The following is a 57,502-nucleotide window of genomic DNA, read 5'->3' on the forward strand; positions in this document are numbered from 1 at the left end:
AGAGCTTTACCGATTTCGAGAGGAGATTTAAAGCCGTAGACATTCCAACACAAGAAGAAGTTATGGATATTTTATCGGATTTAAAAAAACTCTTTTAGAAAAGGAGGTCGAGCGTAATGGCCAGTATATTTCAGATATTTGGTGAAATTTTCGTAGATAATGATAAGGCGAATAAAGCTTTAGAATCTACAACGGAAATTGCTGGGAAAGTTGCAAAGGGGTTTAATGCGCTAGGGACAGCGGCAATGGCAGTTGGTGGAGCGATTGTAGCTGGAGTTGGAGCAGGGGTTGTAAAGGGTGTTTCTGCTGCAGATGAGCTAAGTGGAGCCATGACAAAGCTGCAAAATCAAACAGGTGCTACCAATGAAGAGATGGAGGGCTTTTCTTCATCAATAAAAAATATTTATAATGCTAACTTGGGTGAAAGTTTCGAAGAGATCGCTACTGTTATGGGGACTGTTGAATCTCAAACGGGGCTAAGTGGCATTGCTTTAGAAGATGCCACTAAAAGTGCGATGAAGTTATCTGAAGTTTTTGAGATGGATGTAAATGCGTCAGTTAATGCAGTAGATATTATGATGAAAAAGTTCGGAGTTACATCTGATGAGGCTTTTGAATTGTTAGCTCAAGGAGCACAAAATGGTCTTGATAAGAATCAAAATCTTGCAGATTCTATGAATGAGTATTCAGAGTTCTTCTCTCAATTAGGATATACTGCAGAAGATTCATTTAACATGATGTCTAATGCGGCAAAAGTTGGTGTATATGATATTGACAAAATGGGCGATTCTATCAAAGAAATGTCTCTTAGATTATTAACTGAAATGAGTGATGAGCATGTTTTAGCTTTTTTGGGAAATACTCAGGAAGCTGGTGTGGCTCTCCAGCAGGAGCTTATGAAGGGTGGAGATGCTGCTGCAATAGCCATGGATACTATTGTTGCGCAATTAATGGCTATTGAAGATCCGTTAGCGCAAAATCAAATAGGTGTTCAGCTTATGGGTACGATGTTTGAGGATATGGGGCGTGATGCTGCATTGGCGCTTTTAAATACTGAAGGAGGTATCAGTAAGACTGGTACTGCAATGGAGGATATGACTCAAAAGTATGATTCTATTGGGTCTGCTTTTTCGGGTCTTCAACGTATTATTGAGACTTCAGTATTAATTCCTATTGGAGAATTATTATTGCCTGTGTTAGAGAAAATGGTAAATTATCTTCATGAGAAAGCTCCTGAGATTGAAAAATTTGTTGAAGGAGTTTTTAACAAAGCAGAGTCAGCTATAGTTGGTTTTATAGAGCTGTTAGGTCCAATTAAGCAAGTAGCATCTGATGTTTTTGGAAGCGTGTCATCTTTTGTCTTAGGTATTATTGATGTTGTAAAAAGTCTTGGAGAAAAATTTGAAGATACTTTTAATGGTATTACTCCGGTAGTTATGGATTTTATGGAAGGTACTAGAAATATTATTAATAGTTTTATTGAGAACTTTACGCTTGTGATTTCACAGTTGAAGGAAAAATTCTCTGCAGCTTTTTCTGAGGCTTGGGAAAATATTAAAGCGTTTTTTGATGCGATTATGCCAATTGTTAATACGCTAGTAAGTAATATTATGCCTGTTGTAAGCGATTTGGTTCAAGATATTATTGCAGGATTTTTAAAGGTTCAAAATTTTCTGTTTGAAGTGTTTGGAGAGATATTGCTTAAAGTTATTGAAGTTTTTAATGCAATTATGCCTGTGATCATCGATTTTATAACACAAGCAGCTCCTATTATTGAGGCTTTTATAGATAATTTTATTGAAGGTTTTAATAAAGTCAAAGAGTTTGTTATTAGCGTTTTTACAGCTGTATGGGAGAGTGCTAAGTCAATATTCGAGTTCATTGAATCTACTGCAGATGTTTGTATAAATGCTGTTATAGCAGGTTTTGCTTTGTTTTTAGAAAATGCAATAAGTACTTTTACAGCTGTATGGGAGAGTGCTAAATCAATATTTGAGTTTATTCAATCTATTGCAGATGTTTGTATAAATGCTGTTATAGCAGGTTTTGCTTCGTTTTTAGAAAATGCAATAAGTACTTTTACAGCTGTATGGGAGAGTGCTAAATCAATATTTGAGTTTATTCAATCTATTGCAGATGTTTGTATAGATGCCATCATAGCAGGTTTTGCTTCGTTTTTAGAAAATGCAATAAGTACTTTTACAGCTGTATGGGAGAGTGCCAAGTCAATATTTGAGTTCATTCAATCTATTGCAAATATCTGTATAGATGCGATGGTGGCATTGTTTGATTTCTTCAGAGAACATGCTGATGCAATATTTTCGAAACTACGAGAAATAGCAGAGTCATTCTTCGAACGGGTGGAAGCTATTGCAACTGTTTGTATAGATGCGATGGTGGCATTGTTTGATTTCTTCAGAGAACATGCTGATGCAATATTTTCGAAACTACGAGAAATAGCCGAGTCATTCTTCGAACGAGTAGAAGCTATTGCAAATATCTGTATAGATGCGATGGTGGCATTGTTTGATTTCTTCAGAGAACATGCTGATGCAATATTTTCGAAGCTACGAGAAATAGCAGAGTCATTCTTCGAACGAGTAGAAGCTATTGCAAATATCTGTATAGATGCGATGGTGGCATTGTTTGATTTCTTTAGAGAACATGCTGATGCAATATTTTCGAAACTACGAGAAATAGCAGAGTCATTCTTCGAACGGGTGGAAGCTATTGCAAATATCTGTATAGATGCGATGGTGGCATTGTTTGATTTCTTTAGAGAACATGCTGATGCAATATTTTCGAAACTACGAGAAATAGCAGAGTCATTCTTCGAACGGGTGGAAGCTATTGCAAATATCTGTATAGATGCGATGGTGGCATTGTTTGATTTCTTCAGAGAACATGCTGATGCAATATTTTCGAAGCTACGAGAAATAGCAGAGTCATTCTTCGAACGGGTGGAAGCTATTGCAAATATCTGTATAGATGCGATGGTGGCATTGTTTGATTTCTTCAGAGAACATGCTGATGCAATATTTTCGAAACTACGAGAAATAGCAGAGTCATTCTTCGAACGGGTGGAAGCTATTGCAAATATCTGTATAGATGCGATGGTGGCATTGTTTGATTTCTTCGGAGAACATGCTGATGCAATATTTTCGAAACTACGAGAAATAGCAGAGTCATTCTTCGAACGGGTGGAAGCTATTGCAACTGCTTGTATAGATGCGATGGTGGCATTGTTTGATTTCTTCAGAGAACATGCTGATGCAATATTTTCGAAGCTACGAGAAATAGCAGAGTCATTCTTCGAACGAGTAGAAGCTATTGCAAATATCTGTATAGATGCGATGGTGGCATTGTTTGATTTCTTCGGAGAACATGCTGATGCAATATTTTCTAAGCTACGAGAAATTGCAGAGTCATTCTTTGAACGATTGGAAGCTATTGCAAACATTTGTATAGATGCCATTGCAGCTTTATTGGGATTTTTAGGTGAAACTGGCGATAAAATCTTTGCAGGATTGTGGGAAGCTGGTAAAGAATTATTTGAACTTCTTGAACCTTTTGCTACAGCCTGTGTCAATGCTATTGTAGCCGTCTTTGATTTTTTAGGAGGGCATGGCGATAAGATCTTTTCGGGGTTATGGGAATCCGGCAAAGAATTATTTGAACTTCTTAAGTCTTTTGCATCTGGTTGCGTTGATTCTATTGCATCTTTATTTGATTTTTTAGGCGAAATTGGAGCTAACATGTTCTCTGAATTATGGGAAGCTGGTAAAGGATTGTTTGAATTTTTGGAACCTCTTGTATCCAATTTTGTAAATCTGGTATCAAGCTTTTTTGATGTTTTAGCCAAAGATGGTAAAGAGATTAGTGCACTTTTATGGAAAGAATTAGGAAATTTATTTAAAAGTCTAACCTCAGGCATTCAGAATGTATGTGACAAAGTTGGATATATGTATGATAGTTTTAGAAAAGTGGTTTCATGGGTCAGTGACAAAACAGATTGGTTATTAGATAAGCTTCGTTTTTGGGAAAAGAGTGAAAAAAAGATGAAAACCAATGGCTCTCATAAAAGTGGTTTGTCTTATGTACCTTTTGATGGATATATTGCAGAGCTGCATGAAGGAGAGAGAGTTTTGACTAAAGAGGAAGCTAATTCTTATAATAAAGCTTCCGTAAATAATACGGTTAATCAAAATAATAATATGATTGTCGACAATTCGAGAATTGAGGAGCTTTTATCTCAGTTAATTCAGCGAGTTGATGCATTGCCAAATGGCTTAAAAACAGCAGCAAGGAGAGGATAGAATGTCAACAAAAGAAGTCAATGTGATCCAAAATATACCAATGATAACTAGTTTTTCTTTGTCTTCGACGAATAAAGATGAGTCTATTGAAATGCAATGGGAGTCAGCTAATGCGAATATGTATCGATTATACATCAATAATATGACTTATCCAATTGCAGAAACTTCAAATACTGTGTATACCCCTAAGCCAAAATTCTTAAAATTAGGTCTAAATACTTTTAAAATTATACCCTTTATGATGAATACAGAGCCTGCAGAAGAAAATGCATATATAGAAAAAATTAATTTATCTGTTGCTAATATGCCTGTTATTACTTCTTTAGAGCCATCCAATATTAATCAAAATATTGAACAACCTATTTTAATTACTTTTGCAACGAATGAGTTTGTAACTGAATGGGAGTTGAAGATAGGAAAGAAGATTTATAGTGGTACAATTGATAGAAGTTTGACTCTTCCTCCGAATACTTGTATTGCAGGTATAAATACGATTACCTTAACTGTATGGAATAATCCTAGTGGTCAAGATAAAACCGTATTTGTATCTAAATCAGTTACCTTTGAAGGGTTTGGAGCCCCTTTAGCACCTACTTTACTGGAAGTTGAAGATGTCTATGCCACCTCAAAAATTAGCTTAAAGTGGGATACTCAAGAAGATCAAAAAGCTTTTAAAGTTAGGGTATCAAGTAATGGGGAAATATTTGAAGATGTTACGCGTCCATCTGAAGAGATGACATATAATATAGATTATATTTTTATTAATAATCGTAGTTATACGATTGAGCTTGCTATTCAAAATAAGTATAGTATTTGGTCTAATTATGCATCACATTCTTTTGAAGTTATATTTCCTTTGATGCCAGCTCCGGCATTAAGACTTGCTTCTTCGGGGATGGGTGAACAAGTTCAAGTGTTAATTTCTTGGATTAAGGCTGGAGAAGATTTAGAGGATGCAGATGGAGTTTTTTCGCGTATGCAACTTTTTAGAAAAGAGGAAAGTAAATGGATACAAATTTCAGATGGATTGCCAGAAGAGGGAGAATTTACTGATAATACTCCGATGAATGGCTATTCTACTTACAAAGGACGGTATGTTTATTCTGATAATTCTTATGCGGAGTCAATGCCGGTATCTATTATGATCAAGTTACCTCTTTTGACTTTGACTGATGTTGAGAGTGACACTAGTATTCCTTTGAATCATTCGAGTGTGGATACAAATAAGATAACAACTCAGGTAATAAAGAAATTTGCAGGTTCTAAGTTGCCAGTAGTTTATACTAATGGATTAATGTATGAGACGGGTGTTATTACTGCACATCTTGTGGACAAAGACGCGGAAAATTTAATTAAGATTATTGATGCTGGTAAGCTTTGTTGGATTCGTGATAACAGAGGAAAGAAGTTGTCAGCGTATGTAACTTTAATTTCTGATAATTATGCAAATCCTTGGTGGCATACGGTTAAGTTATCTTATGTTGAAACAGAGGTGAAAGAGGAATCTCATGAATAAAGTAGAATATTTTAAATATCATCTTCTAGATAAAAAAAGGCAGGTTATTAAAGAATTGAAAAACGTTGAAAGTGCAAGTATTACTCATGATGCACTTTCAACGCTTAAATCGAGTTTCGATATTAGGTTCTCAGATCTTGGTTTAATAGACGAACAAATTAATATCAATAATTTAATTAGAATTACTCATGTATTAGATAATGAGGAAAGTATTTTAGGGAGCTACTTAATAGCAACTCCAAAACACATTATAAGTCCTCATTTATTTGAAACAACAATTACTTGTTATAGCACACTTTGGTATTTGCAGGCATATAAGACAACAAAACGTTATGTGCTAGAAAAGGGTACAAATGTTATAAGTCAAGTAACAAGAATGGTTCAAGAGGTCATCTCAAATGTAAAATTTACCGCCAAAAACAAAAATAAAAATACTTCGGTACAAAGAGAATGGGAAATTGGAACCAGCTATATTACTATCATTAATGATTTATTAGCTTCTATAAATTATCGCTCTATTTGCATGGACGTAATGGGCGATTACTATGCAGAGCCCTTTATCCTGCCACAAGACAAACCAGTGGAAATCATATATGATGAATCGGATGAAAATTCAATAATATACGAAGATGTAATAAGTGATTTAGACATGTTTGATTTGCCAAATGTATTCATCAAATACGTTAATAATCCAGAGAGTTCTGAATTAATAGGTAGATGGGAGAATGCAAATCCTCAATCACCTATTTCGACATTTAATCGACCAATAAATGTTCATGTAGAAGCAGTAACAGATGCACCGGATGTTTCAACATTGGTTGATTTATGCAAAAAACAAGCTAGTGAGATTTCGAATGCATATCACATAGTAAATATTAAAACCGCGATAAATCCATGTCATACAGACTATAATATAGTTTATTTGAATTTAAATGGCATTCAAGGTAACTTTATAGAAACTGAATATAGTATAGAATGTTCAACAGGTGGAGTGATGTCACATACATTACAGCAAGTTATTGATTTAAATTAACCAATGTTTTCTTACCTAAAAAGATTGTTGCGCATGAATTATTATGACCAACTTTTGCATTTTTATACCAAAAAGGAGGAAAAAATTTGAAAATTAAATATGCTACTGTAGTGGAAGTCGGTAAAAAGATTAAGGTAAAGTTTCATGGTGAAAGTGAACCCAGTGAAGCTGAATATACAAAGTTAAAAAATGCTATTGAATTAGAATTAGAAGTGGGTGACGTTGTTGCTTTTTTAGTAGATAATAATCAATATTTATGTATTGGGGCTATTTAAGATAAGAAGGGGGATTTATTTATGTTTCATGAAAAAGTTATAGAACTTCAAGCAGGAGATAAGCATTATGCTGAATCATTTAATCAAGTTTATGGGCAGTTATTAGAAAATGACTTGCATTTAAAAAAGCAGATCAGTGAGAATGCTGAAATACCAGGTCCTAAAGGAGATAAAGGTGACCAAGGTATAAAAGGTGATCAAGGAGATAAAGGTGATCAAGGGGACAAAGGAGATAAAGGTGACCAAGGTATAAAAGGTGATCAAGGAGATAAAGGTGATCAGGGGGACAAAGGAGATAAAGGTGACCAAGGTACAAAAGGTGACCAAGGACCACAAGGTGAAGTGGGTCCTAAAGGAGATAAAGGTGACCAAGGTATAAAAGGTGACCAAGGACCACAAGGTGAAACGGGTCCTAAAGGAGATAAAGGTGATGCGGGGAAGCCGTTTAAAATTAAAAAAATTTATGAATCTGTGAAGCAAATGAATGCAGATTATGTTAATAACACAATTGAAATAGGTTCATTTGTTATCATAAACACTCTGGATATAAATGATGCAGATAATTCAAAATTGTTTATAAAAGGCAATACTAATTTTATGTTTATTACTGATTTATCTGGTGGAACTGGTATTCAAGGACCACAAGGTTTGAAAGGTGAAGATGGAGCAGTTGGTCCAAAAGGTGACCCTGGACTACAAGGTGAGATAGGTTCAGCAGGTCCAAAAGGTGATAAAGGCGATAAAGGYGATGCTGGGGCAGTTGGTTCGAAGGGTGATCAGGGCCCACAAGGTCCACAAGGTCCACAAGGTATAGCGGGTCCACAGGGTAAAAAAGGCGATCAAGGTATTCAAGGAGAAAAAGGTGATGCCGGAGAACCATTTAAGATTAAAAAGATTTATGAATCCGTGAAACAAATGAATGAAGACTATGATAGTGAAAATGTTAAACTAGGTGAATTTGTTATTATAAATACAGTTAACTCTAATGATGTTGATGATGCGAAGTTGTTTGTTAAAGGTAGCACTAGCTTTATGTTTATCACTGATTTATCTGGTGGAACTGGTATTCAAGGTCCAAAAGGAGAAGTAGGACCAGCAGGCCCAGCAGGACCACAGGGAGAAATAGGACAAGCAGGCCCACAGGGAGAAGTAGGACCAGCAGGACCACAGGGAGAAGTAGGATCAGTAGGACCACAGGGAGAAGTAGGACCAGTAGGCCCACAGGGAGAAGTAGGACCAGCAGGACCACAGGGAGAAGTAGGACCAGCAGGACCACAGGGAGAAGTAGGACCAGCAGGACCACAGGGAGAAGTAGGACCAGTAGGCCCACAGGGAGAAATAGGCCCAGTAGGACCACAGGGAGAAGTAGGACCAGCAGGACCACAGGGAGAAGTAGGACCAGTAGGCCCACAGGGAGAAATAGGCCCAGTAGGACCACAGGGAGAAGTAGGATCAGTAGGACCACAGGGAGAAGTAGGATCAGTAGGACCACAGGGAGAAGTAGGACCAGCAGGACCACAGGGAGAAGTAGGACCAGTAGGCCCACAGGGAGAAGTAGGACCAGCAGGACCACAGGGAGAAGTAGGGACACAAGGTCCAAAAGGTGAATCCGGAGCTAAGGGAGATCAAGGTGTAAAAGGTGATCAGGGTAATAAAGGTGATCAAGGAGATAAAGGCGATCCTGGTGAAAAGGGTGACCAAGGTATAAAAGGTGATCAGGGTGATAAAGGAGACAAAGGTGATCCTGGCGAAAAGGGTGACCAAGGTATAAAAGGTGATCAGGGTAATAAAGGTGATCAAGGAGATAAAGGCGATCCCGGCGAAAAGGGTGACCAAGGTATAAAAGGTGATCAGGGTAATAAAGGTGATAAAGGAGATAAAGGTGATCCTGGCGAAAAGGGTGACCAAGGTATAAAAGGTGATCAGGGTAATAAAGGTGATAAAGGAGACAAAGGTGATCCTGGCGAAAAGGGTGACCAAGGTATAAAAGGTGACCAGGGTAATAAAGGAGATAAAGGCGATAAAGGAGATAGTGGATTAATCGGACCACAAGGTATACAAGGTGAAATCGGACCAAAGGGTGAAAAAGGTGAGGTTGGGCCACAAGGTATACAAGGACCGCAAGGAGAAATGGGTCCTAAAGGTGATATTGGAGAAACAGGACCACAGGGTGAGAAAGGTGAGGTTGGCCTACAAGGTTTACAAGGTCCACAAGGAGAAACGGGTCCTAAGGGTGATACTGGAGAAACAGGGCCACAAGGTATACAAGGACCGCAAGGAGAAATGGGTCCTAAAGGTGATATTGGAGAAATAGGACCACAGGGTGAAAAAGGTGAGGTTGGTCTACAAGGTTTACAAGGTCCACAAGGAGAAACGGGTCCTAAGGGTGATACTGGAGAAACAGGGCCACAAGGTATACAAGGTGAAATCGGACCACAGGGGATTGCTGGAGAGTCATTTAAAATTAAGAAAATGTACAAAACTATAGAACAAATGAATGCTGATTATGTTAATAAAGATGTTGAAATAGGAGAATTTGTTGTTATAGATTGCGTGGATCAGTTGAATCCAGACCATTCAAAGCTATTTATAAAAAGTACTAGTGATTTTAGTTTTATTGTTAAATTATCAGAAACAGTAGGGAAAGAAGGACCACAAGGCGAAGTCGGACCACAAGGTGAACAAGGTTTACGCGGAGATCAGGGAGAGCCGTTTAAAATTAAAGCAATTTATCTAACTGCTGAGCAAATGAATGCTGATTTTTCAAATAATAATGTTGCACTTGGAGAATTAGTTATGATAAATACTGTGGATCCAACTGATGCAGATAATGCAAAATTATTTATTAAAAGTATTAACGGATTTAGTTTTGTGACGAATTTGTCAAGAGTAGCTGGAATTCAAGGTCCTAAAGGTGATCCTGGTAAAGGAGTTGGTGAAATTGATTTTGGAGGCGGAAATAATAAAGGTGAGATTTTTAACTCTTATGAAGGGATTTTAAGAAACAAAGCAACAGGTAATTGTGCTTTCGCAACAGGTATGAGTACAATTGCAAGTGCAGAGGCTAGTAGTAGTCACGGTTATAATACTGAAGCGAGTGGAAAGTATAGTTTTAGTTCTGGTCAAAATTGTTTATCAAGTGGTGAATCAAGTTTCAGTCAAGGGCGAGATACTACAGCTACTTCAGATTATTCTAGTGCATTTGGTAAAAGCACTACTGCAAGTAATCAATATGCTTTTGCAACAGGTTTTGACACGACTGCACTCGGCTTAGCTAGTAGCAGTTTTGGTTATAATACAGTTAGTATGGGATCTTATAGTGCTAGTTTTGGTTGTGAGACTATTGCAGAGGGCGAAAATTCTTTTAGTCAAGGTTTTAATACATTGGCTAAGGCTAACTATTCTAATAGTTTTGGTTATAAYACAAAGGCTTTAGCGATGTATTCTTATAGCCAAGGTAAAAATACAACAGCTTCAGGCGTTGCAAGTCATAGTCAAAATTTAGGTACAGTTGCCCATAATTTTGCTAGTACTGCTATAGGAATGTACAATATAGAATCTACTAAATCGGCTGAGGAATATGCATTGAATGGAGAAGCTTTTGTTATTGGTAACGGAACAGAACAAGCAAGAAGTAATGCATTCAAAGTTTTGTTTAATGGAGATACTTTTGCTGGTGGGTATAATTCAAAATATTCTGCTATCGCTAATTATTTTGAGTGGGCYGATGGTAATCCAAATAATGAAAATAGATTAGGGTTAATAGTCTCATTGCAAAATAATAAGTTAGTAAAATCGACTTCTTCAACTGATATTTTTGGAGTTGTGGTTGATACTGCAATGATAACAGGAAATGCACTTGATAATGTGGGACAAAAATGTGCCAAAATTGCAATGTTGGGTATTGCAACAGTGAAACAAAATGGAACTTGTGTTGCGGGTAAGTATTGTTTAAGTAATAACGATGGACTTGCTGTAAATTCTGCTGAGAGAAGTAGTATGTACATAATGGAGGTATTAAGTAATACCGAAGTTAAAGTATGTTTGTCTCCTAGCTCTGGAAATAATGGAGATCAAGGCATTCAGGGGCCACAAGGAGAAATGGGTCCTAAGGGTGATGCTGGAGAAACAGGACCACAAGGTTTRCAAGGGCCRCAAGGAGAAATGGGTCCTAAGGGTGATGCTGGAGAAACAGGACCACAAGGTTTGCAAGGGCCRCAAGGAGAAATRGGTCCTAAGGGTGATGCTGGAGAAACAGGACYACAAGGTTTRCAAGGGCCGCAAGGAGAAATGGGTCCTAAGGGTGATGCTGGAGAAACAGGACCACAAGGTTTACAAGGGCCRCAAGGAGAAATGGGTCCTAAGGGTGATGCTGGAGAAACAGGACCACAAGGTTTACAAGGRCCRCAAGGAGAAATGGGTCCTAAGGGTGATACTGGAGAAACAGGACCACGAGGTTTACAAGGTAATAAAGGTGATCTTGGTGAACCGTTTAAGATTAAGAAAATTTATCAGTCTATTGAGCAAATGAATGGAGATTATGTAAATAGATCGGTAAATATGGGTGAATTTGCTATTATACTAACCTCAGATCCCAGTCATGAAGATAATGCAAAATTATTTATTAAAGGAAATATTGGATTTACATTTGTTACTATTTTATCTGATACAACAGGAATCCAAGGTCCAAAAGGGGATACAGGAGAAATGGGTCCAAAAGGTCCAAAAGGAGACACAGGTAACCCGTTTAAGATTAAGAAAATTTATCTGTCAGTTGAGCAAATGAATGCAGATTATGTTAATGTAGAAGTTAGTATAGGTGAGTTTGTCCTAATTAATACTATTGATCCTAATGATGCCAATAATGCAAATTTGTTTGTAAAAGGGAATACTGCCTTTGTATTTATTACTAATTTTTCTAAAGCTATTGGAACGCAAGGTCCAGTGGGACCAAAAGGGGATACAGGTGAACAAGGACTAAAAGGAGATATAGGTCCACAAGGTTTGCAAGGTAATAGAGGTTTGCTAGGCCCAGCAGGTCCGAAAGGTGATAAGGGACCAAAAGGAGACATAGGAGATACAGGTGCACAGGGACCAAAAGGWGATATAGGAGATACAGGTGCACAGGGACCAAAAGGAGACATAGGAGATACAGGTGCACAGGGACCAAAAGGTGATATAGGAGATACAGGTGCACAGGGACCAAAAGGAGACATAGGAGATACAGGTGCACAGGGACCAAAAGGTGATACAGGAGAACAAGGTTTACARGGACCAAAAGGWGATATAGGAGAACAAGGTTTACAAGGACCAAAAGGAGATACAGGAGAACAAGGTTTACAAGGACCAAAAGGAGATACAGGAGAACAAGGTTTACAAGGACCAAAAGGTGATACAGGAGATACAGGTGCACAGGGACCAAAAGGTGATACAGGAGAACAAGGTTTACAAGGACCAAAAGGTGATATAGGTCCAGCAGGTCCAGGTGGTTCAGGAGTTGGAAAAGAAGGAACTGGTGATTTGTCTACAATATTTAATTCTACCACTAATGAAGCTTCGGGTAATTATAGTCATGCAGAAGGACGGAACACAACCGCTTCGAATTCGTGTAGTCATGCAGAAGGATATAACACAACCGCTTCGAGTTCGTGTAGTCATGCAGAAGGATATAACACAACCGCTTCGGGTTCTCATAGTCATTCAGAAGGATCTGGCACAACCGCTTCGGGTACTGGTAGTCATGCAGAAGGATATAACACAACCGCTTCGGGTTCGTGTAGTCATGCAGAAGGATCTGGCACAACCGCTTCGGGTAATTATAGTCATGTAGCAGGATATAGCACAACTGCGTCAAATTATTGTGGACATGTTATAGGTAGAGCTAATATAGCTTCTACACAATCGTTGTCAGATTATAATGCAGATGGTGAAGCTCTAATAATCGGTAATGGGGTAGATGAGAATTCCCCCGGAAATGCTTTTAAAGTTCTATTTAACGGGAAAACTTATGCAGATGGATCATATTCCTCATCTGGAGCAGACTATGCAGAATATTTTGAATGGGCTGATGAAAATCCAAATAACGAAGACAGAGTAGGATTGTTTGTAACTTTATCAAAAGGAAAAATACGTATAGCAACTGAAACAGATGATTATATATTGGGAATTATTTCTTCGACTGCTTCTGTTATTGGTGATGATTATGCGGATAGATGGAAAGGTAAATATGTTACTGATGATTTTGGTCGTATCAAATATGCTAATCAAACAATGACTGAATTGAAAGTCATATTTAATCCACAGACAAATGAGAAAGAAGAAAAAGAAGTGGAAACAAGTTATTATGGTCCGATAATTAATGAAAATTGGGATAACTCGATGGATTATGTTTCAAGAGAGGATCGTAAAGAATTTGATCCAGTAGGAATGGTAGGTAAATTGTATGTTAAGAGTGATGGTAGTTGCGAACTAGATGATTATTGTTTCCCAAATAATCAAGGATTTGCAACGAAGTCTGAAACAAAAACTAAGTTTAAAGTTATAGAGATAGGCAAAAACAATGTAATTAAAGTAGTTATAGTTTAATGGTCTTTTGTATTAAAGGAGGGGTAAGAGTGGACAAACAAGACAATATGCTTATAGAATTATACGGAGTGGAAAAGGCTACAGCCGCACGAGTAGAAATCATCGAGAAAGTCCAAGAAAATATGGGACAAAAGATTGATGATATTCACGAGACTATAGTAATTCTAGGAGAAAGTTTTACACATATTGTAAAAGATGTTGGAAACTTTAAAGAACGATTTTCGCAAATAGATAATAGACCCCAAGAGATGCTTGAAAACGTGAAGGAACACGCAGTTAAATATATTGTTGCCGGATTATTAGGCGGCATAACAATTCTTATTAGTTCGATGATTACTCTTTATTTCGGGACGGTTTAAAATATGGCAGATGACAAGGTTTATCAAATTTATCAATATGTAATTTTATTATCAATTATTGGTCTTGCCTATTATTTTGCGGTGACTGCCAATGATTTAAAGCAAGAACTAATTACAGCAATTATTGCTGCTATGCAAGGAACCAAAATTGCGACGAGTAAAAAGGAGATTAAATAATGAAAATTTTTTTAGATGCAGGTCATGGTGGTAGGGATCCTGGCGCCATTGGTTGTGGTTATCACGAAGCAGTACTTGTAACAGAACTTGCTAATTTACTAAAAAATGAGCTAGAGCAAAGAGGTATTCAAATTTATTTAAGTCGATCTACTAATCAAGTAACATTAGCTTTGGGAGATCGTTGTAGGAAAGCGAATGCTACCGATGCTGATTTATTTATAAGTCTGCATATTAATAGTGCAAAAAATGTAGCAACCGGGGTTGAAGTGCTTTATTATGATAATGTCACCCTAGCTGCAAAATTAAGCACGATTATTGCTGATGTGCTAAAATTGAGAAATAGAGGAGCGAAACAAAGAAAAGATTTATATGTGCTAAATAGTACTCGAATGTCAGCGATATTGATTGAATATTGTTTTATTAATAATTTGGCTGATATACAAAGTTTATTAACTAATAAAATAAATGTTACAAAAGCTATTGCTGATACAATAATTAATCATTACGAATTATTACCTGTTGTAGATGAATTTTAAATTGCCTCTACTCCTACTGTTTCGATAGAAAAAATGAAAGATTGGGCTATTAAAAAAAAGCAACTAAAACTTTTATAGCGCATGCATCGGTTTGTTTTTATATTTGTTCAGCTATTGGAATTAATTCGATAGTTGCTTATGCTCAAGTAACTCATAATAAAGGGGTATTTGGTACAGCAAAAATTATTGAAGCCTTGACGCGAACATGATCTATAAGTGATAATTATGGAGCAGCTATAATGAATTTTGCTATTGCTAAGTTATACTTATTTCGTCGTACATATTTGCTGTGGATGACACAATGGGGGAGTGAGAAACTGGGTAGAGACGGGTTAAGTGCAGAAGAAATTCTCAGATACTTTTATAAAAATATTGAGTTCAAAGAGGCAAAAGCAGTCTATGGAAATCCGGAGTCTTTCCCAGGATATAGCATCAAAATAGGCAACGAGGGCGCAGCAGTAAGAACAATTCAAGAGCAGCTAAATCGTATTTCACAAAGTTATCCGCTAATACCAAAAGTACCGTCTAATGGTGTATTTGGTGAAAAAACAGAAGAAGCGATAAAAGTATTCCAAAAAGTTTTTTACCTAGCGCCAGATGGTGTTGTAGGCAAAGCAACATGGTATAAACTATCAGAGATATATGTGGCAGTTACTCAAATAGCATCATTGATGTAAGTTGCCACATTATTTGTTTTATTCTGTTTTATATTTTTGACCACATTTTCTAATAACTTTGCCGAGGTTTAAATATTGTTGATTTGGCATCTCAAATAGAATTGGTCGAACTTTTTCGTAATCAATTTTGCCATCTATAGTAAGGCAATCTGTRTGRACATATGTGTTAACAGGACGTACGATAAAGTTGTCGTGATGTTCAGTAGCATAAGTGTCAATTAGCTCGCATTCCATGGCAATAGGAGACTTTGTGATTAAAGGTGCATGCTTGAGTTCTCCATCATAATATTCAAAAACTGTGGATTTATCTGTTTTGGCTCCAGAATACATGCCGACGTAATCGGCCCATATGAGTATTTCTTCAGAGACCATATTTATAGAAAGAGTTTCATTAATGATGATGCCATGATTTGAATAATGAGATTGATTAATACTAAGAAGTATGCAGTCATGGCCGACGATGCCTATATGAGCAATATTGATCCAGTTGACCTTGCCCTCGATAACAGTACCCACGATAGTAACAGGGGTGGGGTATAGACCGACAACAGCACCAATATTTTTGTGCGGATATGCTGGTTGGTTTTCATTTGAAGCATCTTCTTGTAAAGTTTTCCAAATACTATGTGCATTGCCAATAAAAGAGCCTTGCGCATGATATTCATTTGCACCGGGTGAATATGAGAACGGTTGGATTTGGCTGAGGTCTGGTGTATTGGCATTGGTCAAAGCCGATTCATCTATTTTTACATCTATAACCTCACCAATAAACATTGTATGCAATCCGAGTTCTTGGCTGTTAAATAATTTGCATTCTAAAATTACGGGAAACTCATCGCAATAAGGAGCATCAACAACATTACTGCGTTTTGCGGTATAGTGAATAGAATCAATTTTGTCTTCATCTCTACCGGATTTGACTCCCAAATAGTCAACTTCTACAACTTGGCTGCTCTTTGGAATAGCAACGGTAAATGCTTTTTTTTGTAAAATTGAATTATAGGTATATGTGGCTTTGCGTAGTGAGACCGAAATCATAGGAGGCTTAGAGTTGACAATTCCAGCCCAGGCAGCGGTCATCATGTTTGGTTGATCATTTTCATCGTATGTCCCAACTACAACAGTTGGCGTGTTGAATAAAAAAGTATTTGGTCCTACAGATTTTTTCATATATATCACATCTCCTTTAATAAAATTATTAGCATAAGAATAAAAAATATTCATTTATTTATTTGATACAGATTGACAATATAAATTTAATATGATATACTGTGCAAGTAATTTAATTTCATATAATTTTATTATGAATGAAACATTTAGATTTTGATCTGCAGATGAAAGTGTTAAATACTAATGATGAAGAATTTTTTAATACTACGTCTAAATGATTATATTCTAACGCTAAATTTTACATTTTTTATGAGCCATGGACACGGATTGTCTGTGGTATTTTTTATGCGCAAAAAACGGCTATTGTTAAGATAATAATTGGAGGGGATGTTGTGGTAGAGAATAATTTATTGTTGAAAGAARGGATTGGCAAGTTATTCATAAAATTTACAATTCCAGCATTGTTAGCGATGATAATTACTGGAGCCCAGTCTATAATAGACGGATTATTTGTTGGAAATTTTATTGGGGCAACGGCAATGGCGAGYATTAATATAGCAAGCCCCTTTGTACAACTAATTTTGGGAATAGGAATAGTCTGTGCYATAGGTGCGCAAAGCCATATAGGCATCAACTTGGGAATGGGCGAAACAGAAGAAGCAAAGAATACCTTTCAGACGTTTTTTAGAATTATTATTGTACTTTCGATAGTAATGACAGCAGGAGGTTTTTTGTTTGCAGAAAAAATAGCGATAGCATTGGGCGCAGATGTAGTTTTGCTGGCAGACTCGGTGACATATATTAGAATATATTCGTTATTCGCATTGCCTATTTGCCTGATGGTCTATTGGGGTTTTTTGGATCGAATAGTGGGTAGACCAGAGTTATATTTTGGAGGCTGTATATTAAGCTTATTAACAAATTTAACATTAAATTATATCTTAGTTGTGCGCTTAGGGGTTGGCATTGCAGGGGCTGCGATTGCAACAGGAGCTGCATTTGTCTCGGCAATGCTGGTTGTAATGCCACCAATGCTAAATAAAAAGAATTCTATCAATATAATAGAAGGAAAATTTTCTACAAAGTGTATTTTTCCGGTAATATGTAACGGGGCATCAGAAGGGGTAAATACGATTTCAGGATCTGTATGTGTATTGTTATTTAATGTGGCGCTGATGGAAATAGCAGGTGCTGATGGCGTAGTTGCTTTTACAGTTATCAACTATGTAGCYTTGTTTGCAACTTTGATGCTCTTTGGAATATCAGATGGAATTGGGCCGATTGTTAGCTATAATTATGGAAGTGGAAATATGAAAAGAGTCAGAGCAATTATGAAAACGGCATATATAATAAATTTTGTTGTTGGTATGATTATTTGTGTGGTGTTATTTTTCTTTGGAGAGGATGTGGCACAACTATTTATCAAAGATGATCCAGAACTAGTTGCAATGGCATCGAATGGGGGAAGATTATATGGGTTTGCATTTTTATTGGCGGGATTCAATATTTTGAGTTCTGGATATTTTACGTTTATAGGAAAAGGAGCACAGTCCGTCATCGTCGCATCAAGCAGGGGAATTATTTTCATAGTTATTGGAATTTCAACATTGCCCGCATTGTTAGGTGTGGATGGAATCTGGTTGAGTGTATTTTTTGCAGAAGTGTGTGCAATTATACTTGCGATTATCTTGTTGAAAAAGTCCTCTAAAGTTGTGGTGGTTACAAAAAAGATATAAATATGTATTAACAAATTAGGAAAATGATGGTATAATACAAGTATACTATCTTAAATATAGAAAGGATTTTTTATGAACAAGTATAATTTTATTATTATTTTAGCAGAAGACATTTGTCCTAACTTAGGTTGTTATGGTGATCCTAATGCAAAGACACCAAACCTAGATAAATTTGCAAAAGAAAATATTAARTTTAATTATTGCTACTCTGCAGCTCCAGTTTGTTCTGCAGCTAGAACGTCGCTAAATTTAGGTATGTATGCAACCACGGCGGGAGTGGGTAATCATAGAAGTTTTTATGATCTGCCGCCACAGGTTAAAAATTTTGGTAAGTACATGCAACAAGCAGGATTTTATACAGTAATCGGAAAAACTGATTTTAACTTTAATTTTGAAGAAGGTGCCGAAGGTGGATATGATGCTAAGATGACCTTTGGATCTAAGGACACTCCAACTTTTGCAACAGATATAATAGAGAAAATTAATCAAGCAGAAGGCAAGCCAGTATTTATGCTTCAAACCAATGCTAGTACGCATCAATCTCAATATGGATACACCGACAATACTGCGGAACACAGATCTAGTATGCCTCGTTTGAAAGAAGAAGAGCATCAGGTTCGTGAAACGATGGAGATTCCGGGATATCATTTTAAAACTGCAGAAGCAGATGAAATATGGGCACAGTATCATGAAAAAATGACTTCTATGGATAGAATGTTTGGCGAGGCAATAGATGCAATTAAGGAAAAAGGTTTATATGATAATAGCATAATTATTTTTGTAGGAGATAATGGTCATGGAATTCCGGGAGGAAAGATCAATCTATGGAATGAAGGTGTACACGTTCCTATGTTAGTGCACGTTCCAAAAGAGATTGAAAATCAAATTAACACTTATGATTCGCCGACTGGAAAAGTTTGTGATCGCTTGACTTGTTTTATAGACTTTTTACCTACCGCATTATCGATCAATAAAGAAGAAATTCCTGCAATTTTGCAAGGTAAAGCATTTTTGGGTGATAAAAAAGTTGACGATGTAAAAGAGATCTATTCATTTGGTGCAAGATGCGACGAGGGATTTGAAAACTCCAGAAGCATCCATGAAAAAGATTTGGTTTATGTTTGTGACTTTGCACTTAGCCATAGAAAAAAACTCAATGTGTATCAAACTGTTCAATCACCATGGTTTAATCGTTCTATGATAGAGCAAGGATATAAGCATAACATTGATGATACCGACAGACGTGCATTGTTCCGACAGATGCCTCGCGTATATGAGCAACTGTTTGATCTAAAAAACGATGAAAATTCGTTAGAAAACGTTGCTAAACAAAGACCAGCAGAGACATTGAGATTGCGCGACAAAATGTTTGAATATATTGAAACGTATAGAGATGATGCATTAATCGAGGAAGCGCTGATGGATGAGTTTATTAGAGAAACTGGACTAACAGCATATGAAATTCTTCAAAATGATAAATATTATCCTGTAAAAGAATGTATTCAGCTATGGAAAAATGGAATGGAAGGCAAGGAATTAGACCAAAATGTTACAAATCCTGCCCTCAAGTTGTTGCTTACTAAATTTATGTGTGACAAAGATGGCTCATTTGATAAATTTATAAATGATGAATATGAGACCGTGCGTGTATATAATGCATTTAGAATTGGCAATACTAAAGTGGTAGAAGACGTTGCAAAAATTACCAATAATTATGTTTTGGCTATGTTTATTTTGGATCTTATGTCAAATACAAGAGACGAGCGATTTGAAGAAGCGTATAGAATAATTTCTAAGCGTGTATATGTAGAAAAATCGTTGATAGGAAATGCTCGTTTTAAGGCAGCAATGGATTCTGCAGTAAATATGATTGCAGCTAGAATTGATACGACAATTCCAGAAGGTATGAGTGATAAAGAGCTTTGGAAAGAAGATAAATGGACTAAGACAAAAATGGTATTAGATGCACTCGACTTACAATAATAAATGTAAAAACCTAAAGGATACGGTAATTCGTGTCCTTTTTTAATTTTAAGATAAAGGATAAGATATGAGTTTAGAAGGAACAGTAGAAGATATTATTTATCAAAGCAGAGAGAACGGATATGCTGTTATATTAATTATGTATGAAGATGAGAAGGTGGTGTGTACTGGATTATTGATTGAACTTAAGGTTGATGATGAAGTAAAATTATTTGGTGAATATATGATGCATCCATCGTATGGAAAGCAATTTAAAGTCAGCTCATTTGTAAAGTTAGAGTCTAAAAAAAATTGTGGTATACGAAAAATTTTGAGTTCTGGATTGATATCTGGCGTTGGTGAAAAATTAGCAAAAAAGATAGTAGATAAATTTGGAGAAAAAACTTTTGAAATTATTGATCAAGAACCAAGTAAATTGACTCAAATACCTGGAATATCAAAAGAAAAAGCATATAGTATATCAGAGCAATATAAAAGTGAGTATGAGTTGAAAAATGTTATGTTAGCTCTTAATGAATATGAATTTTCTGCAGTGATGGCAATAAAAATTTATGATAAATATAAGGAAAAGACACTAGATGTGTTGAAAGAAAATCCATATGCTTTGGCGAGAGACATAGAGGGGGTAGGCTTTACCAAGGCTGATGAACTTGCAAAAAAGATAGGCGTTGAACGAGAGCATTGGGGACGTATAAAAGCTGGAATATTGTTTGTTTTAAATGCTATTAAATCTGACGGGCATACATGCTGTTCCAAAGTATTTTTGGAACAAGAAGTTATGAGATTGTTAGATGTAGATATAGAATTGGTAAACAATGCTATGGAAATGTTGAATTTAGAGAGAAAATTGGTAATAAAAGTATATGATTCAGAAGTGATGGTCTGTAATATAGCATTATATTATAAAGAACAAGAAATAGCAAAAAGATTGATGACATTGGCATCAGCAGAAAAAAAATTGAATGCGAACTTTGATGTTAGAAAAGAAATGGCACAGACGGAGCGGGAGTTGAAGATAGATTTAGTAAAAGAACAGCGAGAGGCAATAATAAACTCAATGGTTAAAGGGGTAACAGTTATTACGGGAGGGCCAGGCACAGGTAAAACAACAATAATAAAAGCTCTAATTCACATGGTAGCTAAGCTGGATGAGACTGTATTGCTAGCGGCGCCAACAGGGAGAGCTGCAAAGAGAATGGAGATTGCAACTCAAGCAGAAACAAAGACGATTCATCGGTTGTTAGAAATTGCTTTTAATAAAGATAAAAGTTTTGAGAGTCAATTTTTTTGTAGAAATGAAGATAATCCTCTGGAGACAGATGTTCTAATAGTAGATGAAATATCTATGGTTGATATATATTTGATGGACTCAATTTTAAAAGCGCTTCGATGTAACCAACGATTGGTATTAATTGGAGATACTGATCAGCTGCCATCTGTGGGGGCAGGCAATATTCTTAGAGATATAATAAAGAGTGGTAAGATTAAAGTGATAAGATTGGAGCAAGTATTTCGACAAGCTAAAGAGAGTGCAATAATAATCAATGCACATAAAATCAATCATGGTGAAGAGATCATCGCCAATAAGGAGAAATCAGATTTTTTTATTATAGATGAAAAGACACAGAATGATGTAAAGAATACGCTAGTAGATCTGATGACAAAGAGATTGCCAGCAAAGTATGAAGATTTGGATGTTATGAAGGATGTTCAAATTTTGGTACCGATGAGAAAGGGACTTTTGGGAGTACATGAATTAAATGGAGTGATGCAAAACGCTTTAAATTTAAAAAGTGACGATAAAGAGGAGTATGAGTATAGAAATACTCTCTATAGAGTTGGTGATAAAGTAATGCAAACGAAAAATAATTATAATTTAATCTGGAAAGTACCTGCAGGCAGTGGTCTTGTGGTTGATGAAGGTATGGGAGTTTATAATGGAGACATGGGGGTTATTAAAGAGATCGATAAATACGAAAAAGTTATTACTGTGGAGTTTGACGGTAAAAAGCGAGTAGATTATGAATATGCTAATTTAGGTGAATTAGATTTATCTTATGTTACCACGATTCATAAATCTCAAGGGAGTGAATATCCGATTGTAATACTTCCGTTGTTTTCGGGGCCGACAGTTCTCCTTAGTAGAAATTTATTATATACGGCAGTAACGCGCGCAAAAAAAATGGTTATAATAGTTGGAAATCGGGAAACAATAAGAAAAATGATTAGCAATAATAAAGAAGTTGAGAGAGATACTTCGTTGTTACATCATTTGAGGTCGAGCATATGATAAAGAAATTAATTTATCCTAATTTATGTGCTTTATGCAAGAAGTTAATACCAGAGGGTCATATTTGTAATAGTTGCCAAACAAAATTGCTAGAAAGTAATTATTGTCCGCGGTGTAAAAAAATGGTTAAAGAGTATGAGTGTCCGCATTGTGAATCTGATATCATAATAGGATTGTTACGATATGAAAAAGGTGCAAAAAGAGCTATTGCAAGATGGAAATATACAGGTGTGCGTAAATATGGAGATGTTTTTGCAAAGGAATTTAGTTATAAGCTAGATGAAGAAGAGATAAAAAATATCGATGCTTTTATTCCGGTGCCAGTTTCAAAAAACAGATTAAATAGAAGAGGATTTAATCAGGCGGCAGATTTATCACAAAGCCTTTCAAAAATTTTAGGAATAAAAACTTTGGACATTTTGCAACGTAATAGAAAAACTAAAGCACAATCTAAATGCACAATAGAAGAAAGAATAGAAAACATTGCAAATTCTATTAACGTAATTGATCAAGCTGACGATATATTTTTTGTAAACAGCGTCAACATTGCAATTGTAGATGATATTTATACAACAGGGAGTACTATCAGAGAATGTGTCAAAGTACTACGACAACGCTATGAAAATATTAAGAAAGTGTATGTTTTCGTTGTTTGTATAACATGAAGGATGGAGGCGTTTTATGGCAATAGAAATCAAAACTTGTATGAGATGCAAGAAAATATTTCAGTATCAGGGTTATGGTAGAAGAATTTGTACGCAATGTGTTAAAGAAGAAGAAAAACAATTCGAAGAAGTTAAAGAGTATATTAGAGACAACGAAAAAGCAACGATTAAACAAATTCATGAAGATTTAGGTGTTTCTCCAAGATTGATCGAAGAGTTTATCGCTTCCGGTAGACTTATACTATCCGCTAGTTCTCCGATTACGTTAACATGTCAAATGTGTGGAGATGAAATTAAAAAAGGCAAGGTTTGTGACAAATGTAATAAAGAAATAATGCGCGATACAGAAGCGGGGTTAAAAAATACTCCAGTACAATCTAAGAGACCCTCTGGGCCAGCAACGGGCGGAATGTTTAGCCGCAGATAAAATTGCTTAAAGTTCTGTAAAAATATGCCGATATAAATTATAAGCAGATGAAATAATTCAAATAGGAGGAACCTAGATGCGTATTGGCAATATAGACAAGATAACCCAGATATACCAAAACCAAGCGGGGCAAGCCAAAAGGCAAGTCCCCTCACCAAAAGATGAAATCGAAATATCGAATGAAGCCCAAGTTCTTGGAACTGCATTTAAAGCGGTTAAAGAATCTCAAGACGTTAGGATGGATAGAGTCAATTTTTTAAAAGAACAAATTCAAAACGGGACATATGACGTTAGTGCAAAGGATGTAAGCGAAAAGATTCTTAATAAGCTTATCGTATAAATGAGACAATAGTAAGGAGACAATATGGCGGGGATTGCACACGAACTAGTTAATGTTTTAAAAGAACAAAAAGAATGCTATGAAGGTCTATATACTTTGGCTACCTATAAGGCAAAAGCAGTGGTGGAAAAGGATATAGACTTTTTAAAAGAAGTGGTAAGTAGAGAAGAGGAATTTATTGGTAGAGTGGACATTTTGGATAGAAAGCGAGAAGAAACCTTTAAAGATATTTCTCAAGTAACAGGGTTAAATTTAGAAGATTTGACTCTTACAAAAATTATAACCAAAATAGGCCCCGAACAAGAAATCTGTAAGGAGCTTATTAATATACGAAAAGAATTGCTTGCAGTTATGGAAAAAGTAAAAAATCAAAATAATAGAAACAAAAGATTGATTCAACAATCGATGGATTTTGTGGAATTTACTTTAAATGCTATACAAACGACCAGACTTCAGGGAATAGAAGTTGGGTATTCTAGACCAGGATATGAAAATGTACAAGAAATGCGGCGAGTATTTGATGCGCGCAAATAACAGAAAGTTACCGAAAAGATAACTAGAGGTAGAACTAGAGGGGGATATAATATGAATTTAACTACAACAGTATCAGGCCTAACTGCGGCTCAAAAAGGCTTGATGGTTACTGGGCATAATTTAGCGAATATAAATACACCAGGCTATACAAGGCAACAATTGCTCCAACATGAAACAGGGTATCGAGATGTTAGAAAGTATGGGGGCTATACTCAGCAAGTTGGTATGGGTGTGTCCGAAACAGAGATACGACAAATCAGAGATAACTTTGCAGATGAAAGGTATAGGCAAGAAAATGCAAAGCTATCATTTTATCAAACCCAAAATACTACAATTAATGAGATAGAAACTATTCTGGATGAACCTAATGGAGAGTCATTAAGCAAAGTTTTGGATGCCTTTTGGGGACAAACGCAAAAGCTTGCTACTAATCCAGCGGGATTGGAAGAGAGAATGACTTTTATTCAGAACGCAAATGTTTTGATAAAAAAGGTTAACTATATTCAAGAGAGCTTGCAGGATTATCAGACAAATTTAAATATGCAAATAGTATCTATGGTTAGAAGAGTTAATGAGTTAGTAGATGAAATTCATACGTTAAATGAGAAGATAATAGAAGAAGAATTAAACGGTGTTGCAAATGCCAATGACTATCGAGATAAAAGAAATAACGCACTAGACGAACTTTCAGGATATATCGATATTAATTATGCGGAGCAACCAGACTCGACTGTAATAGTAAAAATTAGTGGGAGCAATGGAACTGCATTGTTAGAAGGTGGATTTATCACAAAGATTGATCTAGAACAAACTGCACCTAAAAGTCCGTACGTAAATCCGATTATTAGAAATACAGGAGATGCTTTGTTTGATTTTACCGTGACTTCTGATACGATCAAAGAAGCGGTAACTGCAGCCAATGGCAATGATTCGGGGGCATTAAAAGCGTTACTAATTTCGAGAGGATCAATACCAGCCAACGCTGCAACTGAATGGGACGATATCGCGATTAATGATAACTATAGTGTAGATGCAGAAGGAAATTCGTTTATTATTCCAGAGCTTCAAAAGAAATTAGACGTATTTACAAAAGAAATTGTAATGATGATGAATGAAAGTTTTTCGGGATATGGCGTTGGATTAGAAAAAGGGATTATAGGACCTCCTATTTTTGTTCCTATTTATAAGGCACCAGCAGCTCCTGACATGACAAAGATAGCGGTTGATATGAATAATATTACTCAGGCAGATATAGATGCTTATAATTATGAAATGCAACAATACTATACAGCTATAGAACCTCATCTAACTGCAATGAATATTGAAGTTAATACTAAACTGCTTGCAGAAGGTGGGTATAACCATTTGGGAACTGTACCTATTGTAGATAGCGATGGAAATCCAAATAATCCAGGAAACATAGGCAGTAATGAGTTGGTTCAAGATTTTTTAACTAAATGGGGAGAGCCAAAGACTTGGTATGATGAAGTAGATCCCGCAACGGGAGTGAAACCTAAATCGACACCAAAGAGTAAATTTTTGAATGTAACAGATTTCTATGCAGAACTGGTTACAGATATTGGTCAAAAGGGATATATATATTCGAATAAAGCTGCGGAGAAAATGGAGGCAGTGGAAAGCGTAAATAATGAGCGTTGGTCTATGTCTGCTATTTCACAAGATGAAGAACTTTCGATGATGATGAAATATCAATATGCCTATAATGCCTCAGCAAGGATGTTAACCGTGCTAGATGGAATGATGGATGTTGTTATAAATAAGATGTAACAGGGGGAAAAAATTATGGCTTTCGGAGAAATTACAGTTGCTATGTCAGGATTATTTGCAGCTCAACAAGGACTATCTGTTACGAGTAGCAATATTAATAATATAAATACACCAGGATATTCTAGGCAAGAGATAAAGCAAGAAGCATGGAATCCACTGCCTGGTGGTGGGGTTGGTATGATAGGTACAGGGACTACGGTAACAGGTGTGGAGAGGGTTAGAGATCCATTTTTAGATCAAAAAATATGGAAGTATAGCGATATGCTTGGTGAGTATTCAATAAAGCAAGAACAGACGGCTATAATAGAGAATATTTTTGGAGAGCCCAAAGATGAAGGGTTTACTAAAATATATACCAATTTTTTTAATGGCTTAGATGATCTATCTAAAGATCCAAATACCACAGAAAAAGCTAGTGCACTCAGGCAGTATATGATTGGGTTTGCTGATTATTATAATGAAATGGCATCCGGGTTGTCTGAAACACAGTCAGATATAAATGCGCAGTTGAAGATTACAGTGGATCAGATTAATCTTATGGCAAGTAGGGTGCAAAGTTTAAATGGTCAGATTCAAAATTATGAATTGCACGGAGGAAAGATTGCAAATGAACTTAGAGATCAACGTGATCATTGTGTTGATCAACTATCGCAGTTTGTGAATATTGAGGCAAAAGAAGTGGAAATGCATAAGCCAGATGGAAGCGTCGAGAAACAGTTTCAGGTGTATGTGAATGGGCAAACTTTGGTAGATCACAAAGATATTAGATTGTTAGAAGTGGAGCCTAGAGAAACTAAGAAGCACCCGAGAGATATCGATGGATTGTATGATATTGTATGGGATGATAAAGCTGTATTTAATACTACATCAGAATATTTTTCTGGAAAATTAAAAGGGTTGCTAGATGTACGAGATGGGCAGGGTGCAGGGTTAGATCCAATTACGCATAAGCCAGTATATACGGGGATACCATATTTTCAGGATAGGCTGGATCGGTTTGTGCGAGACTTTTCAAAAGAATTAAATAGGATTTATAACCAAGGAGATATTATAGATGCAAATGGCAATAGAGAGCAAATACTAGATGATTTGGGTAATCCTGTATATGCGTTATTTTCGTATCGAGATGAGGATACAAGCGCTATTATAGCATCTAATGATCCAAATTTTGACTATAATAAAATGACGGCAGAAAACTTTTCAACATCATTAGAAATAATAGAGAGTGACAAGAATATACGTACGAATTATGAACATAGAATGGATGTTATAAACGACCCTAAATTAGATCCACCATACAATTCGGAAATATATTATAATCCCAATCCAGGGAATAATGATTTGTTGCTAGATTTGATGGATCAACAAAATAATCAGGATGTTTTTAGCCAAGGTACGCCAACAGACTATATGATTTCTATATTTAGTGCGATGGGAGTTAATGCCAGTGAAGCACAGATGTATGCCAAAACTCAAAGCAATATAATATCGGAAATTGAAAATCAGAGAATGGCAGTTTCTGGGGTTGACAATAACGAAGAGTTTATGAATTTGATTAAATACAATATGGCGTATCAGATATCGGCAAAAGTTATGTCTACGCTGGATAACATATATGATATTACAATAAACAGGATGGGTAGCTGGTAATAGGGGGACAATAATATGAGCATGAGAATAACTAATAATATGGTACAGTATGGCGCAATGAATGCACTGTTTAACAATATGGAGCAATTAGACAAAATATATATGCAAATGAGTACATTAAAAAAAATAGAGCGTCCATCTGATGATCCGATAATAGCAGGTCGTTCGTTAAAACTGAGAATTGATGTAACAGAAGCGGAGCAATATGAGCAAAATACTAAAGAGGCAATGAGTTGGATGGAAATCTCTGATGGCGCTATCTCTAACATGGAAGAGATTTTAAAAGAAGTGAAGACGCGACTAAACCAAGCATCAACAGGAGCATTGACTCAAGAAGATAAAGAGAAGATTCTGTCTGATATATTGCAGCTATCGGAGCAAATTAAAGATGAGTTAAATACRTCGTACGCAGGACGGTTTGTATTTTCGGGGCATAAAATTGATCAGCCAGTTTACTATGATGTAGATACTACTTTGGCAAAAAATATTACCAGCTCTATAGATATCCAATTATCAGAAGATATGAAGGTTGGAATAAATGGATTAACTTTAACTTCACCTATGGTTGTACCAAAGGCGACGACATTAGGAGGAACACCATATGCCGCGGGAGAGGAAGTTCCGGCAAACACAATATTTAACCCAGGAGAGGTTGTTCCTAAGGGATCGTTTATTCCGAAAGGAACTGTGTTCACAGCAGAGACAGAAATTCCAGCCAGTACTGCAAATCCCGATGTTGTAGGTAATACGGCAGATCAGGATATTAGATATGAAATTGGCGTTGGGATTGAGCTAGAAATTAACGAAACACACCTGAGTGATATTTTTGTAGGAAACTATGAAAAAGTTGTAGATAATATCGTAGAGGCAGTGGAGATGGATGATATAGAAAGATTATCTGCTCTTATAGAAGATATTGACAAGACAAGAAGTGCTCTTTCGGAACGTATGGCAGATGGAGGAAGTAGGCAGGTGAGGTTGGAACTGACTCAGAGGAAAATGGCAGAGGATCAGGTAACTTTTACAGAGTTGCTATCAGAGACAGAAGATGTGGATATAGAAGAGATATTTGTGGAATTTAATGCACAAATGATGGTTTACCAAAGTGCACTAAAAGCATCTTCTCAGGTAGTAATGAATACTTTAGCCGACTATATTTAAAATATAATAAAACTTTTAATCTGCAAAGGGCGTATACTGCGTCCTTTTTTTTGTTATACTAATAAATAAAGCAACATAGAAAGGGATGACTATGGAAAAGATCATTAGGTTTAATAAAGGGATATTAGGTTTTGAGGAGTATAAGGATTATTTGATTTTGGAGGATGAAAGCAATAGACTATATTATTTGCAAGTAAAAGAAGAGCCGCGAATAGAGTTTATTATATTGTCACCGAGTTTGTTTAAGTTAGAATATAGTCCAGAAATTAATGAAGAATATTTTGAAGAGGTGGATGCAACGAGCGAAGATGAGTTAATTTTATATGTAATTGTAAAATTGGCTAAAGATGAAAATGATATAACAGTAAATATGCAAGCCCCTATACTAATTAATGTGAGCAAACGTCTGGGAACTCAGGTAATAGTGGAAGGAGAAAAATATCAGACGTGTGAAAAATTAAAAATACTGTTAGGAGGGGTTCTATGTTAAATTTAACCAGAAAAGTAAATGAGGCTATCATAATTAATGATAATATCATTATTGAAGTGTTGGAAACAAGAGAAAGTAAGGTGAAATTGGGATTGATTGCTCCGAAAAATATAAAAATATTGCGAAAGGAAGTTTATGACGAAATCATTAAAAGTAATAAATCTTCTATAAAGAATGAAAGTGAGATAGCTACGTTAAAAAATTTGCTTAGTAAAGAATCGATTCAGGAGAGTTAAGATATGATTTTACAGCCAAAACACTTTGAGAAGTTTATATGTATAGGTGCTGCGTGTAAATATAATTGTTGCCAAGGTTGGAGAATTCGGATAGATGTGGAAACATATGCAAAATATAGAAATCTAATTGATTTTGCGCAAGAATGGCAAGATAAGATAAATTTGGATAATAAATCCATTAAACTGAAAGAAAGTAATCAAGAATGTAGTTTTTTGGGACAAGATAAGTTGTGCGAAATATATAAAAAATTGGGGCCAGATAATATGCCAGAAATATGTAAGCAGTTTCCGAGATATTATAGAATTTTTGGAGATAAATGGACCCAAAGCTTGGATTTGGCGTGTATACCGGCTATAAAGTTGCTACTAACTTCTGTTGCACCAATAGAATTTGTTTATAGTGATAAGGAAGAAAAGCCGAATGTGTATTGGATTAGACTAAAATGGGAAGATTCAAAGGTAAAAAAGTTTCATAATCAGTTAAATGAAATCTGTATAAAAATGATCCAAGATAGAACATATTCACTGGAGGAGCGACTGCTGTGGGTAGCGAATTTTCTGGAGTATGTGGATCAAAATGAAGAAAATACATTTGATCTAATGGATGAAGCGGTAGTAGATGATAGTGAAGATTTTATAGCGGGGAAGACAAATTTAAAAATGGCTATTTATAGTGAAATTGTTGATGATATGTTGAAGGTATGTGGACAAAAAAATAAAGATATAATATTTAAAGATTATGAGGAAAAATTGAAATATTTCAAAATGGAGATATTAGAAAACAAAGATCATAAACCGAAAAAGCTGTTTTATAATTTAATTAAAAATTCGAAAACTTTTGTGAATTATAAGAAGAATAAAAGTTATAATCATATAATAGAAAATTATATAGCATACAAAATGTTTGTCCAAGATTTTCCAGTAGGGGCAGCTATGACTACTGATGAGCTGCGAATGCTCTTATTTAAATTAGACATGATTAATCTAAATATATTAGTATTGAGTTTTTATAATAAGAGTTTAGATATAGAAGAAGTTATTGTAGAAGCAATATATTTTTTTGAAAGAATTGTAATGGGAGCAAAAATATCTACTATTATGTATCCTAGTTGGAATCGTTGGTTTAAAAATAACTCATTATTTGCTACTATAAAATTTATGACAAATTAACTGCCAGAAATTTGGTAGTTTTTTTATGTATAAAAATTTTAAATCTGGGCAATAACTGAGAGAGTACATAAAAATATCCAATATGAAGGAGGAGCTTGGATGAAAATTGATAAACACACTGTTATTTTATCTGCTATACTGGTAATTTTATTTGGTATGGCCGTAGTATTTGATACTTTGTTGTTTGCTAAACAAGCTAGTGAACTTTTGAAAGACGATGTAATTCGCTTTCATGTGCTTGCAAACAGTGATTCAGCAGAAGATCAACAGTTAAAGGAAGAGGTTCGAGATGCTGTTATGAAATATATGGAACCATTTTTGGATACTGCAGATTCTGTTGATGAAAGTAGAAGATTACTGCTAAAAAACATAGATGCGATGCAAGCTGTTGCAGAAAATGTTGTTACTTCGCGTGATAAGAATTATGATGTAAGAGTAGAGATAGCCCAAGTGCAGTTTCCAACAAAAAAGTATGGGGATATAATCTTTCCTGCAGGAGTTTATGAAGCCTGTCGAGTTTTAATTGGAGAGGCTTCCGGCGCAAATTGGTGGTGCGTAATGTTTCCGCCATTATGTTATGTAGATGCTTCAATGGGGGTGTTGCCTTTGGAAGGAAAAGAAGAACTTGAGAAAAACTTAACTGATGCTCAATACGAAATTGTTGCATTTCAAAAGGAAAAACCATATAAAATAAGATTTAAGCTATTAGAATGGCTAGAAGGAGTTTTGAATTAGATGAATAAGATTGCTACACCAGGAGGTACCAAGGCGGTACTATCGAAATATCCATTTATATTGAAAAAGAAATATGGACAAAATTTTTTAATAGATGAGCACGTATTAACTAAAATTATTTCTGCTGCAAATATTTCAAAAAATGATTGTGTATTGGAAATTGGCCCAGGAATAGGAAGCGTAACACAAGAGCTTCTTGAACATGCCCAAGAAGTAATTGCAGTAGAGATAGATAAAGAATTGATTCCTATTTTGAATAATCAATTTGGTTCATACGATAATTTTGCATTAATAAATGAGGATTTTTTGAAGTTGGATTTGAAAGAAGTTTTGAAAGGAAARACAAACATAAAAGTGGTTGCAAATTTACCATATTATATTACGACGCCGATTATTATGGCGCTCTTAGAAAGTGAATTACCATTTATTAATATAACTGTGATGGTACAAAAAGAGGTTGCAGACAGAATTACTGCACTTCCAGGAACRAAGGAATATGGATCAATTTCTGCTAGTATAGCATATTATGCAAAGGTGAGATTGGTTGCAAATGTACCTATGCATTCGTTTTTGCCGCGTCCAACAGTAAATTCAGCCGTGATAGAGCTTGAGTTATATAGAAATCCGCCTGTAGATTTAAAAAATAAAGAGGTGTTTTTTAAAGTGATTAGGGCAGCATTTTCTCAAAGAAGAAAAACTATTTTGAACACGCTGTCAAATAATTTTAATATTGATAAAAAACAACTCAAAAATCTCTTGGAGGTTGCGGATATAGCAGAAAACGTTCGCGGAGAAACTTTAGGGACTAGTGAATTTGCAATTTTATCTAACTTGATTTGTTCTACTCAATAAACTAATTCATATATATGTAATATTAAGTGATTATAATGTAAAGGAGAGCGAGTTATGTCCGCAAATACTTTTATTAATCTAGAAGAAAACATCAGTGGTTATTCTAATAATGGAAAGCCTGTAACAGGTCATATTACTATTGGAATGCCTGGTCGAGTGAAATTATATGTAGACAATTTAAAAGATTCTGAGACAAATAATTATGTCTGTTATCTTATGAGTAAATCGCAAAATAAAGCTGTACGATTAGGAGAGCTAACTAAGCCTAGCCAAAATAAGCAATCAACGTTTAAAATAGACCTAAAGGATATTGGCGGAAAAGGCTTGGTGCGACAAGATATTGATGGAGTTGCTGTAGTTATTGAAGGAGTGAGTATAGGAAATACACAAATTGTTCTTACCGGTTTTGGGGGAGCTACATACTCACCTTCTCCATTAATACAACGTGCTTTGCCAAAACCAGCTAATGCAGATGAGACAAGATATAAAAGAGAAAATACTGGAAAATATGTCGAAACGACAAAAGTAGAGAAGACATTGACACCTAAAGAAAGTGTTGCAGTAGATAAAAACAATAAAGTATTAAACACTGCTAGTCCGGCTAGCAATATTCAGGGAGCAATCAATGAGGTAGATAAAATTTTAGGAATAAACCAAGCTGACAAAAAAATAGAAGATATAATAGTACAAGGTGCAGACGTCGCGATAAAAGAAATAGATAATAATACTGATATGATTGTTAATGATATAAAAAAGGCAATTGCATTAGAGGTTGAAAATCAAGAAAAAGATGGCAATATGAAAGTGCTTGATGTTAAGCATTTGATAGAAGAAGGAATTCAAAAGAAGATTAAGTATTTGCTAGAAAGTAATCAATCAAACGAATTAACTGAATTGATAGGAAAAGTCGTAAAAGAATTGGTATGCGATGGAAAATTGGTGTGTGATCCACCGCCTGATGCTAACAAAAAAATAATAGACGACCCTACAATTATGCCGGCATCAAAAACAAGTCCAATGATGCATATACCTGGTATGTCTTCTGTAGAAGAGCAAATTTTGATGCACGTAAAACAAATGGCTGATAAGTTAGAAAATTTTGAAAATAAGAGTGTTAATGCTGGATTTAAATTAGATGATATTATTTCGATATCAGAAAAAATAGAAAATTTGGTAAAAACATTAAATTTATCAATGCCAACCCCGGCGCTACAGCATGAAGTGAATGTTGAACCGGTTGTGATGCCTGCAACAGATTTGACAGCAGTAGAAGCAATGGATTCATTGAAAATAGCGAAGCCAGTTGCATCAGGTGCAACACCAATGACTTCATCAGAAATAGTAAAGCCGATAGCTCCGGCAGCAACACCAATGGCTCCGTTAGAAATGGCAAAGCCGACAACTCCGGCAGCAACACCAATGACTCCGTTAGAAATGGCAAAGCCAACAACTCCGGCAGCAACACCAATGGTTCCGTTAGAAATGGCAAAGCCGACAACTCCGGCAGCAACACCAATGGTTCCGTTAGAAATGGCAAAGCCGACAACTCCGGCAGCAACACCAATGGCTCCGCTAGAAATGGCAAAGCCGGCAACTCCGGCAGCAACACCAATGACTCCGYTAGAAATGGCAAAGCCGACAACTCCGGCAGCAACACCAATGGCTCCGTTAGAAATGGCAAAGCCGACAACTCCGGCAGCAACACCAATGRCTCCRTTAGAAATGGCAAAGCCGGCARCTCCGGCAGCAACACCAATGRCTCCGTTAGAAATGGCAAAGCCGRCAACTCCGGYAGCAACACCAATGRCTCCGTTAGAAATGGCAAAGCCGACAACTCCGGCAGCAACACCAATGGCTCCGTTAGAAATGGCAAAGCCGACAACTCCGGCAGCAACACCAATGGCTCCGTTAGAAATGGCAAAGCCGACAACTCCKGCAGCAACACCAATGACAACAACTTCACCGGAAATAATGCCTGATATTCCAGCGGCAAATCCAGAAATGGTTCAAATAACACCATTAGTTAAACCGGAGAGAGTACAAACGACGCCATTAGTCAAACCAGAAGTATCGGGTATTAACTTAGAAGATATTATAGAGTTTACAAACCTAATTAAAGGATTGCTTGGTGATAAGTCAAAGTCTAATGATAAGAAGGTTGATTTTCAAGAAATTTTGAATATAGTAAGTGCAGTAACAAAATCAGATCAAACAAGTGAAAATACAACAATTGATCCCAAGGTAGTTGAAAATGCAAATGAAATAATTCGAGATCTTGTGAGTCAAAAGCCAGTTTCTGCAGGTGCAAATGCTGAAAACGCAGATTGTGGATGCGATAAGTCGGGAAAGACTGTTGATGAGCAATTTAGTGAGGCAATGAATTTTTTAATCAAAACATTCCAGAATAAAAAGGATGTTGAACCCAAAGAAGGCGATGTAGGATTTTTAAAAGATCAGATAAATGCTAAATCTGGGTTAGATAAAAAGGCAGAAATAGAGACATTGATACAGACCACATTGAATAAAGATAATAAGAAAGTAGATATTGAATTGGAAAATTTGCTAAAAAGGATAGAAGCCTTTAAAAAAGCGAATCATATGAATGCAATGCAACCGAAAACGGAAAGACCAGAAAAAATTGTGGGTAAGTATGAAAATAATCCTGTAGTAATAAAAGATAACAATAAGACTATAGAGCCACACATTAACATTGCAGTTGTTCCAATAGAAGTGGGAAATATAGGAATAGGAGACAATAAAACAATAAACGTCGAAGATAATGCATTGGTAAAAAAAAATTTAATTTAGACAGAGACGAAATTTTGATTGAATTTGATGAAGAAGAGACAGAATGGGATGATGATGAACCGCTAGATGACCTAGCATCATTGTATAAAATTAGTAAGGCAGTTGATATGGATGAATTAGATGAATTAGAAATGCTTGATGTTGCTGAAGATATGAAAGATGATTTAGACAGTAATTTTAGAGATATAGTTGTCAAAGATGAGGTTGAAACATATAAAGGTGAATTTGATCAATTGAATTATTTGATGAAAAACAAGTTGAAGGCGGTACCATTTGACGGGCAATTTCCTGTAGATTGGGTAACAGTAATGCAAAGTGATTTATTGACATTACCTCAAATAAATGCAGAGTGGTTAAAGCAAGTAAAAAACATAAAGTCCTATAATTATTTTATATTGGGCAAAGATCAAGAACGAAATCAATTTTATGTTGGAATTCCAGCACTTGTATTTAAAAGTCAGAAAAAATTTCCAAAAGTTGACAATATTATAGAATTTGTGTTAAAGCAGCCTAAATCATCAAGATCAACCTGGTCTGGAAACGGATATTGGATAGCAACAATATAAGAAATATTATTGGGTCGTGCATTTGTAATGTGCGGCTCTATTTGTATTTGAAGACTAATACATCTAAACGTATTAGCCTCATTGTTTTAACTTTCAACTCGACGGACTTCATTGACATCATTGATATTAATAATTTTGCGGATAGCTTCTTCGAGTTGTCGTCTATGCGATATAATAAATTTGACATTAAATAGTAAGTCGTGAGTTTTAATTGATTTGACGTTAAGAGATTTGATATCAAGACTCATATCGTTTAGTATTTTTAAAATTTCGGCGACTATATTGGGTCTATCGATACATAATATCTGTATTTCGGTAATATACTGCATTTGTGGAAGCTCAGAATCTTGCCAACTTGCCTGACTGATGCGCTCTGGCTCGTTTTTCATTATATAATTAATGTTGGGGCAGTTGCTTTTGTGAATAGAAATGCCGCGTCCTCGAGTTATATAACCAATTATTTCATCGCCAGGAAGAGGATTGCAGCATTGAGCAAATTTTATGGCAATATCGCCAAGGTCATCTATGATAATTCCGCTTTTGCTTTTAACGTATTCTGTAGGTTGAATAAATTGATCTTCAAATCCTTTTAGGAGATCCTCGTCTTTAATAACTTCTTTGTTAGCCTTAATATTTTCGTCTATGAGTCGGCTTAAGACTTGTTGCTCTTTGATGCTCCCATATCCTATGGCTGCGTAAACTGCTTCCCAATTTTTTAAACCATAGCGCCTATAGACGTTAGTAGTAGCTTCTGGAGTAAGTAAAGAAGCGAGCTTATATGCTTTATGTTTTGCACTAGTTTCGAGCAAATCTTTACCTTTTAAAATATCTTCTTCTTTAAATTGCTTTCGAAACCATTGATTAATTTTATTGCGAGCTTGAGTAGTTGTAACAATGTTTAGCCAATCTCGGCTAGGACCCTTTTTGGAGGCAGAAGTGAGGATTTCGATTCGATCGCCATTTTTAAGAGTGGAGTCGAGGTTAACAATTTTATCATTTACTTTGGCGCCAGTCATTTTATTTCCAATATCAGAATGGATATAATATGCAAAGTCGATAGGTGTCGCTCCTGTTGGGATAGTAATTAGATCGCCTTTTGGAGAAAATACATATACTTGATCGGTATAGATATCTAAGTCAACTTTAATAGCAGAAATGAATTCCTCGTTATCGCTCATGTCTTTTTGCCATTCAAGAATTTGTCGAAGCCAAGCTAACTTTTCTTCCGAAGTATCCTGAAAAAGTCCTTCAATTTTGCCTTCTTTATATTTCCAATGAGCGGCAATGCCATACTCGGCTGTTCTGTGCATTTCCATTGTGCGGATCTGCAATTCAAAGGGAACTCCGTTTGGTCCCATTAATGTGGTGTGTAGAGACTGATACATATTGGGCTTTGGCATAGCAATATAGTCTTTAAATCTGCCAGGAATAGGAGTAAAGATGTCATGTGCAACTCCAAGTACTCCATAACAGTCTTTGACATCTTCTACTATCGCACGAACTGCAAAAAGGTCATAAATTTGATCTATAGTTTTATTTTGATTAACGAGTTTTTTGTAGATACTAAAAAAATGTTTAGGTCGACCCTCAACATTTGCTTTGATGCCAAGTTTATCTAGTTCGTTTCTAATTTTTACAACGATTTGATTAGTTATTTCTACTCGCTCTTGTCTTTTTTTGGCAATGGTTTTGACCAAATAATAATACATATTGGAATTTATATACCTAAGAGATAAATCTTCAAGTTCTGCCTTTAACTTACAAATCCCCAGTCGATTAGCAATAGGGGCATAAATATCCATAGTTTCTCTAGCTATTGCTTGTTGTTTTTCGGGAATCATATATTTGAGCGTTTGCATATTGTGGAGCCTGTCAGCAAGTTTAATCAAGACAACTCTAATATCCTGAGCCATAGCAATAAACATTTTACGATAGTTTTCTACTTGGAGTTCTTCTTTTTGTACTTTTTTATTAGTAGAATGATATTTAATTTGGCTAAGTTTTGTAACTCCATCAACTAACAAAGCAACTTCTTTGTTAAAATTCAATTCTATATCTTCGAGAGTCATACTTGTATCTTCGACAACGTCATGTAAGAGTCCGGCTGTAATCGATTCGATATCTAATTCTAAATCTGCTAAAATCTTAGCAACTCCGAGTGGATGAATTATATATGGCTCTCCAGACTTCCTAAGCTGGCCATTATGCGCATTAGATGCAATATCATACGCTTTTTCAATCATACTAAGGTCATCAGACGGGTGATACGCCTGGATAGCTTTAATCAATTTTTCAAAAGTATTAGACATATCGTCCCTCCCTTCTTAATATTGCAATAAAGTTTCTACAATTATGTCTTTTAATAATTCTCTACCTTTAAGACTAGTAAGCTCAATTAAACATACAACCATTACAACTTCACCACCAAGTTTGGTAATAAGATCTACCATTGCCTTATTTGTTCCACCAGTTGCAAGYAAATCGTCWATTAAGATCACCTTYTGACCTGGCAAAATAGCATCCTGATGAATTTCTAAAGTATTTGTTCCATATTCGAGATTATAACTTTGTTGATATGTTTTATATGGAAGTTTACCAGGCTTTCTAATAGGAATAAATCCTTTTTTTAAATTGTAAGCAACGGGAACTCCAAAAATAAATCCCCGAGATTCAGGACCAACTACTAAATCAAAATCAACTTTACTGACGGTTTCGCAAAGTAAATCGATTGAATAAGCTAATCCTACAGGATCTTTCAAAAGAGTGGTAATATCTCTAAATAAAATCCCTTTTTCTGGATAATCTGGTATATCTCTTATAAGTGTTTTTAAATCCATTAATTATTCTCCTTTCAAAAACTGCGATAATTGATTAAACCGAGTAGAGTTTTCGAGCTTATTTTTTGCATAACTTTCAATTCTATAGTATATGCTATTATTGTTGTATTTATAAGACAAAAAACCAAGTTCACAAAATATGTCAATGATTTGTAAAATTTTGTATTCATTTAATTTTAGGGTAAAAGATAATTGGTTTAATGAAATATTATCAGCGGCATATTTTTTTAAATATTGAAAAACAGCAGCGCAATCACTATATGAAGGTATTAATTGAGTAATTTCATAATATGAAAGCCCTTTTAAATGTGTCATAGGAGAGTTTTGAAATTTYGTGTAAAGTTCCAAGTAATATAATGAAGTCGTTTCATTAGCAGATCTAATGGCCGTCATCATAAATTGGATAGTCGTTTTACCGTTCCATTCGTTTTTGGATATACTTCCGGCAATCTCTACTTCTTCGCCTTTATTCAAAAAATTACTTAATTGACCTTGTGAAAAAATAATAACGTCAAGGAATTTATTATTGTCTTCTAAAATAATTTTTAGATGCTCAGATCGTTTTCCCATGTGAATAATTTTGGAAATTTTGCCTTTAACCAATAAAATTGGGCTACTATTATTTTGACCACAAGGTTCTAATGCAGATAAGCTATTATACAGATCTATAGTTACTTCTGAGAGAGGAACTGTAGCATCGATATAAATTTTTGGCGTTAAGAGCTGTTTGTCAAGAATTTCATAATTAGCTTTATTTATATCTTCGGTAAAGTTTCTTATTTTGGAAGCAGATATTGTAAGTCCGGCAGCTTGTGTATGTCCTCCATATTTGATGAGGTATTGCTGCTGTTCAGTAATGGCATTAATAATACTGAAACCGTCGATGCTTCTGGCCGAGCCAACATATTTGTCACCATCAAGCGTGCAGACAATTGTAGGTCGATAATAGTGTTGCGATATTTTAGATGCAACTAATCCTAATACTCCATGATGCCAATCAGTACCAGTAATGACTAAAACTTTTTCTTTGGATAAGTCGATATTGTTTTTTACATATTCAAAGGCAGCGGTAACAATTTCGGCTTCTTTGGCTTTGCGTTTAATATTATTATTATCCAGTAGCTGAGCTAGTGTGGCAGCTCTTTGGGTATCCTGCGTAGTAAATAATTCAATCGCAAGATTAGCATCAGACATTCGGCTTATAGCATTAATTCGAGGAGCTACTTGAAAAGCTATTGTATAGGAGGTGATTGGTTGACTATTCTTATTTATTATGTTTAGCAATGCGCGCAAACCAGGATTGCGAGTATGCGTGATCAATTTAAGACCTAACGAAGCTATAACTCTGCTTTCTTGTAGCAATGGAACCATGTCGGCAATTGTGCCAATTGAAACTAAATCTAAATATTTATATACATATTCTTCTAAGCTAAGTTTTAGTGTCGTGGCTATGGCAGTAATAAGTTTAAATACAATACCAACACCAGCAAGATTTTGAGAAGGATATGTGCAATTGGGCCTTTTATAGTTAACTATACAATGTGCATCTGGAATTTGATCGAGACATTGATGGTGATCAGTTATAATAACATCTATCCCCTTACTGCGAGCAAAATCAACTTCGGCTATTGCTGTAATGCCATTATCAACAGTTACAATTAAATCGGTTTTATTATCGGCTAAATAAAGTATGGCATCAATATTCATACCATATCCTTCTGTAAATCTGTTAGGAATATAATAATTGACTTTGGCACCAACTTCTGTTAAAAACATATATAAAACAGATGTACTGGTAATGCCGTCAGCATCATAATCTCCATAGATAGTGATTTGCTGTTTTTGTGAAATAGCATCTAAAATACGAATCACGGCTTTGTCCATATCTAGCAACGCAAAAGGGTCATGAAGGTCTGCTATTTTAGGATTTAAGAAACTTTCTTTATCAGAATCGAGGATATTTTTTGCTGCTAATATATTATCAATAATACTTTTGTTTGGATTGTTAGAAAGAAATTTCCATTCATAATTGTTTGGAATCATCAGATCACCTCATAAAAAAGTATGGTCAAAAATCAAAAATTATAAACATAAAAAARACGATAGAATGTTGAGCTCTTCTATCGTCTTATAAACTRTTGTATAAAAAATAACTGCTAAGTCCTTAGAAAGTTACTTTGGAATGATATTAAACAAAACTAATCTATATTTATGCAAACTTTTCATCATGAAATACAGCATTAACTTTATATTTTAAAATTATATAATATAGATTATAATCGTCTGTGGTAGTATCCGATATGTTCGCCATATTGATTCGCTATGTTAGATAATTGGCTAGTTAAAGATTCGTCTGGAGGAGCAGTGTATTTGACTGGTCGAGAATAAATTTTGGAATCTTCTTTCTTTTTCTTTAAGGCTTCCTCGCGTTCTTTAACTCTTTCTGCAGCGATTTTTTCTTCTAGCTTAGAAATCTCAACATCATATGATTTAAGATCGGATTTGATTTCTACTAAGGAGCTACCGTTAGCTAAAGTTTGAGAAATCAATTCGTTTTTAATTTCTAAAATCTTGTCTTTTTGTTTTGAGAGTGTATCTATAACGGACATTGCTTTGCCTTGTTTAGAAATTGTGAAAAAATTTTGAGACTTATTTTGAGATGTATTTGATTGAGACTGAGATTGAGAAGATGCTTCAACTTGGGAATCATCACCATAATTTATTTTTCCATAAGTATTATTAACTCTATATTGATTTAACGCTTTTATGCTCATAGTAATACCTCCTGTGAAATTAAGTTTAGTAATATAATCTACACATGATATATCGACGAATTTAGATAATTCTTGATGATATATCTGTAAAATATATGATAATCGTAGTAAAATTGCAAAAAAAATTACAAAATGTGGGAATTAAATTGGTAAATTTTAAAAATTCGATAATTGGAAAATCAAGGAAATAACAATTTTGTCCCAAAAAGTAATGATTGTGGTATAAATAGCATATACTGATATAAGTAATACTATGAAGGGAGATAAAAATCATGGTAGATACAATATCAGAAGTATTGCCAAGGCATATAAAGAATATGATGCTGAAAATAAATCCTAGAATAATTAATGAATTAGAAGAAATTCGAATTAGAATTAGTAAGCCTATTATTTTGAGAACACATGATAATGAATTTGGAATTTTTGAAAATGGTGCTTGTAAGCCTAACAAAGGCTATTGTGCTAACAAAACAGATATAGATGGAATTTTAAAATTTGCTAGTGGATTTTCGATGTACGCAATAGAAGATGAATTGAGATCTGGATTTATTACTATTGCCGGCGGTCATAGAATAGGAGTTGTTGGTAGAGCAGTTATAGATAATAAAAATTTAAAAACAATAACAAACATATCAGCAATAAATATAAGAATTGCACGAGAAGTGGTAGGTGCAGGTAATAAAATTGTTCCATACATATATAAAAATAGAAAAATTTGTAATACGCTGATTGTTTCTCCGCCTAAATGTGGAAAAACAACAATTCTGCGAGATGTTATAAGAAATCTGAGTAATGGAGAAAGCTTGGATGTTTCTTATCACGTAGGAATAGTGGACGAGCGTTCAGAAATAGCTGCTTGCTATATGGGTATTCCACAAAACGATGTAGGAATTAGAACGGATGTRTTAGATTCTGCACCAAAAGCTGAAGGCATTTTAATGCTACTTAGATCTATGTCTCCAGAAATAATTGCTGTAGATGAGATAGGACGAGATGAAGACTACAAAGCAATTTTTGATGCGTTGATTGTGGGAGTTACAGTTATATGTACAATTCATGGGAGCAGTTTAAATGATTGTTTAAATAAACCTCTATTAAAAGATATGTTAGATAAAAAATTATTTGAGCGAATCATTATTCTATCAAATAATCCAAAAGTAGGAACAGTTAAAGAAGTAATAGATGTTAGAAATAATTATAATATTATAAGATAGAATAATAAAAAAATTTTAAGAAAGGAGAAAATAGTATGAATACAATAGGGATGGCGTTAATATTGATATCATGTACACTTTGTGGTTTTGCATATGATGCCAATGAGAAAAAAAGAGTTCTACAGTTGGACGAGCTATTTTTGGGGTTTAACCTGCTAAAGAGTGAAATAGATTATAAGCTGACGCCTTTAATAGAGGCTTTGCAAGAAGTTGCGAGTCAAACTGAACAAGGAGTGGACAGGCTGTTTGGTTTATATTCACAAAAGTTGAATCAGCGGGATGAAATGGATACCAAAAAAATGTGGAAACAAACATTGATGGAAGCAAATCATTGGCTGCGACTAAAAGAAGAAGATTTAAAATTATTGGAATCTTTTGGCACAATGTCATCGCATTTTGATAGAGAGGTTCAACGAAATAACATCACCTGGTTACTCGAAAGTTTAAAGCAAAGACGAGATCAAGCAAATGAGTTATATGAGAAGCGTAGCAAATTGTATCGTAGTATGGGAGTTTTAATAGGTTTATCAATAGTTATAGTATTAATATAGGGAGGTTATATGATGGATATTACATTAATTCTTAAGATTGCAGGTTTGGGACTTGGGCTCTGGGCAGTGCAAGAAATTTTAAAAAATTCTGGAATGGGCAAAGCCGCAGACTATGTTGGAATTGCTGGTACATTAGTAGTAGTAATGATTATGGTTAATGAAATAATGGGATTTTTTACTACAGTACAAACATTCTTTACATTTTAGGGTGGTGGTTAGATGAATATCTTACAATTAGTAAGTTTTGCGGCAATTGGAGTTGTAATAATTAAAATACTTGATGCCATTGGCTCAAAAGTTACAACATACATAAAAGTTTTAATAGGGCTATCAATTTTTGGATTTGCGTGTACGCAGTTAGATGTTATTTTTGATATAATCAGAGATTTGGCAAGTAAGATTAATATGGAAGGAACTTATCTAACGATTATTTTCAAGATTATAGGAATTGCTTATATTGCAGAGTTTGGATTACATTTATGTAAAGATGCAGGTGAAGAAGGCATCGGAAAAAAGATAGAATTTGCAGCAAAAGTAATGATTTTTGTAGTGGCAGCCCCTGTAATTTTAGCACTCATTGATCTTATCACTGGACTTTTATAAGGAAAGGGGACAACAATGCAAAAGATTAAATTGTTAATAGCGCTAGTTATTTGCCTCTTTGGAGTGTGTGAGACAATGGCAACAGAAGAGGCAGGGAGTATCAATACAGATTTAATTATAGAAACACAGCTAGAAATGTTTAATTGGGATGAGATTGAGAAGTTAGAAGCAGATCTTTCTCAAAACGTTCCAGAACTAAAGGACTTCGATTTAAAACATGAAGTTGGATTAGTTCTTAGTGGACAAAAAAAGTTTAATTTAGAAACCATATTAGAATTTATAAAGGATAGTATATTTGCAGAGTTTTTTACATATTTGAATGTAATCGTAAGATTTATTTTGATTGTGATAGTCTGCAACATGTTGAATAATTTAAGCGCTGCGTTCGATTCTAAAAACACAACTAAGATAGCTTTTTTTGTTTGTAATATTGTGATATTATATAGTGTAATGCAGTCTTTGGTATTAATAGTAGAGYTGGCACATAAAACGATAGAAACATTGCAAGGGATAATGTTAATCATGTTACCAACATTGCTAGCGTTTATGGCGGCGTCGGGATATATTGCAACGTCGGCCGCGATGTCGCCAGTAGTTATTGGRGCRCTRAATATGATGGTATTTATAATACAAAATATATTGTTGCCTAACGTAGTGATAGTAGTAATATTACAAATATTGAATCAGATGAGCAACGAATTTGAAATCAATAAATTAATAGCGTTATATTATAAAGTAAACAAATGGATTTTGGGAACAATATTTGGGAGTAGTATAGCAATACTGGGAATATATAGAATGTCGTTGCCGTTCACCGATGTAACAATGAAGCGAGTGGGACTATCGCTGTCTACAAAGTTGATACCAATCGTGGGAAATGCCGTAGGTGGTGCAGTAGACATGATTATCCAAATATCTGGAATGATTAAAAATGCATTTGGAGTAGGTGTAATTATTTTCATAGTAATAGTAATTGCAATGCCGCTAATCAAAATCTTTGCGTATATATTTTTATATCATGTTGCGGGAGCAATTATTGAACCGCTTGGAGACAAGAAAATGGCAAAGATTGCAACAGATATTGCAAAGGGATGTGAGTTTGTAATGAGTTGCGTGGGGACTGTATCAATTTTGTCTATCCTGGCACTGGTAGTTTGCATGAGTGTGGGATCGGGCTTATTATAAAGGAGAGAGATGATGATATCAAATTTTATTGAATATCTGATGACGCTGGTGTGGGTAATGCTCTTTCTGGTTGTTGTCGAAATGGTTTTTCCAAGCTCAGCTCTCCAAAAATATATAAAGCTAATATTGAGATTTATATTAGTATATACAATTTTGGCTCCAATTATAAAAGGAGGCCTCTTTGAGACAATTCAGTATGATGAGTATGTCAATTCGTATCAAGATCAATTTGATATGATGACAGAAGGAGGAACTCAGATGCATAATTATGAGCAGGAGCTAAAAGAAAATTATGAGCTGCGTGAAATTGAAATTATTGAGCAAGCAGTGGAAAAAGAACTTGACATGAATGCTGAAGTAGTGGTATCTTCTATAGTGAGGAATTATATACCTCAGTTAACTGATATAGAAATAACAGTTTCAAAAAATGAATCAACGGATGATGGATTGATAAAAGTACCAAAAATAGTGATAGGAAAAAAATCAGATAGTGTACGACTGTATAAAGAAAATATTGAAAAAGAAATAAAAAATTTATTAAGCAACTTCTATAATTTAGGACAAGTTAATATAAATATAGAAGTACAAAATGTGGATTGAGAGGGGTAAAAAGATGTCAGAAGGAAAAAATCAGGGACCAGTTAGTATTCGTGATGCAGTAAAGAATGGCAACAATGGGGAGCCTGTGGAAAAGAAAAGTGTGGCAGAAAAGTTTTCAGAAAATTTGGAAAAAACTTTAGGCAAGAAATCGACAGCATTGTTTTTGGCAACAGCTATTTTGGGAGTTATGATAACGGTAATTTATGAAAAGCCTGAAAATGACGCATTGCTAGGAACAGAAAGCTTTGCACAGCAATCGTCGCCAATTGTAGGAGAAGTATTGAGCAAAAATGTTAAGGAGCCACAAGATACATACGCTGTACAAATAGAAAAACAATTAGAGGATATTTTAAAAAATATACAAGGATTAGGTTCAGTAGAAGTAATGGTAACGTTAAAAACATCATCTGAAAAAATATTGGCAGAAGATGTAAATTTAAGAAAAAATACAGTTAGTGAAATGGACTCACAAGGTGGGACAAGTACTGTAACAGAAGAAGACGAAATAAATAATGTAATAATGAGTGGAAGTTCTCCRTATGTAATTCGTGAAGATATGCCACAGATAGAAGGCGTATTAGTTGTTGCGGGTGGAGGAGACAATATTGGTGTAAAGAATGCAGTAATAGAAGCGGTATCATCGCTGTTGGATATACCAGTACATAAGGTATCAGTATTTAAAATGGAAAACAAATAGGGAGGATAAATAAATGCTAAATTTTAAAAGGAATCAATTAATAATTACGGTTCTAGTATTTATGATTGCAATCGGTGGATACTTGCAGTTAACAACAGATCCGCAAAATCTACCAGCTTTTGTAAATGAAGACCAAACAGAAGATATCAAAGTTCAAGAACAAGTTACCGATATTAATTATTTTGAAAAATTTTTAACACTTCCTCCAGATATGGAAGATAGCGATATGGTAACAGATGAAACTTTACAAAATACAACAATGCTAGATGGCGCAACAGGAATGGAAGTAATAATAACTAAGGCAGATGGATCACAAAATGTATCATCTACAAATGTAGCAGCAGTTAGTTACTTTGCAGAAGAAAAAATGATTCGTGAACAACAAAGATCTACCCAAATAGAAGAGTTAAACGAATATATAGCGAATTCGGCTATCGATGAAAATTCAAAATCTAAAGCGGCACAGTCTTTGTTAAATCTTCAAGATAAGATCGAAAAAGAAAACGGATCTGAATCGTTATTGCGTGCTAAAGGATTTTCGGATGTATATGTAAGAATGGACGAAACTGCTGTGGATGTTATAGTTAACCGACCTCAGTTAACAGATGCAGAAATTGCACAAATTGAGGAAATTGTAAGTCGAACAACTGGCTACAGAGTTAGTCAAATTAAAATTCATATTAATAGTTGATAAAATATTTTATAGGCAAATTATCTTGTGACACGGGAAACCGTGTTATTTTTTTTTGAAATTTACATCATACCTGTCTTGAAATTTATCCCAAAACATATTATGATATATAAAAATACTTAAGGAGGCTGTTGTAATGGATTTTCAAAGAATAATTTGGGGAGATGAATCTTGCCCTCATTGGATTTTAGGAATGCATCAATGTGTAATGGAAGATAAAGAGAGAATTACGATGTGTGTGTTTTGTCCAGATGCTAGAGAGCTAACAGTAGTTAACAAAGTAAATGAAAAGGAATATATGATACCACATGTAGGGAATGGAATGTTTTATGGACCGGTTGGAAAATATAAAAATTCGTTTCCATATTATTTAAAGTTTGTAGGGCATAATGATTCGGTTTGGGAAACTGAGGATGCCTATGCATTTGCAGATCAACTGGATGGCGGAACGTTAGATGCGTTTAGAAACAAAGAGTATATCTATTCTGCTAATATTTTAGGTAGTCGAGTAACAGAAATTGATGGCATTAAAGGGTGCATTTTTAGAGTCTTTGCTCCAAATGCAAAAAGAGTAAGTGTAATTGGGTACTTTAATAACTGGGACGGGCGCCGTCATATGCTAACCAAATTGGGAGATTCAGGAATTTTTTCGATTTTTATTCCAAGAGTAACAACAAACGATTTATATCAATATGAAATTAAAACCAATAACAACGAACTTTTATATAAAGCCGATCCATATGCAAAGCATTTTGGACCAAAACCCAAAAAACATAGTTTGCCATACGACCCATTTAGTTATCAGTGGAATGATGAAAAGTATTTGAAAAACTTAGAAGGAACTAATAGTAAAAATAGGCCGATTAGTATTTATGAAGTGCATATTGGCTCCTGGAAATTTAATGAAAATGGGGAGTCATTAACATATACTCAATTAGCAGATCAACTAGTGAGTTATGTAAAGAATTTAAACTACACACATGTAGAATTTATTGGAATTTTAGAGCACCCATTTGATGGTTCTTGGGGATATCAAGTRACAGGATTTTTTGCTCCAACAAGCAGATACGGCACAACAGATGAGTTTAAGCATCTTGTGGATCGTTTTCATCAAAATGACATTGGAGTAATATTAGATTGGGTACCGGGGCATTTTCCAAAAGATGCGTTTGGGTTAGAGTTTTTTGATGGAACAAAGCTGTATGAAAGAGAAGGAGAGCACCCAGACTGGGGAACATTGCTATTYGATTATTATAAGAGAGAGGTAAAGAACTTTTTGCTATCTAGTGCATATACTTGGCTAAGCGAATTTCATATAGATGGTTTGCGTGTTGATGCCGTGGCATCTATGCTATATGGTGGAAATTTATCGAATACGCATCCAGATATGACAGCGGCAACATTTCTGCAGGAATTAAATAAAATGGTGCATCATCTTTTCCCATACAAATTGATGATAGCCGAAGATTCAAGCACATGGGGCGGAGTTACTGCACCTGTTTCGGTGGGCGGACTGGGATTCGACTTTAAGTGGGATTTAGGATTTATGCATGACACGCTCAATTTTATGAAAACAGAGTATGATTATCGTCATATAAATTTAGATAAAATGACGTTTAGTTTTAATTATATGTATAACGAGCACTACATGTTACCAATATCTCACGACGAAGTGGTTCATTGCAAGAGTCCATTGATATATAAGATGTGTGGAGATTTTTGGCAAAAGTTTGCTAATGTGAGAGCGTTACTAGCATTGATGTTCACGCATCCGGGCAAAAAACTACTATTTATGGGTAGTGAGATAGGACAAACGAGAGAGTGGATCGAAAAAAATCAGTTGACTTGGGAATTGYTAGAGTATCCAGAGCACAAGGGACTGCAACGATATATGAAGGAGCTCAATTTGTTATATAAAACAACACCAGCTTTGTATCATGACGAAAATATAGGAGAGACTTTTGATTGGATAAATGGAGATAATAAAGAGAGTTTAGTGGTATCTTATATAAGACGCACAYTAGAAGAAGAGTTGATTGTTGTAGTAAACTTTTCTCTGTATCCACGAATGGGGTATAGTGTTGGAGCGGCCAAACCGGGGACATACAAAGAGATATTTAACAGTGATAGAGAAGAGTATTGTGGAAGTGGGGTATTAAATACGAATTTGATTAAAACCTTGCCAGAGAGTTGTCAATATAAAGAGAATCGAATTGTAATCGATATACCTCCTATTGGAGCGACAATTTTAAAAAAAATCAAGTAACTAAATTAGGACACAGGTGACTATGCTGTGTCCTTTTAGTTTTTACTATGCCACAACATGATCTGGTTGAGTTACTGATGCCGCCATAGATTGTTGTGCTGATTGTTTGAGTAAGACTCCACGATTAGAATAAATTTTAGGGTCTTGGCTATTTTGCTTAGTCACTTCTTGTTGTTGCTTTACRTTTTCCTTGCTTAGTTTTTCTTCAAGATTATGTAATTGTTTTTCATACGCAGCGAGTTCAGCTTCTATATCAAAAAGACTGCCTCCATTTGCTAATGTTTCGGTTATGAGTTTATTTTTATCATTTACRATTTTTTCTTTTTGAGTAGACATAGTTTTTATAACAGATAAGCTTTTCCCATGTTGCGAAGGATTAAATAAGCTGTTTTGAGTTTCTGCTACTTTAATGGCATCATCTTTGGTATTGTCCAATGCGGGAGTATTTTTTACATAATTAAAATTATAAGTAGATTGGTTATTTAAATTATTAATGTACATTTTTATCACCTCATGTGTTTTGCACTTTCTTCAAATAGTATAAGAAACATTGTGTAAAATTTGCTACAATAAGTATATCGGCAAAATTTGTAATTTGTTTTAGTGTTTAGAATTTCCTTATTTTGGGTATAATGATGTAAAATTATATGATGTTAGAAGGATACTAAAATGAAAGAAAAATTTGTGCATTTACACGTTCATACAGAGTATAGTCTGCTAGATGGATCTGCAAAAATAGCAGAATTACTAGAGAAAGCTAAAGAATTTGGTATGAATCATTTAGCAATTACAGATCACGGGGTGATGTTTGGAATAATAGATTTTTATAAAAAAGCAATAGAAAAAGGAATTAAGCCAATTATAGGATGCGAAGTTTATGTGGCTAAGCGTTCGCGGTTTGATAAAGAGTCACAAGATGCGAGAAGTTATCATTTAGTRTTGCTTGCAGAGAACAATGAAGGGTATCAAAATTTAATCAAATTGGTTAGCTTGGCATATATAGAAGGATTTTATAGACGACCTCGTGTGGATTTGCAACTACTGGAGCAATATCATAAAGGCATTATAGCRYTGGGAGGATGTTTAGCTGGCCCGGTTTCTAGAAGATTGCTAGAGGAAGATTATGAATCTGCTAAGAAGGCGGCACTGCAATATAGAGACGTGTTTGGAGAAGGAAATTTCTTTCTAGAGATACAAGATCATGGTCTTGCAGATCAAAGAAAAGTAAACCAAGAAACAATTCGCATATCGCAAGAGACAGGAATTGATCTTGTTGCAACAAACGATGTTCATTACATTACTGCAGAAGATAGTAAGGCACACGAAGTTTTGCTATGCATTCAAACTGGAAAGACAATGAGCGATACCACGAGAATGGTTTATGAGGGAAATCAATTTTACTTAAAGAGCGCAGAAGAAATGAGAACATTGTTTCCATATGCCGTAGAAGCAATCGAAAATACGGTTAAAGTGGCCAATAGATGCGATGTTAAATTTGATTTTAATGAGTTAAAGTTACCAAAATTTTTGTTGCCAGCAGGAGAAAGTTCGCCAATAGAATATTTAACTAAGCTATGCAAGAAGGGGCTTTCTAAGAGATATAAAGAGGTGACCGCACATCTAGAAGAGCGACTAGAATATGAATTAAAAATTATTGCTCAGATGGGGTTTGTAGATTATTTTTTAATCACCAACGAYTTTATTATGTATGCAAAAAACAAAGAGATAGCAGTTGGGCCCGGGCGGGGTTCTGCAGCTGGAAGTATAGTTGCATATGTTCTCGAAATAACAGATATAGATCCACTAAAATATAATCTGCTATTCGAGCGATTTCTCAATCCAGAGAGAATTTCGATGCCAGATATTGATATAGATTTTTGCTATGAGCGAAGACAGGAAGTTATAGACTATGTGATAGAAAAATATGGTAAAGAGAAGGTTGCTCAAATAGTAACTTTTGGAACAATGTCAGCAAGATCAGTAATTCGAGATGTGGGCAGAGCTTTGGATATGCCATATGCAAAGGTAGACAAGATTGCCAAGATGATTCCTACAGAATTAAAAATCACGATCGCAAAAGCATTGAAATTAAACTCCGATTTACAACAGATTTATGACGATGAGTCAGAAATAAAATATTTAATCGATATGGCCAGCAAGTTGGAAGGAATTCCTAGGCATTGCTCAATTCATGCAGCAGGGGTGGTGATCTCCAAAGAAGATCTTACAGAGTATGTGCCGCTTAATGCAAGTGATGGGGTAATAACGACGCAATTTCCAATGACTACGTTAGAAGATCTGGGAATGCTTAAAATGGATGTGCGAATTGTTCGCTAACGAAACAATCCAGAAATGGAAACAAGTTAGCGGAGCAGGRAAGACTATCTTTCTTGTTTAACTGTTAGTTTGAATAGAGTGGTGAAACTCCACTTAAAAAGTAAATATCGATACTTTTACCCTGAGATTCCGACATGCTGTCTAACCTTAATATTATACGGTATGAAGCTCGGTGAAGTCGACTGAAAAGAAGTCTAAGTAAATACAAGCAAAATATATGACAACGAAGTAAGTCGGGGGTCCTTAAGATGAAATATCTTTAAAAAATAATATGCTTACTAACCAGAAACTGCCGTATGAAAGGCTCGTGATTTAAGACCCCGTCGAAAGATGGGGTGCCKCCCCTCTAAGGGAACTAATCGTAGTAGTATTATTGTCCATTGAGGCTACTATTTTTATCGCATAGACGATATTAGCTCTGCTTCCATTCGATTAAAGGAAAAATGAGCGGTTAGCGGGTTAAAGGCAGCAGCTAAGTTATTATAATAAAGGATAAAACTAACGGAACAATTGAACCTCAAAAGAAAATGATAAGGTGATTAAGAACCGATGTTTCTATCAGGTAGGAAATGACCTGTGTATTTGGGGGGCAGCAGCCCGTAGTAGCGTTGAAGCAGAGTAATGTCTGCAGAGCAAAGGGGCATAGTCGTAGATTACGATATTGTAATTTACGATGGAACGCCGTGTGCGGTGAAAGTCGCATGCACGGTGTGAAGGAGGGGAAAAGGACACCAAACAAATAATGTTGTGGTTGTTCCTTACCTATTCCTATTTTTTGGGGCTTAGAACTCTTACTGTAATTCAAAAAGCAAAAGAATTGATTAAGCGAAATAAGGGCATTGACATAGATTTTGCAGACTACGATGATGCCAAAGTATATGCAACGATTTCAAGTGGAAAYACAGATGGAATATTTCAGCTAGAAAGTGCTGGTATGAAGCAATTTATGAAGGAACTTGCGCCAACCAATATAGAAGATGTAATAGCAGGAGTTTCGTTATACAGACCAGGCCCTATGGATTTTATTCCAAAATATATAAAAGGTAAAAATGATTCAGCTAATATCACGTATACGCATCCGGCATTGGAGACAATCTTAAAAAACACATACGGATGCATTGTCTATCAGGAGCAAGTAATGCAAATCGTGCGAAAACTTGGTGGATATAGCTTAGGGCGAAGTGATTTATTGCGGCGTGCTATGGGAAAGAAGAAGACAGAGGTGATGCTAAAGGAGCGCGAAATTTTTATAAATGGAAATGGAGAAGACATTTCAGGTGCGGTAAATAACGGAATAGACGCAGCYGTTGCAAATCAGATATTTGACGATATGGTAGACTTTGCCAAGTATGCATTTAACAAGTCGCATGCTGCAGCATATTCTATAATCTCATATCAAACAGCATATCTAAAAACACACCATCGATTAGAGTTTATGGCAGCGCTGATGACATCCGTAAAGGATTCGATAGAGAAAGTTGAAATGTATATAACGAGCTTAAAAAAGCAAAATATAAAGATGTATACACCAGATATAAATACCGCAATWGGTGAGTTTTCAACAGTTGAAGATGGAATAGTATACGGGCTATATGCAGTAAAATGCGTTGGAGAAGCTGCCGTTGATGATATCATAAAAGAAAGAAATGAGAACGGAAATTTTAAAAGCTTAACAGATTTTTGTAAGAGGCTTCATATCAAAGATGTGCGAAAGAGAATGATAGAGGCTCTAATATATGCAGGAGCATTTGATTCTTTGGGAGGAAGTCGCGGGCAGTATCTTGCTATATATGAAGGAATTATTGCTGGAATATTGTATAATAACAAGAAACAAATAGCAGGTCAGCTAGATCTATTTTCTATGGGCGATGAGAATAATGATATGAAACATAAAGATGAATTTCCTAATATCGAAGAGTTATCGAAAAAGGAGCTGCTAGATAAGGAAAAGGAAGTTTTGGGAGTATATTTAAGYGGACACCCATTAGGTGAATGTGCACAAAAATTAGAGATGTATACAACWCATCATTGTGCAGAATTACACCAAAARAATGAAATTTATAATGAATTGATTCTAGGGGGAATGATCACAAATGTAAGAGAATTTCTTACTAAGAAAGGGCAAAGAATGGCATTTATCGAGCTAGAAGATCTAACGGGTGCGTGTGAATGTATTGTGTTTGAGAACTATTATGCTCACTTAAAAAAAGTAGATCAAAATGTGCCTGTCCTCATAAAAGGAAGAATATCGCTCAAAGATGATGATGTAAAAGTGATAGTAAATTTTATCGAAAATATAGAAGCTAAACCGCTGGTGATAACTTTGAATGCAGCAATGAGAACGCCTGAAATAAGTAAAAAGTTACTAGAAGTATTTGCAGAGCATCGGGGGACAACAACTGTTGCTATTGAAAATGAAGAAAGTGGAGAGATAAAGCCGTATCCAGCGAAGTATAATATAAAAATAAATGCRGMATTTACAGAAAAACTAAAAGCGATAGTGGGGGACAATAGATATAAAATGCCAAACGAAAAATAGGCAATCACTCCTGTAAAGAAGATAATTGCCTCGGCTTAAGTATTGATTTAAGATTTCTTGATGAAAACTACAGCAACTAGAGTTATGGCGATTAATGTAATCATCAAAAATGCGTCTACTGCTATTTGGATGGGATTGGCTTGGTCGCCGTTCATCATAGCAAGCATTTCATCTACCATTTCCGCTTCTAGTCCCATCTCCATCATCATTTCCTTCATTGTTTCGATATCAGGCATCTCGCCGTTCATTCCCATAGGAGGCATTCCGCCTTTCATAGGGGGCATTCCGTCTTTCATAGGAGGCATTCCGACTTTCATAGGATGCGCTGCCCCATCGCCAGATGAAGGACCCATGGGAGGCATTCCGCCTTTCATCTTTGGACTCGTTAAAAGTGATAAATCTAAGTCATCGCTATTGATAAGCTTTTCGGGGTTGGCAGCCTGAGCATCGGTCGTTGCTGGTACTGTTCCATCTATTTGCCCCGCTATACTCTCGCCTCGAAGTAGTAGCAACTGGATCAATTCGTCGCGAGCGGCTTCAAATTCTTCATAAGTACAAAATGCTGTYGYATCGTTTTTGACATAATCATCTATCAGCGCATTAAGTGCTGCAGCAGTGTCATCGATGTTTTGCAGATATGCTGCAAGCGTTGAGAGAGATTCGTGATATTGCTGCTTGTAGACTTCGTTTTCCATTACAACTTCTAATAGCGGGCGATCTGCCATCTCGACGCCAAATACTGGAGTATCGATCGGAAAATTTACGATATCCGAAGCGTCATCGGTCATAAATAAAATTCCAAACGTGGAAGAATAGTCCCAAGGCAGAATGCTAACCTTGCCGTTTTGTTCGTATAGAAAATAGTTTTGGCACATAAATGTAGAGTAGCTGTCGCCGTTTACAGAGACCGTGTGCGCTGCTAAATATGGGATAATTTGCTCCATATCCCAATATTCTTCTAGCTCGTCGAGGCTTTCGTAATTATTCAGAACCTCGATAGCTTCTACAACACGCGTATTGTCGGCACGGTCCGCGGTGGAGCCAATCGAATTTTCAAAGAAACCTGCATAGCTTGCTAAATCGTTTCCTACATATTTCAAATCGAGGCCATTGCCCGAAAACATCTCTGCAGATGGCATCATATTGCCTCCGCCAACGATATCTGCAGCTTTGGCGCTATATAAATAGCCGTTGCTGTTGCCGTAAACACGTTTTTGAAAGCTGCTGTTATAAGATTCTAGTCCCAAATATAGCCCCCAAGGATCGCCGTTTAATGTAACGTCCGCATAAGTATAGAGCGGAGCATCAACGCCCAATTCATTCATCATATCGAAGCTTATATATTCGCGCAAATATGAATTGTCTTCGTATAGATTATTCAACACCAGCACGTCGAGCCCAAAGCACGTTTGCCCATCTATATATTCGTCGAATTTAATTTTGAAGCTGAAGCGGTCTGTATCAGGGTCCATTGCAATAAATTGAAGGCTAGAATTTCCCTTGGGTCTAATCCCCACATTTTTGAAGAGGGTGCCATTAACTACAACATCAACTGCTGTGTATTGCTCATCTGTTGCAGTATCAATGATGTGTTGCCAAGTTTCATCGTCTGCTAATATATCGACAGAAAAAATTTCGCCATTAAAAATTTCGGTTTCATATTCCATTGCGATAGGAGCTGCTGCAGTTGGAGTGACGGCTTGGTATAGGATTAGTGCCATCGTGGCGATCATAGCAACTGCGATGCAAATAGCAGTCAGTGTTTTCAAGTTCTTTTCGCTCATAGAGCCGCCTCCTTATCCTGCATATTCTCCGTTATATGTCACCAAAATTGCGTTTCGAACACCTGCTATAGAAGTGATTTTGTTTACGAAGTCTGTATCATCATTCCCTAATCTAAGTTCGAGCGTGATTTCAATATTGTCTGCGCTAATGGTTTTGGATTTTAATATATTCACGATGCTTTCTTCTTTGATKACTGCCATTACAGCTTTTTCAGCCGCACTGTCTAAGCAATTTATCACAAAAATATACGGTGTATCTTTGGATTTTTTGTTCACAAATACTACAAGTAAAAGTCCGACGATGATAGAGCCAAATACTGCAAGTGTGGTAAAGCCAGCGCCGAGAATGATGCCGTTTGCTATGCTCCAGAATAGGAATGCTATATCCAGGGGCTCGCGGATTGCGGTTCTAAAACGTACAATCGATAACGCACCGACCATACCTAGAGAGAGGACCACGTTGCTTGTAATTGCTAAGATTAAGATGGTGGTGATCAGCGACATTGCCATAAGGGCGACTGCAAAGCTYTGAGAGTACATRACGCCGCGATAAGTTTTTTTGTATACGGCCATAATTAGCAATCCTAATGCAAATGACAATAGAACTGCTAAGCCCATGTCCAAAAACGAAATTGCTGTTACATTTTCCAAAAAGCTACTTTTAAAAATATCTCCAAAATTCATAAATCTCCTCCTTGTTTAATGCGGATTAATAAAAGCTTCGGCTTGCGGCATATTTTGAAAAAGCGCTGTGGCTTCGAGTGCCGGCTTGAATTGCTTGCCGTATAAATTCAGGTAAAAATTCATCGTATTTTACTTCTAGCACGATGTTATTGCCGGTTTTGATCGTGGGATGCGCCGAGTTTAAAAAGTCTAGCGAAGATAGCCCCGTGCGGATATCGGTATCCAATGTAATCCGAACATTGCCTGCGGGGTAAATGAAAACTTCGCGGTGATAGTTTACAATTACTATGGGCTTCAAGCGCTGCGTTACCATTTTGTAGTATAGCTCAACAAACAAATCTGCAGTGGAATGAGCCAAAAACTCATGCTGCCCATCGATTAGGTTTTGCACTTCTGCGGCAGTGATGGGTGCGCTYTGTTTGTTGCATAGCCCATTTATTTTAGACTTCTTTTCGAGACGAATGAAGTTGGTATCGCTATTATAGTAACGAATCCTAAATTTTTCGCGGCGGTTGACACCATCGATTTTTTCRAGCAGGGCTTTGTTGTTGTAGTTATCAAAATATAGACTGCGAACAATGTATTCGGAATTTTCGCCGGCATGGGGATCTTTGTTACATATCACTTTAAGTCTGTTTCTTAAGTCGATATATTCTGCATATGTAAGAATGTGTTTAAATTCGTGTCTAAATTTCATTGGCATTCCTTCTTTCGAAAAGAGTTGA

44 protein-coding genes and 2 pseudogenes are annotated in these 57,502 nt (G+C 35.6%); 37 read left to right on the top strand and 9 right to left on the bottom strand.

Annotated elements, in window-relative coordinates:
• Nucleotides 1-116 precede the first annotated feature (116 nt).
• From EPU_RS01820 to EPU_RS11200, 9 genes are all read left to right on the top strand, one after another.
• Nucleotides 117-4,316: a phage tail tape measure protein gene (locus EPU_RS01820; protein ID WP_010166232.1), complete on the top strand. Its 4,200-nt coding sequence runs from the start codon at nt 117-119 to the stop codon at nt 4,314-4,316.
• Nucleotide 4,317: 1 nt separating this feature from the next.
• The gene (locus EPU_RS01825; RefSeq protein WP_010166234.1) at nt 4,318-5,832 is read left to right on the top strand and encodes a hypothetical protein; all 1,515 of its coding nucleotides are present in this window, start codon (nt 4,318-4,320) and stop codon (nt 5,830-5,832) included.
• Nucleotides 5,825-6,865 (top strand): hypothetical protein, encoded by a 1,041-nt coding sequence (locus EPU_RS01830; protein ID WP_010166236.1) that lies wholly within the window; start codon nt 5,825-5,827, stop codon nt 6,863-6,865. The genes EPU_RS01825 and EPU_RS01830 overlap by 8 nt, the downstream gene beginning before the upstream one ends.
• A gap of 86 nt (nt 6,866-6,951) precedes the next feature.
• A complete protein-coding gene (locus EPU_RS01835; protein WP_010166238.1) occupies nt 6,952-7,140 on the top strand; it encodes a hypothetical protein in 189 nt (62 codons plus the stop codon).
• A gap of 21 nt (nt 7,141-7,161) precedes the next feature.
• The gene (locus EPU_RS14450) at nt 7,162-13,725 is read left to right on the top strand and encodes a peptidase G2 autoproteolytic cleavage domain-containing protein (protein WP_052296439.1); all 6,564 of its coding nucleotides are present in this window, start codon (nt 7,162-7,164) and stop codon (nt 13,723-13,725) included.
• 29 nt (nt 13,726-13,754) lie between these two features.
• The gene (locus EPU_RS01850) at nt 13,755-14,084 is read left to right on the top strand and encodes a hypothetical protein (RefSeq protein WP_010166241.1); all 330 of its coding nucleotides are present in this window, start codon (nt 13,755-13,757) and stop codon (nt 14,082-14,084) included.
• A 3-nt stretch (nt 14,085-14,087) separates the two neighbouring features.
• Entirely contained in the window at nt 14,088-14,261 is a 174-nt protein-coding gene (locus tag EPU_RS13495) for a hypothetical protein (RefSeq protein ID WP_010166242.1), read from the top strand.
• Entirely contained in the window at nt 14,261-14,797 is a 537-nt protein-coding gene (locus EPU_RS11195) for an N-acetylmuramoyl-L-alanine amidase (RefSeq protein WP_010166243.1), read from the top strand. The genes EPU_RS13495 and EPU_RS11195 overlap by 1 nt, the downstream gene beginning before the upstream one ends.
• A 239-nt stretch (nt 14,798-15,036) precedes the next feature.
• Nucleotides 15,037-15,474, top strand: a complete 438-nt coding sequence (locus tag EPU_RS11200) for a peptidoglycan-binding domain-containing protein (protein ID WP_010166244.1) — start codon at nt 15,037-15,039, stop codon at nt 15,472-15,474.
• Nucleotides 15,475-15,492: 18 nt separating this feature from the next.
• Here EPU_RS11200 and EPU_RS14155 read toward each other — a convergent pair whose 3' ends face one another.
• Nucleotides 15,493-16,644 carry a flavin reductase family protein gene (locus tag EPU_RS14155; RefSeq protein ID WP_242650837.1) on the bottom strand — a complete coding sequence of 384 codons (1,152 nt, stop codon included), beginning with the start codon at nt 16,642-16,644 and terminating at the stop codon, nt 15,493-15,495.
• A gap of 332 nt (nt 16,645-16,976) precedes the next feature.
• Here EPU_RS14155 and EPU_RS01875 point away from each other — a divergent pair, with 332 nt between their 5' ends.
• The 17 genes from EPU_RS01875 to EPU_RS01955 all read left to right on the top strand — a co-directional run bounded on the left by EPU_RS01875 (nt 16,977) and on the right by EPU_RS01955 (nt 36,015).
• Nucleotides 16,977-18,320: an MATE family efflux transporter gene (locus EPU_RS01875; RefSeq protein WP_029487799.1), complete on the top strand. Its 1,344-nt coding sequence runs from the start codon at nt 16,977-16,979 to the stop codon at nt 18,318-18,320.
• A gap of 72 nt (nt 18,321-18,392) precedes the next feature.
• The gene (locus EPU_RS01880) at nt 18,393-20,303 is read left to right on the top strand and encodes a sulfatase-like hydrolase/transferase (RefSeq protein ID WP_029487801.1); all 1,911 of its coding nucleotides are present in this window, start codon (nt 18,393-18,395) and stop codon (nt 20,301-20,303) included.
• 67 nt (nt 20,304-20,370) lie between these two features.
• Nucleotides 20,371-22,593, top strand: a complete 2,223-nt coding sequence (gene recD2 / locus EPU_RS01885) for an SF1B family DNA helicase RecD2 (RefSeq protein WP_010166249.1) — start codon at nt 20,371-20,373, stop codon at nt 22,591-22,593.
• Nucleotides 22,590-23,258, top strand: coding sequence for a ComF family protein (locus EPU_RS01890; RefSeq protein WP_010166251.1), 669 nt, complete (start codon nt 22,590-22,592; stop codon nt 23,256-23,258). Before recD2 ends, EPU_RS01890 begins: the two co-directional genes overlap by 4 nt.
• 16 nt (nt 23,259-23,274) lie before the next feature.
• Complete coding sequence (locus tag EPU_RS11210; RefSeq protein ID WP_010166253.1) at nt 23,275-23,685, top strand: hypothetical protein; 411 nt, start codon at nt 23,275-23,277, stop codon at nt 23,683-23,685.
• Nucleotides 23,686-23,761: 76 nt separating this feature from the next.
• Entirely contained in the window at nt 23,762-24,025 is a 264-nt protein-coding gene (gene flgM / locus EPU_RS01900) for a flagellar biosynthesis anti-sigma factor FlgM (RefSeq protein WP_010166255.1), read from the top strand.
• A 24-nt stretch (nt 24,026-24,049) separates the two neighbouring features.
• Entirely contained in the window at nt 24,050-24,559 is a 510-nt protein-coding gene (locus EPU_RS01905; RefSeq protein ID WP_010166257.1) for a flagellar protein FlgN, read from the top strand.
• Nucleotides 24,560-24,610: 51 nt separating this feature from the next.
• On the top strand, nt 24,611-26,347 hold the full coding sequence (gene flgK / locus EPU_RS01910; RefSeq protein ID WP_010166258.1) for a flagellar hook-associated protein FlgK: 1,737 nt from the start codon (nt 24,611-24,613) through the stop codon (nt 26,345-26,347).
• A 15-nt stretch (nt 26,348-26,362) separates the two neighbouring features.
• Nucleotides 26,363-27,997 (top strand): flagellar hook-associated protein FlgK, encoded by a 1,635-nt coding sequence (gene flgK, locus EPU_RS01915; RefSeq protein WP_010166259.1) that lies wholly within the window; start codon nt 26,363-26,365, stop codon nt 27,995-27,997.
• A gap of 15 nt (nt 27,998-28,012) precedes the next feature.
• A complete protein-coding gene (gene flgL / locus EPU_RS12570; protein ID WP_010166260.1) occupies nt 28,013-29,158 on the top strand; it encodes a flagellar hook-associated protein FlgL in 1,146 nt (381 codons plus the stop codon).
• Nucleotides 29,159-29,249: 91 nt separating this feature from the next.
• A complete protein-coding gene (fliW, locus tag EPU_RS11220) occupies nt 29,250-29,648 on the top strand; it encodes a flagellar assembly protein FliW (RefSeq protein ID WP_010166261.1) in 399 nt (132 codons plus the stop codon).
• Nucleotides 29,642-29,884, top strand: coding sequence for a carbon storage regulator CsrA (gene csrA, locus EPU_RS01930; RefSeq protein WP_010166262.1), 243 nt, complete (start codon nt 29,642-29,644; stop codon nt 29,882-29,884). Before fliW ends, csrA begins: the two co-directional genes overlap by 7 nt.
• A 3-nt stretch (nt 29,885-29,887) precedes the next feature.
• Nucleotides 29,888-31,054, top strand: a complete 1,167-nt coding sequence (gene fliB / locus EPU_RS01935) for a flagellin lysine-N-methylase (protein WP_010166263.1) — start codon at nt 29,888-29,890, stop codon at nt 31,052-31,054.
• Between the two features lie 99 nt (nt 31,055-31,153).
• The gene (gene spoIIR, locus EPU_RS01940; protein WP_010166264.1) at nt 31,154-31,789 is read left to right on the top strand and encodes a stage II sporulation protein R; all 636 of its coding nucleotides are present in this window, start codon (nt 31,154-31,156) and stop codon (nt 31,787-31,789) included.
• On the top strand, nt 31,790-32,641 hold the full coding sequence (gene rsmA, locus EPU_RS01945) for a 16S rRNA (adenine(1518)-N(6)/adenine(1519)-N(6))-dimethyltransferase RsmA (protein WP_029487805.1): 852 nt from the start codon (nt 31,790-31,792) through the stop codon (nt 32,639-32,641).
• A gap of 54 nt (nt 32,642-32,695) precedes the next feature.
• On the top strand, nt 32,696-35,449 hold the full coding sequence (locus tag EPU_RS13845) for a DUF7922 domain-containing protein (protein ID WP_052296440.1): 2,754 nt from the start codon (nt 32,696-32,698) through the stop codon (nt 35,447-35,449).
• A 14-nt stretch (nt 35,450-35,463) separates the two neighbouring features.
• Nucleotides 35,464-36,015 carry a hypothetical protein gene (locus EPU_RS01955; protein WP_010166270.1) on the top strand — a complete coding sequence of 184 codons (552 nt, stop codon included), beginning with the start codon at nt 35,464-35,466 and terminating at the stop codon, nt 36,013-36,015.
• An 86-nt stretch (nt 36,016-36,101) separates the two neighbouring features.
• On the opposite strand, the gene EPU_RS01960 is transcribed toward EPU_RS01955, so the two are convergent.
• The 4 genes from EPU_RS01960 to EPU_RS01975 form a co-directional block, all read right to left on the bottom strand.
• Nucleotides 36,102-38,324: a RelA/SpoT family protein gene (locus EPU_RS01960; RefSeq protein WP_010166272.1), complete on the bottom strand. Its 2,223-nt coding sequence runs from the start codon at nt 38,322-38,324 to the stop codon at nt 36,102-36,104.
• Between the two features lie 15 nt (nt 38,325-38,339).
• The gene (locus EPU_RS01965; protein ID WP_029487808.1) at nt 38,340-38,852 is read right to left on the bottom strand and encodes an adenine phosphoribosyltransferase; all 513 of its coding nucleotides are present in this window, start codon (nt 38,850-38,852) and stop codon (nt 38,340-38,342) included.
• Nucleotides 38,853-38,855: 3 nt separating this feature from the next.
• Nucleotides 38,856-40,895 (bottom strand): single-stranded-DNA-specific exonuclease RecJ, encoded by a 2,040-nt coding sequence (gene recJ, locus EPU_RS11230; protein WP_010166276.1) that lies wholly within the window; start codon nt 40,893-40,895, stop codon nt 38,856-38,858.
• A gap of 230 nt (nt 40,896-41,125) precedes the next feature.
• Nucleotides 41,126-41,626, bottom strand: a complete 501-nt coding sequence (locus EPU_RS01975; protein WP_010166278.1) for a hypothetical protein — start codon at nt 41,624-41,626, stop codon at nt 41,126-41,128.
• A 272-nt stretch (nt 41,627-41,898) separates the two neighbouring features.
• Here EPU_RS01975 and spoIIIAA point away from each other — a divergent pair, with 272 nt between their 5' ends.
• The 9 genes from spoIIIAA (at nt 41,899) to glgB (ending at nt 49,433) form a co-directional block, all read left to right on the top strand.
• On the top strand, nt 41,899-42,840 hold the full coding sequence (spoIIIAA, locus tag EPU_RS01980) for a stage III sporulation protein AA (RefSeq protein WP_010166280.1): 942 nt from the start codon (nt 41,899-41,901) through the stop codon (nt 42,838-42,840).
• A 35-nt stretch (nt 42,841-42,875) separates the two neighbouring features.
• Nucleotides 42,876-43,391: a stage III sporulation protein AB gene (locus tag EPU_RS01985; protein ID WP_010166282.1), complete on the top strand. Its 516-nt coding sequence runs from the start codon at nt 42,876-42,878 to the stop codon at nt 43,389-43,391.
• 12 nt (nt 43,392-43,403) lie between these two features.
• The gene (locus EPU_RS01990) at nt 43,404-43,598 is read left to right on the top strand and encodes a SpoIIIAC/SpoIIIAD family protein (protein WP_010166284.1); all 195 of its coding nucleotides are present in this window, start codon (nt 43,404-43,406) and stop codon (nt 43,596-43,598) included.
• Nucleotides 43,599-43,610: 12 nt separating this feature from the next.
• On the top strand, nt 43,611-43,994 hold the full coding sequence (gene spoIIIAD / locus EPU_RS01995; RefSeq protein ID WP_010166286.1) for a stage III sporulation protein AD: 384 nt from the start codon (nt 43,611-43,613) through the stop codon (nt 43,992-43,994).
• A gap of 15 nt (nt 43,995-44,009) precedes the next feature.
• Nucleotides 44,010-45,179, top strand: a complete 1,170-nt coding sequence (locus tag EPU_RS02000; protein WP_029487814.1) for a stage III sporulation protein AE — start codon at nt 44,010-44,012, stop codon at nt 45,177-45,179.
• Between the two features lie 12 nt (nt 45,180-45,191).
• Complete coding sequence (locus tag EPU_RS02005; RefSeq protein ID WP_010166288.1) at nt 45,192-45,779, top strand: stage III sporulation protein AF; 588 nt, start codon at nt 45,192-45,194, stop codon at nt 45,777-45,779.
• A gap of 13 nt (nt 45,780-45,792) precedes the next feature.
• The gene (locus EPU_RS12580) at nt 45,793-46,476 is read left to right on the top strand and encodes a hypothetical protein (protein ID WP_010166289.1); all 684 of its coding nucleotides are present in this window, start codon (nt 45,793-45,795) and stop codon (nt 46,474-46,476) included.
• A gap of 13 nt (nt 46,477-46,489) precedes the next feature.
• Nucleotides 46,490-47,167, top strand: coding sequence for a SpoIIIAH-like family protein (locus EPU_RS02015; RefSeq protein ID WP_010166290.1), 678 nt, complete (start codon nt 46,490-46,492; stop codon nt 47,165-47,167).
• A gap of 136 nt (nt 47,168-47,303) precedes the next feature.
• Nucleotides 47,304-49,433 carry a 1,4-alpha-glucan branching protein GlgB gene (gene glgB / locus EPU_RS02020; RefSeq protein WP_044149243.1) on the top strand — a complete coding sequence of 710 codons (2,130 nt, stop codon included), beginning with the start codon at nt 47,304-47,306 and terminating at the stop codon, nt 49,431-49,433.
• Between the two features lie 45 nt (nt 49,434-49,478).
• Here glgB and EPU_RS02025 read toward each other — a convergent pair whose 3' ends face one another.
• Nucleotides 49,479-49,934, bottom strand: a complete 456-nt coding sequence (locus EPU_RS02025; protein WP_029487817.1) for a hypothetical protein — start codon at nt 49,932-49,934, stop codon at nt 49,479-49,481.
• 168 nt (nt 49,935-50,102) lie between these two features.
• Here EPU_RS02025 and dnaE (EPU_RS11240) point away from each other — a divergent pair.
• Both dnaE (EPU_RS11240) and dnaE (EPU_RS11245) read left to right on the top strand, forming a co-directional pair.
• Nucleotides 50,103-51,752: pseudogene (gene dnaE / locus EPU_RS11240) on the top strand (DNA polymerase III subunit alpha); the annotation flags it as partial.
• Between the two features lie 790 nt (nt 51,753-52,542).
• A pseudogene (gene dnaE, locus EPU_RS11245) lies at nt 52,543-54,309 on the top strand (DNA polymerase III subunit alpha); the annotation flags it as partial.
• A 47-nt stretch (nt 54,310-54,356) separates the two neighbouring features.
• Here dnaE (EPU_RS11245) and EPU_RS02035 read toward each other — a convergent pair.
• The 3 genes from EPU_RS02035 to EPU_RS02045 form a co-directional block, all read right to left on the bottom strand.
• Entirely contained in the window at nt 54,357-56,093 is a 1,737-nt protein-coding gene (locus tag EPU_RS02035) for a CotH kinase family protein (RefSeq protein WP_010166293.1), read from the bottom strand.
• Between the two features lie 12 nt (nt 56,094-56,105).
• A complete protein-coding gene (locus EPU_RS02040; RefSeq protein WP_029487818.1) occupies nt 56,106-56,777 on the bottom strand; it encodes a DUF4956 domain-containing protein in 672 nt (223 codons plus the stop codon).
• Between the two features lie 25 nt (nt 56,778-56,802).
• On the bottom strand, nt 56,803-57,502 hold a 700-nt coding region (locus EPU_RS02045; protein WP_330360210.1), incomplete at its 5' end, for a polyphosphate polymerase domain-containing protein.

This window comes from Candidatus Epulonipiscium viviparus (genome assembly GCF_000171335.1).
GTDB classification, from domain to species: domain Bacteria; phylum Bacillota; class Clostridia; order Lachnospirales; family Cellulosilyticaceae; genus Epulonipiscioides; species Epulonipiscioides viviparus.

What these genes read in the sequence shown, in the direction of transcription:
- spoIIR (WP_010166264.1), top strand. Translation starts at nt 31,154, where the DNA reads ATGAAAATTGATAAACACACTGTTATTTTATCTGCTATACTGGTAATT.
- EPU_RS13495 (WP_010166242.1), top strand. Translation starts at nt 14,088, where the DNA reads ATGGCAGATGACAAGGTTTATCAAATTTATCAATATGTAATTTTATTA.
- EPU_RS01820 (WP_010166232.1), top strand. Translation starts at nt 117, where the DNA reads ATGGCCAGTATATTTCAGATATTTGGTGAAATTTTCGTAGATAATGAT.
- EPU_RS01985 (WP_010166282.1), top strand. Translation starts at nt 42,876, where the DNA reads ATGAATACAATAGGGATGGCGTTAATATTGATATCATGTACACTTTGT.
- recD2 (WP_010166249.1), top strand. Translation starts at nt 20,371, where the DNA reads ATGAGTTTAGAAGGAACAGTAGAAGATATTATTTATCAAAGCAGAGAG.
- EPU_RS01975 (WP_010166278.1), bottom strand. Translation starts at nt 41,626, where the DNA reads ATGAGCATAAAAGCGTTAAATCAATATAGAGTTAATAATACTTATGGA.
- EPU_RS01825 (WP_010166234.1), top strand. Translation starts at nt 4,318, where the DNA reads ATGTCAACAAAAGAAGTCAATGTGATCCAAAATATACCAATGATAACT.
- flgK (WP_010166259.1), top strand. Translation starts at nt 26,363, where the DNA reads ATGGCTTTCGGAGAAATTACAGTTGCTATGTCAGGATTATTTGCAGCT.
- flgM (WP_010166255.1), top strand. Translation starts at nt 23,762, where the DNA reads ATGCGTATTGGCAATATAGACAAGATAACCCAGATATACCAAAACCAA.
- EPU_RS01830 (WP_010166236.1), top strand. Translation starts at nt 5,825, where the DNA reads ATGAATAAAGTAGAATATTTTAAATATCATCTTCTAGATAAAAAAAGG.
- csrA (WP_010166262.1), top strand. Translation starts at nt 29,642, where the DNA reads ATGTTAAATTTAACCAGAAAAGTAAATGAGGCTATCATAATTAATGAT.
- fliW (WP_010166261.1), top strand. Translation starts at nt 29,250, where the DNA reads ATGGAAAAGATCATTAGGTTTAATAAAGGGATATTAGGTTTTGAGGAG.
- EPU_RS02005 (WP_010166288.1), top strand. Translation starts at nt 45,192, where the DNA reads ATGATATCAAATTTTATTGAATATCTGATGACGCTGGTGTGGGTAATG.
- flgK (WP_010166258.1), top strand. Translation starts at nt 24,611, where the DNA reads ATGAATTTAACTACAACAGTATCAGGCCTAACTGCGGCTCAAAAAGGC.
- EPU_RS11200 (WP_010166244.1), top strand. Translation starts at nt 15,037, where the DNA reads ATGAATTTTGCTATTGCTAAGTTATACTTATTTCGTCGTACATATTTG.
- EPU_RS01960 (WP_010166272.1), bottom strand. Translation starts at nt 38,324, where the DNA reads ATGTCTAATACTTTTGAAAAATTGATTAAAGCTATCCAGGCGTATCAC.
- EPU_RS02015 (WP_010166290.1), top strand. Translation starts at nt 46,490, where the DNA reads ATGCTAAATTTTAAAAGGAATCAATTAATAATTACGGTTCTAGTATTT.
- fliB (WP_010166263.1), top strand. Translation starts at nt 29,888, where the DNA reads ATGATTTTACAGCCAAAACACTTTGAGAAGTTTATATGTATAGGTGCT.
- EPU_RS11210 (WP_010166253.1), top strand. Translation starts at nt 23,275, where the DNA reads ATGGCAATAGAAATCAAAACTTGTATGAGATGCAAGAAAATATTTCAG.
- EPU_RS11195 (WP_010166243.1), top strand. Translation starts at nt 14,261, where the DNA reads ATGAAAATTTTTTTAGATGCAGGTCATGGTGGTAGGGATCCTGGCGCC.
- spoIIIAD (WP_010166286.1), top strand. Translation starts at nt 43,611, where the DNA reads ATGAATATCTTACAATTAGTAAGTTTTGCGGCAATTGGAGTTGTAATA.
- EPU_RS01990 (WP_010166284.1), top strand. Translation starts at nt 43,404, where the DNA reads ATGGATATTACATTAATTCTTAAGATTGCAGGTTTGGGACTTGGGCTC.
- EPU_RS01890 (WP_010166251.1), top strand. Translation starts at nt 22,590, where the DNA reads ATGATAAAGAAATTAATTTATCCTAATTTATGTGCTTTATGCAAGAAG.
- EPU_RS01905 (WP_010166257.1), top strand. Translation starts at nt 24,050, where the DNA reads ATGGCGGGGATTGCACACGAACTAGTTAATGTTTTAAAAGAACAAAAA.